Here is a 57,671-nt window from a genome sequence, read left to right on the forward strand (position 1 = left end):
CGCATTTGCAGCCGCTTGTTTTTTTGCTTTTGCACGAGCAATTGCTGCGGCGACTTGGCTATTTTGAGAACTTGGTTTTTCTACATTGGCGGTATCAGCCTCTTTGCTGACGTCTAAATTAGCATTAGCTTGCTTTTTCGCTTTTGCTCTAGCTAATGCAGCGGCAACAAGGTCTTCGCCGTTATTGTTGTCTTTCATTTGTTGTTTACGTTTTTCAGCGGCTTGTTTATGTTTAAGTTGTCGCTGTTTTTTCTCGTTTTCTAAGCGTAATTCTCTGTCTTCATGGCGTTGGCGTGCAATTGCTGCTTTCTCTGCTTCAACTTTTTCGGTTTTAATCTGTGCTTTAGAGACGCGATAATATTCTACTAATGGTATATGGCTTGGACAAACATAAGCGCAGGCGCCACATTCAATACAAGCTGATAGGTCGTATTCTTCTAATTTTTTATGGTCTTCACTTTGTGAGTACCATAAAAGTTGTTGTGGTAATAGCTCAACGGGGCAAGCCTCTGCGCACTCGCTACAGCGAATACAGCTCATTTCCTCTTTTGGTTCTGGTAGTTCTTTAATCGTTGGTGCCAATATGCAGTTACAAATTTTACTCACGGGCATTTCAGGATCGCTCACTGTAAAGCCCATCATAGGACCGCCGATAATAAGCTTCTGATGGTCTAATTCATTTAACCAATAAGTATCTAGGAGATGCTGGATCGGTGTCCCGACACGTACCCGCGCATTACCTTTTTTAACAAAAGCGTCTCCGGTGACCGTGACTATTCTCGATACCAGTGGTTTACCATTGATGATGGCTTCTTTTACCGCAAATATAGTACCGACATTGAGCATTACGATACCAAGTTCCGAAGAGTGTTTGTAAGCTGGTGTTTGCTCACCGGTTAATATTTCAATTAATTGTTTCGCACTACCAGAAGGGTAGCGCGTCGGGATCACTCTGAGTAATATCTTTTCGCTGATGCTGTCAGGTAATGCTAATAATGATTTAGTAAAAGCTTCAATGGCTTCTGGCTTGTTATCTTCAACCGCAAAAATAGTCAGCTTAGGTTGTAGCATATACTGCATTATTTGAATGCCTTCGATAATCTCATCGGCATGCTCTTGAATCAAGCGATCATCAGAAGTGATGTAAGGTTCACACTCAATAGCATTAATGATTAATAAGCGATTTTCACTATGCGCTAACTTTAAATGCGTGGCAAAGCCTGCGCCACCTAATCCTATAATGCCTGCTTGTTGAACTGCTTCAACTAAGGTTGCGGGGTTTTCATTACGATAATCTTCAAAGCCTTGATATGGATAAATTCTGTCTAAGCCATCAGTGGCAATTACAATAGATAACACGGGTAAACCTGATGGGTGGCAATCAGTTCTTGGTTCAATCGCTTTTATTGTGCCTGAGCTACTGGCATGCTGAACTACTAATGCACCATAAACTTTGGTTAAAGGTTGGCCTTTTAATACGTGATCGCCAACGTTCACTAATAGTTCGGGGATATGACCTTTTTGTTCAACGGCAATAATTAATTCGTCGGGAATGCCTGCATCGGTAATGGCACTTTGGTTGCTCTGCTGTTTGTTTTGAGCAGGGTGTACACCACCGTGAAAATCCCACATTTTACCGGCAGCAATTTGTTCTAATTTTTTGTCACTTAATAAATAATTAGGCTGGGTCATGTTACGGCTCGTCATTGCTTTCAGTTGGAATTGTTTTAGTTGGAATTGTTTGTAAGTTCCACTGCCAATTTTGGGTAGTAATTTTGATAGGTAGCATGTCGATGCAATCGGTTGGACAAGGTGCGACACATAATTCACAGCCGGTACATTCATCGGTGATCACCGTATGCATTTGTCTTGTTGCGCCTAAAATAGCATCAACGGGACATGCTTGAATACATTTGGTGCAGCCAATACATTCGTCTTCACGGATAAAGGCAACTGACTTCGGCTTTTCTTCACCTTCTAATTTTTTAGGTTCAATCCCCATACGCTCAGCTAACTGCAGCATGACTGCTTCACCGCCAGGTGGGCATTTATTAATGTCGTCACCTTCTGCAATAGCTTTTGCATAGGGTTTACAACCTGGGTAACCGCATTGACCACATTGTGTTTGAGGTAACATCGCATCAAGTTCTTCAACAATGGGGTCTTCTTTAACTTTAAATCGAATAGACGAGTAACCCAATAAAGAGCCAAAAATAAGTCCTAAAATACCTAGCGTTAAAATCGCAACAATAATACTTATGATCATTTAATTAACCCAGTAAAGCCCATAAATGCTAACGACATTAAGCCGGCCGTAATCATTGCAATCGATGCGCCTTTAAAGGGTAATGGTACATCAGCCGCGCTTAAGCGTTCACGTATTGAAGAGAATAAAACTAATACCAATGAGAAACCTGCACCGGCACCTAACCCGTAAATAACTGATTGTGCGAAGTTGTGTTGCTCAGTTAAGTTTAATAATGCTAAACCAAGAATGGCACAGTTAGTGGTGATTAACGGTAAAAATATACCCAGCAAACGGTACAAAGTTGGGCTGGTTTTATGCATCACCATTTCAGTAAATTGCACCACCACTGCAATCACTAAAATGAAGCTTAAGGTTTGCAAGTAGTGTAATCCTAAAGGCTCTAATAAATAATTGTTTACAATATAAGAAAGCGCAGCCGTTAAGGTCAATACAAAAGTGGTTGCTAATGACATACCAACAGCCGTTTCAATTTTATTTGAAACGCCCATGAAAGGGCATAAGCCTAAGAATTTTACTAACACAAAGTTATTAACTAACACTGTGCCAAAAAAGAGTAAAAAATAATCGCTCATAAATAATAATTCCACTACTTTCGTAGGTGATTTGATGCGTTGAAAATGAGGCGCATTATAACAATAAAAGTTGATAAGTTCAGCGTAAAAGTATTATCAATTTTAGTGGTCCTGTTATTTGCTGTGTCAACCAATTAAAGCACCCGATTAATTGAGATTTCAATGGAGTAATTTGGGGGAAAGGTATCACGTTGATAAGTATTAATTAATGATAATTAATGTAGCGATTTAACTTTTTTACTTATTTTTGGTTGTTAACTTTGATCATAAACCGAGCACTTTTAATAAATATTGTCGGAGTTATTTATTTCATTCAGTTGAATATTTAAAGCACAAATTGAACATGGTGTTTTCAAAGTTGATTTACATCAATATGCTACATATTGTGCTAGGTATAGTTCACGGGCACTATATATTGTGTCTTGTGAATTAATTATTGGAGCTGTAAATGAAACCTGTTGTGATCAAACGAGATGGTAGTCAAGTCCCTTTTAATGCTTTACGCATTGCTGAAGCCGTTTTGAAAGCCTCTGGAGCTGCTCGTTGTAAAGGTGTCGATGCTTTTGCGATTGCTGCTGAAGTTGAAACAAGCTTGGTAGGACAAGAGCAAGTAGATATTCATTACATTCAAGATGCGGTTGAAGCGTGTTTGATGAAAAGTAATCATATTGAACTGGCGCGTATATATATTGAGTATCGTCACGATAGAGATATTGCACGAGAACGGAAAAGTCATTTAAACAGTGAAATAGACGGATTAATTGAACAAAGTAATGCATCATTATTAAATGAAAATGCCAATAAAGATGGCAAAGTCATTCCTACGCAACGCGATTTATTAGCTGGTATCGTCGCTAAGCATTATGCCAAGTCGCATATTTTGCCGCGTGATGTCGTGCGAGCACACGAAGCGGGTGAAATTCATTACCATGATTTAGATTATGCCCCTTTTTTCCCGATGTTTAATTGCATGTTGATTGATATTAAAGGCATGTTTACCGATGGTTTTAAAATGGGTAATGCAGAAATTGAACAGCCTAAGTCAATTTCAACCGCAACCGCAGTAACAGCACAAATTATTGCACAGGTAGCAAGCCACATTTACGGTGGAACCACCATTAATGGTATCGATACGATACTCGCTCCCTATGTAACCAAAAGCTTTGATAAGCATTTAAAAACCGCACAACAATGGCATATTGAAGATGCGCATGCCTATGCAACGCAGCAAACAGAAATAGAATGTTATAACGCTTTTCAATCGCTAGAATATGAAGTGAATACGTTACATACAGCTAATGGACAAACCCCCTTTGTTACCTTTGGTTTTGGCTTAGGAAGTGATTGGCAGTCGCGTTTGATACAACAGTCAATTCTTAAAAATCGTATCGCTGGCTTAGGTAAAAATCGTAAAACAGCTATTTTCCCTAAATTAGTTTTTGCTATCAAAGATGGCTTAAATCATAAAGTTGACGATCAAAATTATGATATTAAGCAACTTGCACTCGAGTGTGCATCAAAGCGTATGTACCCTGATATTTTAAATTACGATAAAGTAGTAGAGGTCACTGGATCCTTCAAAACACCAATGGGGTGTCGTAGTTTCCTCGATGTTTATTACCAAAAAAGTGGCTTAGATAAGGGGGAGTTAATTCATGATGGCCGAAATAACCTGGGTGTGGTGAGTCTCAACTTACCGCGTATTGCATTAGAAGCAGATGGTAATATCGGACGCTTTGATGAATTATTAAATACACGATTGCTATTAGCTAAAAAAGCATTAGATACGCGTATTGAAAGGTTAAGTGAAGTTAAAGCCAGTGTGGCACCTATTCTATACATGGAAGGGGCTTGTGGTGTGCGTTTGAAAGCTGACGATTGTATTGCTGATATTTTTAAACATGGCCGAGCGTCAATTTCATTGGGCTACATTGGCTTACATGAAACGGTAAATGCCTTATACGGTAATGAAAAACATATCTTTGATTGCGCCACTAAGCAGCAAAAAGCATTACAAATCATCACCCGTTTAAAGCAAGCAACACAAGAGTGGAGTGAGCAATCAGGTTATGCATTTAGTTTGTACTCCACACCCTCTGAAAATTTATGTGATCGTTTCTGTCGTCTAGATGCTAAACGCTTTGGTGTATTAGAAGGGGTTACCGATAAAGGCTATTACACAAACTCCTTCCATTTAGATGTCGAAAAAGCAGTCAATCCTTACGATAAATTAGACTTTGAAATGGCATATCCACCGATCGCTAGCGGAGGTTTTATTTGCTACGGCGAATACCCGAATATGCAACACAACCTGAAAGCTTTGGAGGATGTATGGGATTATAGCTATACACGTGTTCCCTATTACGGCACCAATACACCAATCGATGAATGTTATGAATGTAGCTTTACTGGCGAGTTTGATTGTACAAGTAAGGGGTTTGTTTGCCCAAGTTGTGGTAATTCAGACCCAGATAAGGTGGCAGTTACACGCCGAGTTTGCGGCTATTTAGGCAGCCCAGATGCACGGCCATTTAATGAAGGTAAACAAGAGGAAGTTAAGCGACGCGTCAAGCATCTATAGTTTGTGGTTATTGTTCGCTGTCGTGGTTGTACTTTTAGCTTATTCGTCTGTGCTGATAAATTATTAGGACCGATTTTCTGTGTTCTACTAAAGAAAATGAACACACTGATAAAGCGGGCTCCAAGGATAAGATTCCATTGAATGCTTTGGTGGGCACTGACGAACTTAATATTAAGCAACTAACATTAAACAGCTAACACTAAGCAAATAAGAACTACTTATGAACTACTCAAAATATTATCCAATTGATGTATTAAACGGAGAAGGTACTCGCTGTACTCTTTTTGTGTCCGGTTGTATTCATAACTGTAAAGGTTGTTACAACCAATCGACTTGGTCTCCTGATGCGGGCGAGTTGTTTACTGATCAAGTTGCCGATCAAATTATCCAGGATCTCAATGATCAACGTATAAAAAAACAAGGGTTAACGTTATCCGGTGGAGACCCTTTGCATCCAGCAAATGTTGAGCAAATTCTAAAGCTTATTCAGCGTGTTAAACGTGAATGTGAAGGTAAAGACATTTGGATGTGGACGGGGTATGTATTGTCGGAACTTAATAAGAAACAAAAACAGATTATTGAGCTGGTGGATGTGTTGATTGATGGTAAGTTTGTAAAAGATCTTGCTGACCCATCATTAGCATGGCGAGGTAGTTCTAACCAAGTGGTACATTACTTGAGAAAAGCCTCTGTTAATGAGTAATAATAAATGTCCAGCAAAGCAATCAACGAAAAACGATGATCGATAAAATAATGACTGATACAGTAATAACCAATAAAGGAATACCCAGTAAAAGAGATACTAAAGTCGTGGCTTTAGGTGACGCTCAATTTACCTTTGCTGTGTATATTGCTAATCAACCGAAGATGCCTGAGTATGAGTCTTTGAGCTGTATTCAGCCTTTGCAAGTTGAGCAAATAGGCTTAATTGGAAAGGCGTGTGGTAATGGGTGGCGTAAAGTATTTAATGTTTATGCCAAGCTTTTGTATGCGCTAGATGCTACACATTTTAATTTTTCGACATTGGTACCAACGTGGCAACAATATCGAGATCAATTTTTATTACAAGCTCACAGCGGTACTGCATTAATATTTAGTCCTCCTCATCTAGCGTTTACTTCGATTTCGTCACAATCTGCGTTTTCAGAGCTTCATCATAAGGCTAGCAACAGTACCGATACGAAAACCCATACCAATACTGATAACAATACCCATAACAATATCCATAGTAATATCCATAACAAGACACTCCATATTATCTGTGGGCGAACTTATGCTAAAAAATTAATAAATGATGGTTTATTGACTGTCGACTTATCATGGTTGAATGAAGAGTTTGCGATTAATTTTGAACATGCGGTTATTGTTTGTCCTTATTTTGATTATCGACAATTATCCAATCAAAAAATACAGCGTTTATCTTTCCTACTAAGCGCGCTTGTAACAGGCTCTGACGAAGGTGTAATAGACACTACAGAGTTCGAATAAGCTATTGATTATATTTATATCTCAGCTTTTTAATGGTTCATAATTTGGTTTAAATTCAATTAATTCGTTTATGTTTCTAAAACTTCGCTCATTTTTCGTTAATCCGTAGTATCTTTTCTATAAAACGAACTAGACTTAGCGACTCTGAATTTTTTTAAAGGAATGTGTATGGCAAACTTAATGGATACAGTTGATCAGCGTACGAATTTGGTTGGTGAAAATCGGTTAGAATTATTATTATTTCATCTCTTAGGTCGTCAACTGTTTGCTTTAAACGTATTTAAAGTAAAAGAAGTGGTGAAATTACCTTACCTTAATAAATTACCCAACTCTCATCCACATATCGATGGTGTTGCTACTATTCGTGGCGAATCCATTCCCGTTATCAATTTAAAAGCGGCCATCGGTCTGCAACCCTTGGTGCCCGATGAGCAATCAAATTTAATTATCACCGAATATAACCGAAGTATTCAGGGCTTTTTGGTTGGGCCTGTCGATCATATTGTCAATATGACTTGGGGGGAGATTATGGAACCGCCTACTACGGTAGGTAGAGGACATTATTTAACTGCGATAACAAAGCTTAAAAGAAATGATAATGAAGAACTAGTTGAAATTATCGATGTAGAAAAGGTATTGGCTGAAATACTCGTTTATAAAGTGGATATTTCTGATGGTGTATTAGATGAAAGTATTATACCTGAATTTGTTGGTCGTAAAATTTTACATGCAGATGACTCTCCGACCGCTAGAAATCAAGTTGCTAGTACCTTAGAGCAATTAGGAGTTGAAATTATTCCTGCTAAAAACGGTCTAGAAGCATTGAATATTTTAAAAGGGTGGGCTGACCAAGGTAAAAAGATTGAAGATGAAATATTAATGCTGATCACCGATGCTGAAATGCCTGCAATGGATGGTTATAAATTAACTTCAGAGATTCGCAATGATCCGCGTATGTCGGACTTATTTGTGGTGCTTAACACTTCCTTAAGTGGTGACTTTAATAAAGCCATGGTAAAAAAGGTAGGCTGTAATGAGTTTCTCTCTAAGTTTCAGCCTGATTTGTTGGTAGAGTTAGTGCAGCAACGTTTAAAAGCAAAATTAAGCGAATAATTTAATTTGTTCGTTAAACGAACAAATTAGCAAACGTTGTTATGACTACTTCACATCGCTATCGCTTTTTGCCTTTACACGATTGCACATTATCTGCTTAAGCTTTACTCTAGCTTTTAATAGCTGCGTTGATCCTCGAATCAATAGCTTTTATAAATAGGTTTATACTCAGTAGAATATAAAAAATGAGATGCTGGTAACGTAAATCGCTTTAATAATATTAACTATTTCAATAACTTTAATAATGAAGACTAGACTAAAACATGAGTGATCAAAATTCTCCACAAACGGGAAGTGAGTCGGCAACAATCGAATCCCAAGAAACAAAACTAGTGCCGCCGCCACTGTATAGTGTGTTATTACATAATGATGATTATTCACCAATGGATTTTGTAATTGATGTGTTGCAACGCTTCTTCCGATTAGACCATGAAGCAGCTACGGAAGTAATGTTAAATGTACACTACAAAGGTGTCGGTGTTTGCGGTACATTCAGTGCTGAAATTGCAGAAACAAAAGTAATGCAAGTTAACAATTATGCAAAAGAAAATGAACATCCATTGAAATGTACGATGGAAAAAGAGAGTTAACTAAGCCGTTTTTTATTTCCACTCTCCTAAGGAGTCTCCATGCTAGATAAACCTTTAGAACATAGCCTCGATTTAGCTTTCCGTATTGCGTATGAAAAATACCATGAATTTATGACATTAGAGCATCTATTATTAGCTTTATTAGAAAATGAAGAAATAAAGAAAATTTTGCTAGCTTGTTCTGTTGATATTGTTTCTCTGCATATTGAATTAACGGAATTTTTAGATACTAACCCCAGTTTGCCCGAGGTTAAAAACCAAAAGCTAGAAATACAACCTACGATCGCTTTTGAGCGTGTACTGCAACGTGCTATTTTCCATGTGCAATCATCGGGAAAAACAGAAGTGAGTGCTGCTAACGTGCTAGTGGCTATTTTTAGTGAGCAAGAATCACAAGCGGCTTACTTTCTTAAAAAGTCTAATGTGTCACGCTTAGATGTGGTTAATTACCTTTCCCATGGCGTTGAAAAACACCCTGATACGGTGATCTTTCATGAACCTGAGCAGATTGAATCTAAAGTAGAAGAAAACGATGAAATGCCCTTTACCATTAATCTTAATGAGCAAGTGGTTGCTGGTATTATCGATCCCTTAATTGGTCGCGAAAAAGAATTAGAGCGTTGCGTGCAAATATTGTGTCGCCGCCGTAAAAATAATCCGTTATTAGTTGGTGAGTCCGGTGTTGGTAAAACCGCCATCGCAGAAGGGCTTGCGTACCGTATTGTACATAATGATGTACCGGAAGTAATTGATGACCATATTATTTACTCTTTAGATATGGGGGCATTATTAGCAGGTACAAAATACCGAGGTGAGTTTGAACAACGTTTTAAAACCGTATTAAAAAAATTACAAGATCAAAAAAATGCGATTTTATTTATTGATGAGATCCATACTATTATTGGTGCAGGGGCCGCAACGGGTGGGCAACTAGATGCTGCTAACCTATTAAAACCTTTATTAACGGGTGGCAAACTTCGTTGTATTGGTTCCACAACTTATAAAGAGTATGGCCAGGTTTTTGAAAAAGAGCATGCCTTGGCGAGACGTTTCCAAAAAATAGATGTACTTGAACCTTCGGTTAAAGAAACTAGCCAAATTCTACTCGGTTTACGTTCACGTTACGAAGAACATCATAATATTCGTTATACTAACAAAGCATTGATGGCTGCCGCTGAGTTGAGCGCTAAATATATCAATGATCGCCAGTTGCCCGATAAAGCCATTGATGTGATAGATGAAGCCGGTTCGCAAATGCGTTTATTGCCTGTCAGCAAACGCAAAAAAACCATTGGTGTGGCTGAAATTGAAACCATTATTGCTAAAATCGCACGTATCCCAGAAAAATCCGTGTCTAGCTCAGACAAAGATGCACTGGAAAAATTACACGGTCGTTTGAAAATGACGGTTTTTGGCCAAGATACTGCTATTGATGCATTAACTGATGCTATTCATTTAAATCGTTCTGGTTTATCTGATGAATTAAAACCTGTGGGATCTTTTTTGTTTGCTGGCCCAACGGGGGTGGGTAAAACAGAAGTCACGCAGCAGTTAGCTAAAGCATTAGGCGTAGAGTTGTTACGTTTTGATATGTCCGAATACATGGAGAAACATACGGTATCAAGATTGATTGGTGCTCCTCCTGGTTATGTAGGGTATGAACAAGCAGGGTTATTAACTGATGCGGTAGTTAAACATCCCTATTCTGTGGTGCTGTTAGATGAAATAGAAAAAGCACACACTGACGTTTATAACATTCTGTTACAGGTAATGGATCATGCGACATTAACTGATAGTAACGGGCGCAAAGTTGATTTCAGAAACGTTATATTAGTCATGACAACCAATGCTGGGGTACAAGAAACAGTAAAACAAAGCATTGGCTTTAAAGAGCAAAAAGAGGGCGCTAAAGCGATGGATGAGATTAACAAAATATTCTCTCCTGAATTTAGAAATCGTCTTGATAATATTATTTGGTTTAATCACTTAGACTTAAAAGTAATTAGCCAAGTTGTAGATAAATTCATTGTGCAGTTACAAGTGCAGCTAGATAAAAAACAAGTGTCACTAGAAGTTGATAGCAAAGCCCGTCATTGGTTAGCTGAGCATGGTTATGATAAAGCAATGGGGGCGAGACCCATGGGACGTTTAATTCAAGAGAAGCTTAAAAAACCGCTTGCGAATGAAATCTTATTTGGTGGATTACAAGAGGGTGGTAGTGTCTCAGTGCGTTTAAACGAAACCGCAGATGGTGTTGAGTTTATCTATGATAAAAAGACAGAGAAAGAAGTGGAAATGAGTAACTAATCATTTATTTGCTAATTTTTCTTTGCTCATGACGAATTTTAATTGTGACTACAAATTTTAGCCATAAAAAAACCAGCGATGAAGCTGGTTTTTTTATGACTACTTAAAGCCTGAGTTTGTTTCCGGCTAATTAACGAGCACGGAAAACAATACGACCTTTTGATAGATCGTAAGGGGTCAATTGAACTGTCACTTTATCGCCAGTTAGAATACGGATGTAGTTTTTACGCATTTTTCCTGAGATATGTGCAGTAACAACGTGACCGTTTTCTAATTCCACACGGAACATTGTATTAGGCAGAGTATCTAAGATAGTGCCTTGCATTTCAATACTGTCTTCTTTTGCCATTGGCGATGGATCCTTCGTATAGGTAAGTTGTGCTACTTTCAATCGGCGCATAATGCCAGAATAATTGGGAGTGGTAAAGGATTGTTGCTCATTAATCAAACTAAATAGTGAATGAAACTCTAATCAAAGGACTTCCATTGTTGGTTTATAAAGCGCTGATGTGGATTAAATTGATTTTTGTAATTCATTTTTTGGCAGTTGTGAATGTAATAGCCTAAATAAAGAAACGTTATATTTTTTTGTTTTGCTAAATCTAGCTGTTGTAAAACAGCATATTTTCCTAACGAATGTTCACGATAGTCTGGATCATAAAAGCAATAAAAAGCACTCCAATCGGTTGCTGAGCCTGTATATAATTGGTCTGTAACACTGACTGATATTAACTGTTTTGCATCATAGACTTCAACAAACAGCATTTCTCCCCAACTACATGCTAAAAAAGATTCAAATTGTTCTGAGCTAGCAGGATACATGACACCTTCTTTGTGAACCTGATTAATGTAACGTTCGTATAGAGGGTAGTAGGATGCTTTAGGGGCTGTGCTTATGGACGTTGTGAAATGTTTGTTTTTGTTTACTAAGCGTTTTTGGCTTTTGGACAATTTGAAATTTTGACTATTCACACGTAATGATTCGCAACCATTACACTCCGGGCAATGTGGTCGATATACTTGATCACCACTACGCCTAAAGCCTATCGACATTAATGCAGGATAATGTTGTTTTGCATGTACTTCAGGATCAACTAGCATAATGAGTTGTTCTTCTTTATCGGCTAAATAGGAACAAGCAAAAGCAGCGGTTAAACCGACTCTTAGATCGGAAGCATTAGACATGGTGAACTTTATCCTTATTTTTAATATGATTAAGTGTTGGTTGGATATTTTGCTATATCTAGGATAAACAAAATTTTAACCCTGTCTTTATTTAAATAATACTTACTTCAGTGTATCGTAAAATAGATAAATTTATTGTGCGAATTTGAAGGCTTTAATGCACTGTCGGTAATTAAATTAAATAGCTATGTCAGCATGTTGCATCAAATTTTACTTCTGCATATGATTTTTATCATTGCTAATGAATGCAGAGGTTAACTATTTTTCCTTAAGCATGTAACATAAACTGTTTTCCTTAATTATCGATAAACATCAGCCAACTTCTAGCCATAAATTAATATGTGAGGCCTTATGACCGTTCACCAAACCATTCAAGATAAGCTAAAACAACGCTTTCAAGCTGATTATTTACAAGTAGAAAATGAAAGCCATAATCATTCTGTTCCACCTAACTCCGAAACTCATTTTAAGGTCACCCTAGTTTGCGAAGAGTTTGAAGGGGTGCGTTTGATCATGCGTCATCGTTTAGTTAATGAATTACTTGCTGAAGAACTTGCTGGACCGGTACATGCATTAGCGATGCATACTTACACGCCTGCTCAATGGGCCGAGAAAAATCAAGTTTCACCTAATTCGGCACAATGTTTAGGTGGTGGTAAATAAAAGCGTAGTATTGCTTTTCTATAAAGCGCGAGAGAAAAGCTAAATTGCCAAAGTGTTAATGGACTCTCTACATTTTGTTACACTTTTTTTATTAAATTTGAACTTACTACGGTTAGCTTTTTATTTGATATAGCAATTAGCCCCTCTCTAATGTTAATATTTGCGAGAATTTTTTAGCGTACGTGTTAATTGTTTGTTAATAGCAATCGATTGCATGTAATGTTTTATTGCCGAAAGGCATCTAACTTTCCTCCCGTAACATAGTGCAAGAGAATATGATTACTATAAAAAAAGGACTGGACCTCCCTATATCAGGAGCGCCAGAGCAAGTCATTCAAAATGGCCCTGCCATTTCTGAAGTTGCTATACTGGGTGAAGAATACGTTGGTATGCGTCCGTCAATGGCTGTTAAAGTCGGCGACAGCGTAAAAAAAGGGCAAGTTTTATTTTCTGATAAGAAAAATGAAGGTGTACTTTTTACCGCTCCAGCGTCTGGTGTAGTGAAAGAAATAAACCGTGGTGCTAAACGTGTACTGCAATCTGTTGTGATCTCTATACAAGGCAATGATTGTGTGCAATTTGCTAAGTATGAAAGTAAACAATTAGCAAATCTTGAGCGCAGTAAAATAGTTGCAAACTTAGTTGAATCTGGCGCGTGGACTGCATTACGTACTCGCCCATTCAGTAAAGTACCTGCTATTGATGCTCAACCGACTTCTATTTTTGTGACGGCAATGGATACTAATCCATTAGCTGCAGATGCAACGATTATCATCAATGAAAATCAACAAGCCTTTACCGATGGACTAGCGATTTTATCGCATTTAACATCGGGCAAAGTGTATGTTTGTAAAGGTGAAGCTGCATTACCTAAAAGCGCGGTGGCAACTGTTGAAGAAAAAATCTTTACCGGTGTTCATCCTGCTGGTTTAGCGGGTACACATATTCACTTTATCGATCCTGTTTCTGCTACTAAGCAAGTTTGGTCAATCAACTACCAAGATGTGATTGCATTTGGTCAGTTATTTACCACTGGTGAGTTATACAGTAATAAAGTGATTTCTATCGCAGGCCCTGCTGTTACTAAGCCTCGTTTAGTACGTACGTTAGTCGGTGCATCGGTGTCTGAACTTACCGCTGGAGAGTTAATCGCAGGACAAGTTCGTGTGATTTCTGGGTCGGTACTATGTGGTGTTACAGCAACAGGTCCACATGCATATTTAGGCCGTTACCATAACCAAGTTTCAGCATTGATTGAAGGTTATGAGAAAGAGTTATTTGGCTGGGGTGCGCCTGGTTTAAATAAACACTCTGTTTCTGGTGCATTTTTATCTGCGTTAAATCGTGCGAAAAAGTTCGCATTCACTACCACCACTGGCGGTAGTAAGCGTGCGATGGTACCAATCGGCCAATATGAACGTGTAATGCCATTAGATATTTTACCAACGGTATTATTGCGTGACTTGATCGTTGGTGATACCGATGGTGCACAAACGTTAGGCTGCCTAGAGTTGGATGAAGAAGATTTAGCACTATGTACTTATGCTTGCCCTGGCAAATATGAATACGGTTCAATCTTGCGCTCATGTCTAAGTAAAATTGAGAAGGAAGGCTAATAATGAGTCTTAAGAACTTAATTGAGAAAATGGAACCGCATTTCGAAGCAGGGGGCCGTTATGAAAAATGGTACGCACTGTATGAAGCTGCTGCAACATTTTTTTATACTCCTGGTTATGTGACCAAAGGTATTACTCACGTTCGCGATAGTATTGACCTTAAACGCATGATGATTTTTGTTTGGTTAGCAACATTCCCAGCCATGTTTTACGGTATGTACAACACGGGTGTACAAGCTAATGAAGCAATTGTTGCCGGTTACTCTGCTCTAGAAGATTGGCGTGTTGCGTTATTGGATATACTAGGAGTCACACTTGGCTCTGGTGCAAGTTTATTTGATAACTTTCTGTTTGGTGCCGCTTATTTCTTACCTATTTATGCTGTTACTTTTATAGTTGGTGGCTTCTGGGAAGTGTTATTTGCGAGTGTACGTAAGCATGAAGTAAATGAAGGTTTCTTTGTTTCTTCTGTCTTATTTGCTCTGATCGTACCGGCAACCATTCCGCTATGGCAAGTTGCTTTAGGTATTACCTTTGGTGTCGTCGTTGCTAAAGAGATCTTTGGTGGTACTGGTCGTAACTTCTTAAACCCTGCTCTTGCGGGCCGTGCATTCTTATTCTTTGCTTACCCAACGGATATTTCAGGTGATGCGGTTTGGACTGCTGTAGATGGTTTCTCTGGCGCTACATCATTAAGTGTGATGTCTCAAGGTGGTTTAGAAGCTGTTCAATCTAACCTATCTTGGATGGATGCTTTCCTTGGTAATATGCAAGGTAGTATTGGTGAGGTTTCTACGCTGGCTATTTTGATCGGTGGTGCCTTTATTGTGATCACGCGTATTGCTTCATGGCGTATCATTTCAGGTGTGATGATCGGTATGATTGCGACCTCATTATTATTTAATGTGATTGGCAGTGATACAAACCATATGTTCCAATTACCTTGGTACTGGCATTTAGTTATGGGTGGTTTTGCCTTTGGTATGATATTTATGGCAACCGACCCAGTATCAGCATCATTTACTAATAAAGGTAAATGGTACTACGGTATTCTGATTGGTTTGATGGTGGTATTAATTCGTGTTGTAAATCCAGCCTTCCCTGAAGGTATGATGTTAGCTATTTTATTCGCTAACTTATTTGCACCGTTATTCGATTACTTTGTGGTGCAAGGCAATATCAAACGGAGGCTAGCACGTAATGTCTAATCAACAAGAAACATTTGGCAGAACGATTATTGTAGTACTGGCTGTTTGTCTAGTATGTTCAATTATTGTTGCTGGTGCTGCAGTTGGCCTACGTCCAATGCAAATTGCTAATAAAGAGATCGATAAGCAAAAGAATATTCTTGCCGTTGCTGGTTTAACGACCGATAAATCAACCAAAGAAATTTTTGCATCAAATATTGAAACTAAATTAGTTGATATAGAAACGGGTGAATTTGTAACTGATCTTAGTAAAGAAGAAGTTGCTAAATATGACCAACGTAAAGCATCAAAAGATCCTGAGAAGAGTGTTAAATTAACTGCTGATCAAAATATCGCTAAAATAAACCGTCGTGCTAATTTAGCGACTGTATATTTAGTGTCTGATGATAACGGTCAATTACAACGTATTATCCTGCCTGTACACGGCGCTGGTTTATGGTCAACTATGTATGCCTTTGTTGCTGTAAAGCCTGATGGTAATACGATTGATGCTATCACTTACTATGAACAGGGTGAAACACCTGGACTAGGTGGTGAAGTTGAAAACCCTCGCTGGCGTGGGCTGTTTGTTGGTAAAGAATTATTCGATGCTGACGGTAACCCTGCTATTAAAATTGTTAAAGGACAAGCTGCTGCTGGTTCTAAACATGAAATTGATGGTTTATCTGGGGCAACACTAACCAGTGTTGGCGTAGAGCATACCTTTACTTTCTGGTTAGGTGAGCAAGGGTTTGGTCCATTTCTTAGCAAAGTTCGTAAAGGAGCGCTAAACAATGGCTAAATCAAGTGAATTAAAAGAAGTACTAACTTCTCCGGTAGTAAGCAATAACCCAATTGCGCTGCAAGTGTTAGGTGTTTGTTCTGCATTAGCGGTAACAGCTACCTTACAAAACGCAGTCGTAATGACCTTAGCGGTATTGTTTGTAACGGCTTTCTCTAACTTATTTATTTCGTCAATACGTAACTATATTCCTAACAGTGTACGTATCATCGTACAGATGGCGATTATTGCTTCGTTAGTAATCGTAGTAGACCAAGCGTTAAAAGCATTTGCTTTTGGCATCTCTAAGCAGTTATCTGTTTATGTTGGTCTGATCATTACAAACTGTATTGTAATGGGACGTGCTGAAGCATTTGCAATGAAAAACAAACCTTTCCCAAGTTTCATGGATGGTATTGGTAACGGTTTAGGTTACGGCTTAATCCTTGTTTTAGTGGGGGCTGTTCGTGAACTATTTGGTTCAGGTGCTCTGTTCGGTATTGAAATCTTACCGTTGATTTCAAATGGCGGCTGGTATCAAAGTAATGGTTTATTACTTCTACCTCCTAGTGCCTTCTTTATTATAGGTGGCATTATCTGGGCAATTCGAGTAATTAAACCAGAACAAGTTGAGCCAAAGGAGTAATTTGAATGGAACATTATCTTAGTTTATTTGTGCGTTCTATTTTCATTGAAAATATGGCACTCGCTTTCTTCTTAGGCATGTGTACTTTCCTTGCTGTTTCTAAGAAAGTTAAAACATCAATGGGTCTAGGTGTAGCAGTAATTGTAGTATTAGGTATTTCTGTACCTGCTAACCAAATTATCTACTTTAACCTATTAGCACCTGGTGCACTTGATTGGGCAGGTTTCCCTGATGCGGATTTAAGCTTTTTAGGCTTTATTACGTTTATCGGTGTGATTGCTGCTTTAGTACAAATTTTGGAAATGGTATTGGATAAATACTTCCCAGCTTTGTATCAAGCATTAGGTATATTTTTACCACTTATTACTGTTAACTGTGCCATCTTTGGTGGTGTATCGTTTATGGTTCAACGTGAGTATAACTTACTAGAATCAGCTGTTTACGGTATTGGTAGTGGTGTTGGTTGGACGCTTGCGATTGTTGCGCTAGCAGGTATCCGTGAAAAAATGAAATACTCTGACGTGCCAGATGGTTTACGTGGTTTAGGTATTACATTTATCACAGCGGGTCTTATGGCATTAGGTTTTATGTCATTCTCTGGTATCCAACTGTAATCGTTGCTGTTTTAGCTTAAATGAATTCGGGGGAATTTATTCCTCCTCAAAACAAGGAAAAAGTCGAAGATGGACAATAATATTGAAATCTTTCTCGGCGTTGCCATGTTTACAATTATTGTTTTGGCGTTAGTCGTTATTATTTTATCGGCAAAAGCAAAACTTGTAAGCACAGGTGATATTACAATTTCTATCAATGATGATGCTGATAAAAGTATTAAGACTCAAGCAGGTGGCAAGTTATTAGGTGCGTTAGCTAATGCTGGTGTATTTGTTTCTTCTGCATGTGGCGGTGGTGGTACTTGTGGTCAGTGTCGTGTGAAAATTAAATCAGGTGGTGGTGACATTTTACCAACAGAGCTTGATCACATTACTAAACGTGAAGCAAAAGAAGGTGAGCGTTTATCATGTCAGGTTAGTGTTAAAGAAGACATGGACATTGAATTACCAGAAGAAATCTTTGGTGTTAAAAAATGGGAATGTGAAGTTATCTCCAACGGTAACGAAGCTACCTTTATTAAAGAACTTAAATTACAAATTCCTGATGGTGAATCTGTACCGTTTAAAGCTGGTGGTTACATTCAAATTGAAGCACCTGCTCACCATATCAAATATAAAGATTTTGATATTGAAGAACAGTACCGTGGTGATTGGGAACACTTTAAATTCTTTGATTTAGAATCAAAAGTTGACGAAGAAACTATTCGCGCTTATTCAATGGCTAACTATCCTGGTGAAGAAGGCATTATCATGTTGAACGTGCGTATCGCTACGCCACCGCCACGTGATCTGTCATTACCTTGTGGTAAAATGTCATCGTTTATCTTTAGCTTAAAAGCGGGCGATAAAGTCACTATTTCTGGGCCATTTGGTGAGTTCTTTGCTAAAGAAACTGAAAATGAAATGGTATTTATCGGCGGTGGTGCGGGTATGGCGCCAATGCGTTCACATATCTTTGATCAGTTCCGTCGCTTAAAAACAACGCGTAAAGCAAGTTTCTGGTACGGCGCGCGTTCTAAACGTGAAATGTTCTATGTTGAAGATTTTGATGCGATTGCGGCGGAAAATGAAAACTTCGAATGGCACGTAGCATTAAGTGATCCACAACCTGAAGATAATTGGGATGGTTACACTGGTTTCATTCATAACGTACTGTATGAAAATTATCTTAAAGACCATGACGCTCCTGAAGATTGTGAGTTCTACATGTGTGGTCCACCAGTGATGAATGCAGCGGTTATTGCTATGCTTAAAGATCTAGGCGTAGAAGACGAAAACATCTTACTTGATGACTTCGGCGGTTAACCCTGATGATTCAATCATCAATTAAATGGCTAGCCTTAATAGGGCTGGCCTTTTTTATATCTTCGTGCTCAAAACCCGAACAGCAGTTATTGCAGATCCAGGGGCAAACCATGGGCACTTATTATCAAGTCACTTATGCGCTCTCTAGTGAACAGTCAGAGGATAAGCAATATTCAATTCAACATTTACAGACTTTAATTGATCAGCAGCTAGAGTTAGTTAACGATCAAATGTCCACCTATCGTCCTCAATCAGAGTTGTCATTATTTAATAAAAGTGAACGCGCTTTTGAAGTTTCCGATGCGACGATTAAAGTGGTTAAACGTGCCCTTCAGGTTTATCAACAAAGTGGTGGTGCGTTTGATGTAACAGTGGGGCCGTTAGTCAATTTGTGGGGATTTGGGCCAGACAAAAAACCAAATAAAGTACCTAGTGCTGAATTAATTGAACAAACTAAACAAAAAATAGGTAGCCAATACTTGTCTATCGAAGGTAATCGTTTAGTAAAAGCAAAACCAGAACTCTATGTTGATCTGTCTTCAATCGCTAAAGGGTATGGGGTTGATGTGATTGCAGAGTTGTTAACTAAACAGGGTATCATAAACTATTTAGTGGATATTGGTGGTGAACTACGAGCAAATGGAACTAAGCTTAATAACGCACCATGGACATTAGCTGTAGAGCGCCCTGAGTTTGGACAAAATGTACAACGCTTACTACATATTGGTGATAACGCGATCGCTACATCCGGCGATTACCGTAATTATTTTGAGTTTGATGGTATTCGTTATTCGCATACGATTGATCCTGCTACAGGTCGCCCTATCAGTCACAAACTTGTTTCTGTCACCGTAATCGATAAAAGCAGTATGGTTGCCGATGCATTAGCTACGGCTATTACTGTATTAGGACCTGAAAATGGGTTAAAATTTGCTAATAAGCTAAATCAGCCTGTCTTTTTGTTGATCAAGCAAGACGATGGATTCATTGAATCTTATACGCCAGCGTTTGAACCATTTTTTGTAGAGGAAGAATAATGATCTATTTTGTTGCTACGTTTGTTGTTTTCTTATTAGTAATTGTTGCGATGGCAATAGGCTATATTGTTAATCAAAAAACGATTGGGGGAAGCTGTGGTGGTTTAGCCTCTGTCGGTATTGATAAAGAATGCGATTGTCCTGAACCTTGTGATAACCGTAAGAAGAAAGAAGCAGAAAAAGCCCGTTCTCAGAAACTTCAAGCTGAAACTCGTATTATATAATCTTCTTGTACATTAGTATCAAAAGGTAGCCTTGCTATTCTTGTATGTCATTGTGTGATGATACCAAGTAATAGTTAACGCTATCTTTTTGCTTTTTGTAACCAACGATCTAATGAATTAGCAAAATTCTGCTTATCTTTGTCTGAAAATTTATTTGGTCCTCCACTGATTTGGCCAACACTACGTAGTTCCTCTGCCAGATTGCGCATTGCAAGCCTTTGTCTGACATTGTCAGCTGTATATAGCTCACCGCGAGGGTTTAGTGCTATGATGCCTTTTTCCACTAATTCCGCGGCTAATGGAATATCTTGAGTGATGACAAGATCCTTTAAGGCAACGTGCTGGCTGATGTAGTTATCAGCAACGTCAAAGCCCTGTGATACTTGAACTGTTTTTACTAATGCTGTCCTTTTTACAGGAAGGGGGGAGTTTGCAACAAAGACAAGTTCGGTTTGTGTTCTTATACTTGCTCTTAATACCATTTCTCTTACAGATACTGGACAAGCATCTGCATCAATCCAAATTGTCATAGTCATTCCTTGATCTTTAAAAGTTAAATATAACAAAAAAAATATTATTAATTAACCATTATATTCACTCATTATTTAATCTTAAATTCGAGCATTTTGTTAAATATCAATTGGTTAGCTGTTTTTTGTTGTTGTGTTGCTGGTTTACAGTATGAAGCTCATTATTTTCAGAATATACGATTGATTTTTCTTTTTGGTCATTACCGGTGTAATCGTAAAGATTAATCATAGTGATGGCTTTGATAATGACGTGTTAAAAGAGCTGTGGATGGTATAGAAGAAAACCTTTCATTGAATAAGCTGTGTTTGTTTGAGAATTAGTTTAAGAGGGAATAGTGCATACATGTTTATGCTAGTTTAAATACATCACTGCAAGGTCGTTTGCTTATTTTTTACAAACAAACACATTCCTAGTTTCTTACTTTTCTACTAAATAATATTAATTCACATTCTTTTATTTATATATCTTATTGATAAATAAAGATTTTAATTTATTGTTACGAATATATTTAATGTTTTTTTTATATTTTAATTAAATACCTATTGACACCTTTTTAAACCCATATATAATCTTTTTTAGCTTGAAAGTTCGTTTTATATTTATGTACTTTGTTCCGTATTAATGTACCGAATCCTATACATCATAAGTAATAGCAACACTTCTAGCCAACTGCCTTGATTTTTTAAGGTTAAATTACTCAAATATATTAGGATATACACATGTCTACTACTACTGGTACAGTTAAATGGTTCAACGAATCTAAAGGTTTTGGTTTCATCGAGCAAGAAAACGGCCCTGACGTTTTCGCACATTTCTCTGCTATCGCAAGCACTGGTTTTAAAACTCTTGCTGAAGGCCAAAAAGTACAGTTTACTGTTACTCAAGGTCAAAAAGGTCCTCAAGCAGAAAACATCGTAGCTCTTTAATATTGCTTCGATGAGCGTTTATCGCTCATTCTGATTGAAAAAAAGGTAGGTTACTGACTTGCCTTTTTTTATACCTAAAAGAAAATATTTTGTATCACGAACCCACTCAGCTACCTCTTAGCAATTAACATCACTACTTTTTTATTGTTACACCTCTTCATTGTTATTATATCAATACCATTTTCAGTCGTAGGTAGTTACAAGACGTCGTATATTGGTATTAAATGCTTTTATCAATTAAAACTACCCCTATAGTTGTTATTAATCAACATTTAATCTTTAGTCGTACTCGAACATCTCGATCAAATGATAGATATGATCTTGCAAGTAATTAACGACAGCAATTCTCTTCATTACTGTTATAAAGCCTTATAAATAGGCGTAAAGTCCCTTTTTAGCTAGTTTCAACTTTGTTCACTTACCGTCTGCTTGTTTTGTATCTTGAATGGCAATAGGCTTATATACAGATCCAATAAAATATGTGGCTTCACTAGGCACAATAAGGATATTTTGATTAGAAGGCGTAAACTTAAGCGATTAATTACGTATTAATTTTCGCTTTTCAAAGGGCAATATAACGGTGAATATTGAACCTTTACCTATTTCACTACTGACTTTAATTTCACCATTATGTTGGTGAATAATTGAATAGCTGATTGATAGCCCTAACCCTGTTCCTTTCCCTAACGCTTTTGTTGTATAGAATGGGGTAAATATATCGTTGATTTTATTAGGATCAATACCAGATCCCGAGTCTGATACTTGAATGTATAAGTTATTATCTTGTACATGAGATTTGAAGAAAACAACTTTATTCTGTGATGTTTCAACTGAATCTTTTGCGTTTATTAATAAATTAATAAGTACCTGTTCAATTTGTGTCTTGTTACAAAATAAAGCTGGTAGGGAAGGTGGAATGACTTGCCTTAGTTCAACATTATCCTGATTGTATTGATTAATAACTATGCCAATCACATTACTGAAAATAGTATTTGGGATTTCCTTCTGATAATTATCCAATTCACTATCTCGTCCAAAACTACCGACTTGCTTGACTATTTTTTCTATTCGATCACTTTGTTCTACGATCGCTTTACAGCTTTTCTCAAGTAAATGGTAATTTCCATTATGTAAATTATCTAGACACATATCGGTGTGTATACAGATAACTTGTAAAGGTTGATTTATTTCATGTGCAATACCAGCTGCTATCTCGCCTAATGAGGCCAACTTATTAGACTGAATAAGCTTTGTTTGGCTATTTTTCCATTCTTCATTAATGCGCTTATATTCTTCTTTATCCGTAATATGTTTTTTATTCATGCTGTAGTATAAAGTTAATAACTTCACTGTAATTGCAGCCAGCAATGAAATAAGCAATGAGAAAATAAGGAATAAATCACCATTTGGAGGAGATATATGCGACCAAATCATAAGTTGCCATTGATGCCCATACAAAGAGATTGTGAGTTGATTGGTAATGTCATTAATGTGTGTTTTTTCTGGCAGAGAACTAAATAATGTAATCCCATTTTCAGACAAAGCAAAAGGCTTGGTTATCTGATAGGTATCTATTTTATGCCTCATTAACATATCTATACTTAATGATACTTCGATATAGCCTGTCAGCACCTGTTCTATGATCAAGGGAAATTGCAAATTAAGTTCTAATTTATTATCTTCGGAATAACTAGAGCGGCTAGTATAAACAAAGGTTGAAATAACCTTTTCTTTTTCCATAGGGAGGTGACTACGAGCCCGTAACTGTTGCTTTCTAAGCATGGGATCTGTGTGCTCAATCAGATCACCTGATGGTAACGAAAATTTACTTTGCTCAATCAGTGGGAATAATTGTATTTTTTTAATAGTCCGGTTGATGCGTTTTAATGCATTTGTATCACTTTGCCAGTGTTGATTAAGGTCTTCAAGAGTTAACCATCGGTTGATCACTAATTGAATTATTTCAGCATTATTTTCAATTGCCCCTCGAATATTAAAACTAATACTTTTACCTTCAATTTCAATATTGTTTTGTTGTACTTTGGTTTCTTCTTTAATAAGTTGTGCTGAAATAAAGTATGAAATACTTAACCCAATTAAAAAAACAAAAACACAGTAAATATTTGACTTCAATTTATTTCCTTAAACCATCTAATGCTATATCACTCTAGATTAGGCATAATACGTTAAATTTATAGATTTTGAGATCAAAGCGATCATTATTGAGATTAAAGGCAAGGAATTTAAATGACAGCGTTAGGTTTTACTACAAAAATAGTACATGCGGACCATCAATTAGGATTAGAAGCAGGTGCCGTTCATGCTCCAATACATAACTCAGTACCATTTGGTTTTAAAGATGTTCAAGGGTTAATTGACGTATTCCAAGGTCAGCCTGGTCATGCTTATGCTCGTTCTTCAACACCCACTTTAGACGCTTTATGTAAAAAAATTCAAAAGATAGATAACGGTATAGCAACGGCTGTTTTTTCCTGTGGAATGTCAGCTATAGTGGCTACGTTTTTGACACTTTTAAAATCTGGCGATCATTTAATTTGTAGTCGATTTTTATTTGGCAATACAACATCGCTTTTAGGAACGTTACAGGACTATGGTATCGATGTGACATTAGTTGATGCAACGGATATCAATGACGTCGCTGCTGCGCTAAACAGTAATACAAAAATGGTTTTTGTAGAAACTATTGCTAACCCAGTAACTCAAGTGAGTGCGTTAGCTGAAATTGGCGATTTGTGTGAAGCCAATGGTCTTGTGTATGTTATTGATAATACAATTACTTCAAGCTACTTATTCGATGCGACTAGCGTTAAAGCAAGTTTAATTGTCACTTCATTATCTAAATATGTTGCCGGTCACGGTAATGCGATGGGGGGATCTGTTACGGATACTGGTTTATTTAATTGGGAACACTATCCAAACATTTATGAAGGTTATCGTAAAGGTGATACTAAAATGTGGGGGATCAGCCAAATTAAGAAAAAAGGATTACGTGATATGGGAGCTTGTTTAAGCTCACAGGGGGCACACCTTATTTCAGTTGGCAGTGAAACTATGGAGTTACGCATGGATCGCCAAGCTATTAATACCATGGCGCTAGCTAAATTGTTAGATGCACATCCTAAAGTGGCTAAGGTTTATTACCCTGGCTTAGAAAATCATCCTCAACATCAACGCGCTAAAGCATTATTTAATGGATATGGTGCACTATTAAGTTTTGATTTAATTGATAGTATTGATTGTTGTGATTTTTTGAATAAATTAAATCTAGTCATTAGTGCAACACATCTAGGTGATAACCGCACCTTAGCATTACCTGTTGCTCCAACGATATACTTTGAAATGGGACTAGCGCTGCGTCAACAAATGGGGATCAGTGAAAATATGATCCGTTGTTCAATTGGCATTGAAAATACAGCTGACTTGATTGCTGACTTTGAACAAGCATTGGCATAATTACCAGTCATAAAAAAGAGGTTACGGCCTCTTTTTTGTATGTTTGGATTAATAGTAATGATTCATTTTATTGTTTTTGGCTTAAGTTTGTTATTACTCTCCGTTGACGTTATTGCAAAGGAAAGTAGCTCCGATACAGAGTTAAGAACACAGGGATATACACTTGCGAATTATGAAGTCTGTGAGTTATTAGCAAAACAAAACAATGACCCTGTAATGCGTTTTTATTATGCAGAAATGCATCAGTTAAGCCAGCTTGAATATCAAGGCTACACTGAAGATAAATTACAGGCGATTGAAAAAGAAAGAACTAAAGCACTCTCTTTATTAAGAAAAGTGAGCAGCACTAGTATGTTCCAGCTCTGCTCAAATAGGTTTGATCCTGTTTCTCGTCAGCATTATCAAATAAAGTTATCTGAATAATAAAGTAGAGAGTAAGGCAGATATTAAGACAGACAATAAGTGTTAGGTATCAGTAGATATTTTGTCTGTTTAATTAACCTACTTGCTTTACTCTTCTTTCACTTCACCCCAGACTGCTGCAGGGTCAACCATTGTTGACTCTTGATCCGCAGACTCCGTTTCTTTCTTTTGTTTTGGTTTTACTTTTACGGTTTCAATTGCAGGCGTTTCTTCAGATTCTTTTTTTACTTCTGCTTTTTTAACTCGTATTATATTACCCGCTAATTTATATCCGTTTAATTGTTTAATAGCAGCTTTTGCTTCACCTACTTTAGGCATTTCAACAAAAGCAAACCCCTTTGAAGCACCTGTTTCTTTATCTAATACCAGATTACAAGATTGTATATTGCCGTGCTCTTTAAACAGAGACAGTAGTTTTTCTTCGGTGGTAGCTTTTGCTAGATTACGGACTAATAATTTCATTGGAACTCACTTAATTGGATAATTTCTCTTATTTTAGCAGGAACTTAAATCGATTGCTGATTAAAGCGTAATGAATAAAGCTTATATGTTATTTTCTGATAAAAGGATGTAACAAAAAGTGCGTATTTATCTATGTTGTCAATTTTATTAGTCAAAGTGGATGATTCAAGTATTAACCATTTCACTCTTAGGTATTACACCTGTTATGTGAACCTAGGTCCTGATTGACTAAGTTGTTTGTTGATATTTATATTTCATTATGTGGATGCCTCGAGGATTAAAAATGTTTTTATTGAACGGCTGTATGCAAGATGGAAGTGCATGTTAACCCTAACTTAACCTTGTGAAAATTATAATATTAGATGTCTGGTAGGTGGGGGAGTGAAAGTCGTTATCATAACAAGAAGTTAAGTTTACAATTTCACTGGGCTGTATTACTTCACTCATATCCTGTTGAGGTTATTAATTGGGGCGGGGGGAAGTGGAGTGAATGGTATGATTTAATCCTTTTTTACAGACAATTACACCTTATCAAAATACCGCACCATTTTTAAAAAAATTCAAGTGGAGAAAAAATTGAAACAAATACAGCCAATTTTAGGGCGCAAAGGCACATTGCTGTTTTTAGTCATCATTAGTGCTTTCCCTCCGCTAACGATGGACCTTTACCTACCTGCATTGCCACAAATGGTCGAGGTATTAAATACTAATCAAGCAATGGTCAATTTAACGTTAAGTGCCTATTTTGTCACCTATGCAATTGGGTTACTCTTCTGGGGACCCTTAAGTGAAAAATTTGGCCGTAAACCGATCCTATTAACCGGTATCATTATTTATATCTTTGCCAGTGTATTTTGTGGTTTATCGGCTTCAGTTGAACATTTAATTTTTTCTCGTATTTTCCAAGCTTTTGGGGGGAGTGCTATCACAGTGGTCGCTACCGCAATTATTAAAGATCTTTATGATGGCAGAGAGCGCGAGAAAATCATGGCAACGATTATGTCATTAGTGATTATTGCACCGATGGTTGCTCCAGTTTTAGGTGCATTTTTGTTAAAAGTTGCTTCTTGGCACATGATGTTTTTTACGCTTGCTGCATTTGGTTTGTTTGCTACGTTATTTGCACTATGTTACCGCGAAACACTTGTCTCTCAATACACAGGCTCTATGTTGCGCTCATGGGGACGTTTGGGAACAGTATTAAAAAACCCTCAATTTGTTTCACTATTAGCCGTTTTTTCGATTGTACCAATGGCTCTAATGGCTTTTTTAGCCGCTGGTTCTTACATCTATATTAATGACTTTGGGCTTACAGAGCAGGAGTTTAGTTATGCATTTGCCTTTAACGCTTTTTTTGCTTCATTTGGACCGGTTATTTATATCAAGTTATCAAAAATCATTAACGTACAAAAAATAATTACAGGTTGTTTTTTACTATTAACGGTCTGTGGTTGTATAACTTACACCTACGGATTTTCATCACCTTGGTTATTTGCTTTTTTAGCGGGACCCGCCACGTTATCTGTGATCATGATGAGAATACCTGGTACTAATCTTATGTTAGATCAACATGATAGCGATACTGGCTCGGTTGTCGCTATTATACAATTTTTAAGCATGATCTTTGGCGCATTGGGAATGACATTAGTATCGCTACGACCTGAGTCATTGATCGAAAATCTAGGCTTAATCCAATTAATTATTGGCGTAACGGGAGGAGGACTTTGGTTGTTGATAAAAAATCGTCCACATGTTGCTGATAAACTAGTTAAAGTTGTTGGCTAATACATTAATTATGCGGTTTATCTTGCTCACCGCGTTGCTGTTAAAGAATCATCGCCGCTAAAAATATTTTAAAGGCGATGACGCTAGGGTGTTTAATGCATTGCTTATTTGGCATCGAGAATGTTTTGTCTCATTGAACAATTAAAAGTTCCCCTTTGTTGTAAAATTGAACGTAATAGGAAATGAATTAGTTTTCTCAATTTGCTATAGTTCAGCGAAATTTACAAATCACTCATTTTCGCAAAATATAATTATGTACATAGCTATGCGCGTAACTGTGCATGTAGTTATCTACATATTAAGAGAAAACTAAAAATGGCAGACGCTAAGTTCTTAGAAGCCGTCAACTGTAGACGCACATTCGCAATCATATCGCACCCTGATGCCGCCCAGCCTTTCAACGCTTAAAATCACCTTTCATTGCACACCACAATCACATCTCTACGCACTGAATTTAAAGGCTTTTTGTCTTTTTCTCGTTTCTTTGCTTTTCAATGATGTTCAAGCGTAACCTCGGAAAGTGTGTACAAACTTGAGTACAAATCGCCATATTTACCGTTTTTAGCCAAATTCCATGACACAAACCTAGCTGTAGGCCTTGTTCCTACTGGGTTTTAGCCAAAACTTGCCTATATTTTTTATGCCAAAAATCGAGAAATGATGGTAAGACGTTCGCGATTATCTCTAATTGTTTGCCGGTTGAGTTGGTTACCGGTTGCTTTCTTGCTGTCCTAAAAGTTCATTTGTATGGGCCTGATCTTCTGAACAAATCATGCATCTTTCTGACCATCAACAAGTGATGAATCAGGCGATGATAGCTTTACATTGATTTTCAGGAGAATGCAGATGACAGCAGTAGCGCACCAAGTAACCCCTTTTCTAACGTCTTACGAAGTTATGGCTCGTTACCACATTAGCTATACGACGCTCTGGCGAAGAATAAAAGATGGCAGCTTGCCGCAACCTCGTATCAACCGAAATACACGAAACAAGCTGTGGCACATTGAAGACTTGGAGGAGTATGAGAAGAATTAGGAATAGATAGCGTAGCTTAGTTTTTCTGTTGGAGCTTGGACTAACGCTTTGAAACGCCGGCTTGTGCCAACAATATAGTTAATATGTACACCAACTTAGGCTAAGATAGCAGCATGGATTTTTTATTGATTGGATGGATAGGTAAGTGACGACTCCTCAAGAACGGACAACAGGTATTACAAATGCGTCGATAAAAAAACGTTTCGGCTCAATTCCCGCTTGGAAGATGTTGAGTGAATATATCTGGAACGGTTTGGATGCTGGTGCATCAGATATTGATGTCATTATTAACACCTGTGATCTCGGCGGGGTGGAGTCAATAGAGATCCATGATAATGGTGAAGGAATTGACTTTCATAACCTAGACCGAAATTTTGATAATTGGGATGACTCATCCAAAAAACAGGTTACCCAAAAAGGCAGTCAAGGCAGAGGGCGGTATTCATTTCATAAATATGCTGCAACAGCAACCTGGCTTACGAGAAGACAATCTGAGAATGCACGTATTACCATAGACTCGTCTCGTATTAAAACGTACAAAGTTGAGTTGATCGACGATAAAGAACAGCATAGTAGTATTCTTTCAAATGGAAGTGGGACATCAGTATTTCTTACGGGCATTACGAGTGAAAAATCTCAAAAAATCCCTAATATTGAAAATATCATGGAGGAGCTTTCAAATGAATTTGGTTGGAAGCTAATAGTTTTTTCTAACCTTAAAATATCAGTTAATAGAGTCCGAGTGACGCCTCCCCAACATAGGTTGTTTCAAGAGCTTATAGATGTTGATGGAAATATATTTAGTTCAAGTATCATTCAGTGGATAAAAAAACCATCTGGTGAAAAGTCATACAATTATTTTAGAGATTCAAAAGAACATCAGAAGTATAGAAATCTGACTGGTTTTAACTACAAAAACAATTTTTTCATAAGTGGATATATACAATCTGAGTGGTTCGATAATTTTCAAGATACCTCATCTCCAAATGCTGATCTCTTCATTAGTGAAAAGAGTGATGGGAATAAAGTTTTAGCTATGCTGCTAAAAGAACTGCGCAACAAAACAGCCGAGATTTATCAGGGGTTCCTTAGAGAAAGAGCTGTTCAGCTTGTCGATTCTTTCGAAGAAAAAGGATATTTTCCTGTTTACAATTGGGAGTCTGACGAAGATCGTTCCTTTAGAATTGCACATACGAAGAAATTAGTAACTAGTATCTGCGTTGCTGATCCAGCAGCTTTTAATGGGCTAAAGGCTAAGCAAACAAAAATTATAATCGGTTTGCTTGATAGGCTATCTACATCAAGTGAAAATGATAGTTTGATAGATATATTGGAAGGCGTTTTAGACTTAAATAAGGAGCAAATGGATGAATTTGCATCTCAAATAAGTAAATCTAAACTTGATTATATAATTAGCACGATTGGACACATTCATAAGCGAGATCTAGTCGTACAGAAAATGAAGTACCTTTTTAAAGAGCACGCTAAAGAAGTTCTAGAAACACCAGACTTACAAGGTATTATTGAGGCTAATACATGGTTGTTTGGCCCTCAGTACACAACTATAGGTGCCGAAGAGGATGACTTTTCTAATACAGCTAGAAATCTTCGGAATTCAGATATTGAAATATTGGATGGGGACGATATCAGTACCAGTGATCTTATTGAAGGCGCTACCATAGAGGGGGCAAAAGGCCAAGTAGATTTGTTTCTTGCACGCAAAATGGTCACAATTGATCATTCTACACAAGAAGAATTTATTAAATGTACGATCATTGAAATAAAAAGACCAAGTGTAGCATTGAATAAGAAACATTTAGCTCAAGCTGAACGTTATGCTGAGGTACTTGATAAGCATCCTGCCTTTAATGATGAGAGAATGAGATTTGATGTTGTTCTTGTTGGAACTAAAATCTCCCAGAATGATACTCAAATTACAAGGCGGTTGAAAGACCTTGCTGGTAAGGGCGGCGCGGGCCTTGTTTCCGGGGCGGATGAAAGAATTCGAGTATACGTTAAAAGTTGGTCTACAATTTTTAATGATTTCGAGGTGACTCATAGTGCTTTATTACAAAAGCTAAAAATAAAGAGAAGCGAGCTAGAGTATAAATCTAAGCAAACCCTTGTGGATGAATTGCAAATACCTCTCTCTGAGGCGTCGTGAGACTTATAATAATTATTCGATAAGTTGTTTTTTTGTAACTGGAAAAACAACTAATCTAAACCGAGCCAAATGCACTACTTGACTCGGTCATTTGTACTAGCTCAGTCTCTTCCTTAATTCAGCTACCCCTTATTGTCCGAAACGCCAGTTGAATGGAAAGCCTGTCGGCTCGATGATGGTTTCTAGTTGTTGATACCAAACGTCGTAAGCATGACGCATTTCGTCCAGGTACTGATATTGGTTGTAGATAGCATCCAGCCCTTTTTTGCTGTGGCCAATCATCAACTCGGCAACTTCTTGCGTCGTGATGGCAGACATTCGCGTTCGCATCGTTCTGCGAAGATCATGCATAGACCAATGCTCCATCTCAACACCAAGCGATCTGCGAGCCCAGATTTTCACATTATTAGGAATAGTGGTATCAAACCCATTTGTGGCAAGTTCTTCTTGTCCGTTAGCGGGAAACAAGTAAGTTGATTTACTCATTTGCATCGCCAGTTCAATCAGCTCGATAGCTGGTTTGATTAATGGCCGCATGATCGGCGCTCCTATTTTCTCACCTTGTTTGCGGATCTCTATGGGCACTGTCCACATTGCAGATTGCAAGTCAAAGTGATGCTTTTCAGCTTGAATGAGTTCGCCCTTGCGACCGCCCAATAGCAGAAGCAATTTTATGTAGATGCGATTCTTCTCAGTGATTTTTGACTCGTGTAAATAGCGCCAAAGTATCCTGATCTCGTTATCGTTTAGCACCCGAGTTCGTTTGCCTTTCTTGCCACCGACTTTCTTTGCTGTGATCCCTGCGGCAGCGTTAATTTCCAAAATTTGTTCATCAATCAGCCAGTCATAGAACTTATGCAGTACAGACACTAGGCGCTCTGTGTTTGAAGGGGACGACTCCGAAACCTCACGAAGACAGTTTCGCAAGGACAATTCATTGATGTCAGTTAATGGGTACTTGCCAAGTCGGGGTAGCAAATATATTTCACTGCTGCGTTTTTGGTAGTGCCACGTTTTCTCCTTTAGCCCTTGCTTACCGGCAGAGTCTATCCAGTCTCGAAAAATCGATTCGAAGCTTTGGTTGGCAGAATACTTGGCCCGTTCCTGCTGTAGGTAGAGCTTAGGGTTTCGGCCCTGATCAAGTACTGCCCTTAACCTATCCAGCTCATTCCTGGCTTCAGCAAGCTTCATAAGGGGGTAAGTACCTATGTCTACCCGCTGTTGCTTGCCATCGAACCGATAACGAAACTGAAAAACAATTTTGCCCTTAGGCGATACCCGAGCACTTAGCCCATCTCGGTCGGCTTTTACTACGGTTTCTTTTGCTTCTTTATTTAATCTGGCATCGAGCCAGCTAACTGATAACGCCATGTTATAAGCCCAGCCCTAGTTTTGATTTTAATGATTGTTTACGTGATTCTGCTTTGGGTTCAGGCGCTTTACTCACAGAAGTAATTTCAACTTCTGGAGCATGGCCATCCACCTGTACAGATGTCGTGGATAGATTGGGTTGGCTCATGTGAATTAACCCAAAGGTGGCCAGCATCCTCAGACGCTCAGCGCGTTCCCGTGGTGGCGTCTTTTCCAATTCTTTGAGTAGTTCTGGGTGGCTCCCTGGGGGAATGTTGACGACAACTCTCATGATCAGGCCCCATAAAACCAGAAGCCTCGGACGTTCGCCAAAACAGACTGCTCAGGCACGATGATCTTGCTTCGTGAAAAAATCTCCTTGGCCGCTTCCTTATAAGCCAGGGCTCCACCTCCGGCGATCAATACCAAGTCCGCATTGATGCTTTCGTCACGCATGGATTGGCGCATGGCTGTAAGAGCAACAGGCGCTACCTTTTTCATGGCAGCATTCAGATAAGGTGAAATATCGACTTTTTCTCCAAATAGCAGCACTTGCAAGTCGCCGGTTCTCATGGCTTTTTCAAGTCGATCCATGCCGACTTTGGCACCATGATCTTCCGAAATCAGCTTATCAATGGTTTCCAGTAGCACGGACATTGCCTGAAGACTGGTTCCTGATGAGCTGTAGCGAATTTCTCCGGCCTCAAGGGCAACCCAATCAACAGAAAAGAAGCCGGGATCTATGACGACGACGCGACCTTCTTCAATCAAGCCCAGATCACCACCTGTTTGAACCAGATCCATATAGGCACCGGCAGGCTGCGGCAGCACTTTGACGTCATGAACGGTGATGCTGCGCTTAGGCGTCACTTGATGGACACCTTTTAAACGTTTTACAAGGTCAGACTTACGTTGCGGTTCATGAAACTGGGAAACCGGTAATCCAGTGACAACCAAATCGATGGACTCAGTTTCAGCCATCAACAAGGCAGCATGAAAAAGCGCCTTATAGGTTTTTGTGGTCGGATATTCCGGGTGGAGCTCTCGTTCCCAGCCTTGAAGGCGTCCAGCAGGCACACCAGCGGCCCAACGCTCATTATCCACAGATACATACAAACAAGTGTCATCATCGCCTCCACCGATACGCTCCGGCATACGATCCGCAGGACCGGCACCCGCAGGCAGAATAATGGTTTTCGGTTCACTGCCTGATTGGCCAATTGCCAGCTTCAGGTTCGAGTAACCGATATCTACGCCTAGTACAAACATACTTATCTCCTGTGCACTTAAAGTGCTCTAACGGTTTTCAATTAACCGCACTGGTCACGCTTGGGCTATTCCAAGTGCTCTGGCGGTTCACTCAAATGCCATTATCAGGATTCGGTGCACTGGCGGTGGGCAGAAAGGTGACAAATCCTTTCATCTATCTGCCTATTGCATTTTCGCAAAAGTATGAGAATAGGCTCTGTTTGGCGGCGGATGACTGAGCCAAAAAAATCGAGACGCCAAACGTCGTTTGCATTCTGGCCTGAACTCGCTAAACGGTTTGTATCTTCATGACGATACGTCTTTTTAGGCGTTTTTAAGTGAAATCGGGCTGTATCCCTTGTCAGGTATGGGATTGCGCGGGTTGATTTATATCGAGACACCAAACAGTGATTGTTACGGCAGTTTTACGTTTGGCGTTTCGATCCAAAAGCCAAACGGATAGTGGTTTTGGCTTTTGGGGTTAATTGGATGGGGAAATTGGTTTGGTAGAAATCGTCAATGAACAATGGAAAGCAGAGGTATCAGATTTACTTCAACAAGAAACAGACAGGCTAAAAGCGCTGGCACGAGCTGAAGTTGATGACTTTTGGGTTACCCATTACAAGGTTCGCGAAAATGCGTCCTTTAAAGATTGGGGGCTGCTTGGTGTCCGTATCAGAGACTTTAAGTATGGCTTTGGCATCGAGTGGTACATCAACAGTTTTCACGGTCAACGAGGCAAACGCGTGGTATTTAGCAAGGGGCTGCGTATCTCAAAGACGAAGCTGAGATACTCATTTTTGGACTGCCAAGGTTTGGCCAAAGAATGGGAGTTAGCGCTGGCCATGGAGAAAGAAGAATTCTTCAGTGATATTCGACGCCAAGTTGATAAGCTCAACATGCTTCGTCGAAGAGTCAATGCATATTGACGTATTTGATTTTCTAAAGCAGCAAAAAAACAGAAATGGCGTATATGATTTCCTTAAAAATCAAGGAGACTAGGTTCTCCAGTTGTATAGTTGTTTGAAAATTTAGGCTTAACAGGAAGAGTTATGGCAAGGAACAAAAAAAATAATCGATATAGTTATGTGCAAAAGCAGGCAGAGCACACTAAATTTTACAATAAAAACTTCGTAAGTGTTCACCAAGCCCTATTGACATAAAAACTGTGACATCTAGCACTTGATCCCACTTTAGGTATTGAGTGATCATTTTAGAGCGTCATCATAGTTGCATGACTAGAAAAAAAGCTCCTAAATACCAAGACGCGCCACCTAAAGTCTCTGATTTGAATGAGGCTAAGGTGCTTATTGATGAGCTGTGGGAACAGCTCCGACATTATGAAGATAAGCTTACCACTAGCTCCAAAAATTCTTCAAAATCGCCCTCATCAGACAGTCCTAAAGATCGCCATGAGCGAAAAAAGATGAAAGCTCTGGTGGTCGCAATTCGAGAGGAGCTAAAGAAGGCCACACAGGGCATCAACGAAAACTCTCCCCATTAAAAGACACGGATATCATTATCGATTGCTTCCCTGATAGTTGTCCTTGTTGCGATCGGTCTGACATTGATGTTCATGGTGGCCCTTACTACCGACACCAAGTCTTTGATATTCCCAAGCCCACTGTCGATATCACTGAATACCGTTTATTCTCAGGTCAATGTCGCCACTGCAAGGAAACAGTGAAAGCTCAAAAGCCTGACAATGCATCACAAGGGGTTATTGGTCCCAATTTATTAAGCTACATCGGTGTGCTTGCAGGACAATATCACCTTAGCGTTCGAAAAATCCAATCACTGCTCAAAGAGCAACTCGGCACAACATTTTCTGTTGGTGCGATTAGCGAAGCGCAAACGAAAGTCGCTTCAATGCTAACGCCATTGCATCAAGCGATAAAACAAGCGTTAAAAAAAGCGCCTTTGGTTCATGCTGACGAGACCTCGCATCACCGAAATGATGAAACGAGCCTTCGTTGGTGTTGGTTAGTGGCAAGTGATGACCTTGTCTATGAACAAATACTTTATTCGCGCTCGACCTCATCAGCGAAAAAGGTCATTGATGAAGACTATGCAGGAATTGTGGTCAGCGACCAGTGTCCAAGCTATAACTGGATAGCCGCAGACCGTCATCAGTTATGTTGGGCACATGTGAAGCGTAACCTTCAGCAAATGGCGGATTATAGTGGCGGTGGTCACACCGCTTATATTGGCAGACATCTTTGTTTGCTGACGAACGTCATTTTCCATACTCGGCATCGTTATGAACAAGATGAGTTAAATTATCCGCTGTACTTACGAAGAATGCGTAGGTTGCAGAAATCGTTCGATCATTGGTTGAGCAAAGGGACTGATGTCATGGTCAAGCGGTATCGGGGGCGATGCAAGTTATTGCTCAAACATAGAGAGAGCTTGTGGGTTTTCCTCAAGAAAACGTCAATCCCCTTAACCAATAATGAAGCTGAGCGATGTATTAGAGGCTTTGTAATCCAAAGGAAAATCAGCTTCGGAACGGCCTCGGATGCAGGCGATAAATTCCGCAGTAGGATACATACCCTCATCGAAACCTGCAAAAAACGTGGCTTATCGGCAATGTCCGTATTGAGTGAGATCATCACGGCTGTTGTGGCGAAGAGGCCGTACCCCAACGTCTTTGACTTATAAACCACACGGTTCTCTTCAAACATGGTAAGTCAAGATACCTCGGTGAACGCTTACAAAACTTCAATAAAACTTCGAGTTTTAGCTCCGTATTCAGCGGGTCACATTTCAAAAATACATCTCTGGTTGGTGCAAAGTTCAAATATTGCAATCTCAATAATGTGAGATTTGAAAACTGTTTTTTACAGGGAGCTCATTTTAAAAAGTGTACACATGACGGCCTTAAGTTTGAAAGATGCATATTGATTTCAACTTCCTTTGAGCGTATGCAGTTACATGGTGTCGAATTTGTTGATTGTTATATTTTAAGTACTAACACTCATGCATGTAAGCAGTTTCAAAACAGCAAGGTATATAACAGTTTTCCTGATGGTGCTCAGTATCCTTCTGATTTAATGAGTATTGTTGATGTTTTGAGAGAGAATCCTTGTATAAGAAAATCCGGGGTGCTTCATAGGAAGGGCGGCAAAGTAAATACAATTGCACTGGATTTTTTGCTTGATGAATTCGGAGTTAACTACCTAATCAATAACTTGTCGAAGCTAAACACACTAGAGTCCGAATTCTATACATTGAGTTATATTTCGGCATTCTTGCGGAGGGTTGGAAATCCTGATAGCTTAGACATTACCCGGCCCACAGCAACATAGAAAATACCTACGATAACGGACGGATACCAGTCTACGGACCGATGCGGGTTGAAAGTTGAAGTCGTTAAAACGTTAGTGGAGGTGATGCCTATGGTGTTGGATTTTATGACAGTGACAGCATTTTTTGTTCTTTGTGCCTATAAACTTTTAGTAAAGCTCCTTTCTATGTCTAGCTGTGTGGTTAATTTACATTTATTTCATTATTTCACTCGCGGTAACTGGTCCCAGCGTGTTGTATAAGCGGGAGACAAATGCTCTCGCTTCATCGACCAATCTTTCTTCGTACCTTGTCCAGCAAAGAAAACCTTTCCGGCACCGCTTTGGTTAATGGTGTCCAATACAGACATTAACTGTTGGCTATTGGAGCGGGTCGATACGTCATCGAATAGTCCTGGTTGAAACATGCCTGGATCGTAAAAGTCAGACAGCATGACGCCCGCTTTGGCATAACGAAAACCATCCTTCCAAATCCGCTTGAGTAAGTGATTGGCCAGCTCGATAAAGTCCCGCGTATCGCAACTGGGGATCAGCAACTCACCCGATGCAGAGCTGCTGTACTGCGGCTCGTTGTCCTTAAAGGGGCTGGTACGTATAAACACGGTCATCACTTTGGCTTGCTGCTGTTCTTTGCGAAGCTTCTCAGTGGCGCGGGTTGCGTATTCGCATACGGCTTCACGTAACAATTCAAAGTGCGTCACTTTTACGCCAAATGAACGGCTACAGACAATTTGTTTCTTAGTTGGCGGGATCTCTTCAAGTTCAATGCACGACTCACCATTGAGCTCTCTGACGGTTCTCTCTAAAACCACCGAGAACTGGTCTCTGATGGTTCTAGGAGAGGCATTGGCGAGGTCTAAGGCTGTGGTGATACCCAACGCATTTAAACGCTTAGAAAGCCGTCTACCAACGCCCCAAACATCATCAACCGGGACTAATGCGAGCAATCGACGTTGCCGATCTGGATTGGTCAGGTCTACAACCCCCTGAGTGGCGGGGTATTTCTTGGCGGCATGGTTAGCCAGCTTGGCGAGTGTTTTAGTCGGTGCAATGCCTACACAGACGGTGATCCCAATCCAGTGGCCTATGCGCTCTCGCACTTGTTGTCCGAACTCGACAAGGGATATGGCAGACTCAATACCGGTTAAATCCAAAAACGCTTCGTCAATGGAGTAGACCTCTACTCGTGGTGCCATCTCCTCCAAAGTGCGCATCACTCGACTGCTCAAATCTGCGTACAGCTCATACAGTTGGACGAGAATGCCAAAATACCATGGCGCTGCATTTCAGCTTTGATTTGAAAAACGGGTACGCCCATTTTAATACCGAGTAACTTAGCTTCACGCGAGCGTGCAACCACGCAGCCGTCGTTGTTGGACAGCACCACAACCGGCGTATCTTTTAAATCAGGACGAAACAGCTTCTCACAACTGGCGTAAAAGTTGTTGCAGTCCACCAAGGCAAATACAGGCATGGGACAGTCACGACTTACGGCGCATGTTTCGCACCACATTGGTGACCACACCAAATATCTCTAACTCTGTCCCTTCAGGAATATGAATGGGCTCATACACCTGGTTTCTTGGGATCAGCATGACGCACGGCCTTAGTTGAAGCTCCTTTACCGTGAGTTCTCCATGGATTCCCGCTATGACAATGTCACCGTGTTCTGCTTGGACAGAGCGATCAACCACCAAAATATCATCTGGGTGAATCCCGGCATCAATCATTGAATCACCTTCAACACGCACAAAGAACGTTGCAGCCGGTCGTTTGATGCACAGCTCGTTAAGGTCGAGCGTTTGCTCAACATAATCCTGCGCTGGTGAGGGAAAACCAGCAGAAACACGTTCCATGAACAATGGAATACGAAGGCGCTTGGCTTTGATGAAGGCAAGTGCGCCGCTACGGCCTATCAGCGAGACACTCATGACGAACCTCGAAAAATCGCAATTGATACTGTTTGTTTATACAGTATCTAATGCTATGCTGATTTCTACAAGTAAAATTGTAGGTAAAACTGTAGTTGTTCGAGTAAGACGTTGTGTCGTGGGCGATTTCTTTTTTGTGTTGAAAAGCTTGATGTGGGGGACCGCTCGCCCTCGTCAAAGCCTGCAAGGCTTGGACAATACTGCTTCTGCCTACTGCTCTTGTTTCTGTTACTGATCCTGTTACTGCTACTGGTTAACGCATGGGTCAAGTAACCGTCAAACAAGGCTTGTTGAACCCTTTGCAAAGGGTTTAAAAACAGTTAGTAAAATTCTGCTTCGTATTGAATTTACTGGCTTAAAGCGAAGTCAGGAGCATCATTAAAATGCTCAGTCGAACTCAGTTAAAGCCTTTTTCAACCGTTTGAAAAGGGGTTGGCTAAGCCATACGTAAAGGGTATCGGTAAGGGTTACCTAAACGGTTTAGCTAAGGCTTTCTGAAAGGCTTAGTCAAAGCCTTCATACATAGGTTCACCCAGTAGAAAGATTAAAAAAACGCTGAGGTATCCAAGGTGCATTTTGTACAAATGCGTTTATAAACGAACAGGGCACAGTGAAATAACCCAAAGCGAATAATAGAATTGAAGAGGAACCATCAATGACAAGAGCCCCTGCGCCATTTCCGCTAGAGCGCCTGGCGGATATCCCAGAAAGACCAGAAGATTTTAGATTGCTGGAGCGCATTCCATTAACGCGTGAACCGCAGTCCTGGCCACTTGAACTTTCTGCTATGGTCGGTGATGAACAGCCAATGGTGCTGCTCGATACAGAGACAACTGGACTGTCTGCCGATGACGAGTCCATTATTGAGCTTGGTATGGTTAAGGTGCTTTACAGCCCCTCGGCTAAGCGGATTGTGTCGATTGTTGATGTGATCAGCTTGTATGAAGATCCCGGCAAGCCAATCCCCGAGCTGATCACCGAGTTAACCGGTATTACCGATGAGATGGTGCAAGGCCAGCGCATTGATGATGCACTGGTTGCGAGTTGGTTCTCCGATGATCCGCTGGTGGTTGCGCACAATGCACAGTTTGATCGTCCTTTCTTTGAAAAGCGGTTTGCCGCATTAGGCCATCTATCTTGGGCCTGTTCAGCCAGTGGCATAGATTGGAAGGCGCTGGGTTTTGAAAGTCGAAAGCTTGAGTACCTGCTGCTTCGCTTAGGTTGGTTTTATGAAGGACACCGAGCTGCAACCGATTGTTTGGCGATGGCCTGGTTGTTTCATTTGTTGCCCGAGTCCGTTGCAAACTTGTTGTCTGAAGCAGACAGGCGAACTGTGTTAGTTCGTGCGTTTGGTGCGCCGTTTGACGTAAAGGACTATTTAAAAGAGCGTGGTTACCGCTGGCATGACGGTGTTAAAGGTGCTAACAAACATTGGTGGCGCGAAATCAGCGAAGACGAGTTGCCGCAGGAACAAACTTACCTGGATGATTTGTATCATCGTGGTTCAGAACATGCCCACTATGACTACAAAGATGCTCGCAATCGATTTAAAGCCTTGTAGCTTTCTACAAGGTAAGCCTTGCATATTTGAAAACCTCTGGAAAATGGAAAGTGAACTTACGTTATACCCAAACTACTTGGTGTTGCAGCTAGGCGGCAAGTGAGCGAGTCCCCATGAGCATAGATCTTCTATGTGATTGGGGTGAGCGAATGCAGGTAACACCGCTGCGGCTGCAAGTAGGCAGGGTATATAACCAACAAGAGGAATCTTTCCATGTACCAAGACACCTACATTGAATACTGGGGCGAAATCTTCGTCTCTGCCCGCATCATTGAATTTGGCATCACGTTCGAGCGCTTTCTTAAAGATCCATGGAAGCATTTGATGTCCTGTGGCCAAGAGTCTGCACCGGACGCGATTGCTGAAGGGATGCTGCCATTGCTACCAGCCCAGGCAGAAGTTGCTAGGCGCGTTCGGGAGAGTGAGCAACGAGCCCTGATGTCTAAAGAGACGGATAAAGGGGGATCTCATCGCGGTAACATCGTGGTGTCACTGGTTCGGGTAGCGCATTGAACTCGGCTATCACCAATGACACGAAACAAGGTCTTCATGCCCATGCCTGAGCGGCAATTGCAATCCAGATCAAAAAGTTGCCGCTTAGTCTTCCCTACAAAATAATTTGTGATAGGATGATACCTAATAAAATTAATTAGGTTGAAGCCTATTCAGTGTTTTATGGCCATCTGTCCAGCTTCAACCAATAGAGATTGATTAGTCATTGCGGATAAAGAGCAGCATTGAGTGACGCTTTTCAATGTGATTACGCGATGTCTGACCGTACTTTATAAACAGAGTTTTAAGAATCTGGTTGAATTGGATAAACAAGACGCATGACAAATGATGCTCTGAAACAAACGGTAGTGGCGAAGTCAGATAGGCTTTCGCAGATAGCGCAGTTGCCACAAGCAACCAGGGATCGCATTGCCCACATCGATTTCACCTTACTGTTTAAGGGAGAAGCTGTACGGGCGGATTTAGTCGATCGCTTCAGCATAGCCGCTGCACAAGCAACGAAAGACTTCACAATGTACCGAGAGCTTGCGCCAGGCAACATTGAGTATGACCAAAAGCTCAAGTTGCATAAGCGCGGTGAAGCTTTTGAGCCCTTGTTCGACTACGACGTTGTGAGAACACTGGCAACCATTAGCCAAGGGTACGGAGATGGCTTTACTGGAAAGGTAAAACCACCACTGGCTTGTGAAGCGCCTTATCACCTTAACAAGCCCAGTTTATCGATAGTGGCGAAAGTCACCGAGGCCATACACAAAGGCAAAGCCTTGAGTATCACCTATGTGTCGTTATCGAGCGGTGAAACAACGCGTGAAATTGTACCGCATACGCTGGTGGACAATGGCCTGCGTTGGCACGTTCGTGGTTTTGATCGCAAGCATAATGAGTTCCGTGACTTTGTATTGACCCGCATTAAAGCAGCGATTGTGCTTGAAGACTCCACTTTATCTGAAACCGAGCTCGAAACCCAAGATCGGCAATGGAACCGATTTGTTGAGCTGGAGTTAGTGCCGCATCCACGTATTGAACACAGCGAGGCGATAGACCTGGACTATGGCATGACGGGTGGCGTTCTAAAGGTTGAGATTAGAGCAGCAACCGCTGGGTATTTGCTTCGCCAATGGCATGTGGATTGTTCCAAAGCACACAGCCTTCAAGGCACTGAATACCAACTTTGGTTAAAGAATACTCCGACACTCTACGGGGTCGGAAATTTGAATTTAGCTCCAGGGTTTAACGAATGATGTTCGACGACAGTGAACATTGCGTAACCCATAAACGAATTATGACGAATTAAAAGCAGGAATTAACAAATGACAAGTTTACAACAACGTGCCGAACTTCAACGCCAAATATGGGCGATTGCCAACGATGTAAGAGGCTCAGTGGATGGTTGGGATTTTAAACAATATGTACTGGGTACGCTGTTCTACCGTTTTATCAGTGAAAACTTTGTCAACTACATCACAGGCGGTGACGAGAGTGTTAACTATGCTGCCATGTCTGACGATGATGAAAACATCAAGTTTGCTAAAGAAGATGCCATTAAAACCAAAGGCTATTTTCTTTACCCTAGCCAGTTGTTTAGCAATGTGGCGGCTAATGCACACAAAAACGAAAATTTAAATACGGATTTGGCAGCAATTTTTGCTGCAATCGAAAACTCAGCCAATGGCTATGATTCAGAAAAAGACATCAAAGGCTTGTTTGCGGATTTTGATACCACCAGTAATCGTCTGGGTAATACGGTAGAGGCAAAAAACAAACGCCTGGCAGCTGTGTTAAAAGGCGTGGCAGGTTTAACTTTCGGTAACTTCGAAGACAACCAAATTGATTTATTCGGTGATGCCTACGAGTTCCTGATTTCAAACTATGCCGCCAATGCGGGTAAATCCGGTGGTGAATTTTTCACCCCTCAGCACGTTTCAAAATTGATCGCGCAGCTGGCCATGCACGGCCAAACCAGTGTGAATAAAATCTATGACCCGGCGGCGGGTTCAGGCTCGTTGCTCTTACAAGCCAAAAAGCACTTTGATGCGCATATCATTGAAGATGGTTTTTATGGCCAAGAGCTCAACCACACTACCTACAACTTGGCGCGTATGAATATGTTTTTGCACAACATTAACTACGACAAGTTTAATATTCAGTTGGGCGATACCTTAACCGAACCTCACTTTTTAGACGACAAGCCCTTTGATGCCATTGTCTCTAACCCGCCTTATTCGGTTAAATGGATTGGTAGTGACGACCCAACCCTAATCAACGATGACCGCTTTGCGCCCGCAGGTGTTCTCGCGCCAAAATCAAAAGCAGACTTTGCTTTTGTATTACATGCACTTAGTTACCTATCAAGCAAAGGTCGTGCAGCGATTGTTTGCTTCCCCGGTATTTTTTACCGTGGCGGTGCTGAGCAAAAAATTCGCCAATATCTGGTTGATAACAACTATGTTGAAACAGTGATTTCACTGGCACCTAACCTGTTCTTTGGCACCACCATTTCCGTGAATATCTTGGTGCTGTCTAAGCACAAAACCGACACCGCCACCCAGTTTATTGATGCCAGCGGTTTGTTTAAAAAAGAAACCAATAACAACGTACTGTCTGATCAGCACATCGAAGACATCATGAGAGTGTTTGCCAGCAAAGAGAACGTGGATCATTTTGCTAAATCGGTTGAATTGGAGATCATAGCAGGCAATGGTTACAACCTTTCGGTGAGCAGTTATGTAGAGTCCGAAGATACTCGTGAGTTAGTAGACATAAATAAGCTCAATGCTGAGCTTAAAATTACCGTTGCGAAAATAGACCGACTTCGCAGTGATATTGATGCCATAGTTGCTGAAATTGACGGTGAGGAGGTTGAGGCATGAACGATTTTAGTTATGTAGAGAAACTACTCGATGGTGTTGAAGTGGTTTGGTTTCCGATCAGCGAAGTTACTGAGCGAACTACAAATATAAAGTGGCGTGAAACTTCTGAACGCCATCAGTATATTGATCTAACTTCAGTCAGCGTTGATACAAAAAAAATAATAGAAACAACAGAGGTAAAAGCTAGCAATGCGCCCAGCCGTGCTCAAAAACTTGTAAAAAAAGACGATGTATTATTTGCAACAACTCGTCCGACACAAATGCGCTATTGCTTAATTGATGAGGAATATGATGGAGCAGTTGCGAGCACAGGATATTGTGTATTGCGAGTGAAAAGGGATGTGACTCTATCTAAGTGGATTTTGCATTTGATTTCCTCAAGTGATTTTAAAAAGTACCTTGAAGAGAATCAGAGTGGTTCTGCATATCCAGCTATTTCTGATGCGAAGGTCAAAGACTTTAGTATCCCTATCCCATGCCCAGATAACCCAGAAAAATCGCTGGCAATACAAGCTGAAATAGTGCGTGTTCTGGACGCATTTACCGCCATGACCGCCGAGCTGACCGCCGAGCTGACCGCCGAGCTTAACATGCGTAAAAAACAATACAACTACTACCGCGATAAGTTGCTAAGTTTTGAAGAGGGTGACGTTGAGTGGAAGGCATTAGGGAAAATCGCAGAAATAAATACTGGTCAGAAGCCATCTGAAATCTTGGATACAGAGGCGGAGTTTGATTACATCAATGCGGGGACAACTCGGTCTGGATATTGTGCTCTGAGTAATTGTGAGGGCGATACTGTGACGACCCCATCAAGAGGGCAAGGTGGCATTGGCTTTGTTGGTTACCAAAATAAGTCATTTTGGTTAGGCCCCCTTTGTTACAAAATACGCTCTATAGATAACAAAGCACTAATCAATAAGTACCTTTTTTATATTCTTCAGTCGAAAAATCAGCTGTTATTAGGATTAAAAAAAGAAGGTGGTGTTCCAGCAGTGAATAAATCTGATTTAGCTAAGTTAGAAGTTCCAGTTCCTTCTATTACAGAACAGGAGCGAATTGTGGAAATTTTAGACAAGTTTGACATGTTAACCACTTCAATTAAAGAAGGTCTTCCACGCGAAATCGAGTTACGTCGAAAGCAATACGAGTATTATCGTGACCTGTTGTTGAGCTTTCCCAAACCTGAAGAGGCGGCAGCTTAATATGGGTAAGGAACTAAAGAATATAGCTAAAGACTTAATCCGCAAGAATAAAAAAGTACAGTTGATCTATGCCTTTAATGGAACAGGCAAAACGCGTTTGTCACGAGCTTTTAAGGAGGAAATAGTTCCTTCTTCACAGGATGATGAAGCTGACGTAGATGTTGAAAAATCTCGTGATAAGTTCCTGTACTACAACGCCTTTACGGAAGACCTGTTTTATTGGGACAACGATTTATTGAACGATATAGAGCCAAAACTGAAAATACAGTCAAACACATTCACTGACTGGATTCTTAGGGAACGAGGCGATACCGATATTGTAAAAAACTTTCAGCGCTATACTAGCGATAAGCTTATGCCGTTATTTCACGAAAATGATGTGATTATTGCAGGCAAAAAAACAGGAGAAAAAACATACCCTGAAGTGACATTTTCTTTTGAAACTGGCTCTGAAAGTTCAGGGATTTTAAAAATATCAAAGGGTGAAGAACGAAACTTTATCTGGAGTGTTTTTTATACATTATTGCAGGAGGTCACGTCGATTCTCGAACAGCCTGACCCGGCCAAACGAGATGATAGTAAATTTGATAAGTTGGAATATGTGTTTATTGATGATCCAGTGAGTTCATTGGATGATACCCACCTTATTGAATTGGCCGTTGATTTAGCTGACTTAATCAAAAGAAGCTATTACTTTGAAGGACGCGGTCTAAGATTCGTCATCACGACACATAGCCCATTGTTTTATAATGTTTTACACAATGAGTTAAATAACGACCTTAAAAATCCATTAGTAGGTAAAAGCCCAAGGTGGTTGTATAAACGAGATCAATCAGAAAAGCATCGGCTTGTTAAAAATATTGACGAAACTTTCGAACTGTTCAGTTCGAATGATCACCCCTTTTCGTATCATCTATTCTTATTATCTGAAATTCGTGAAGCTATTAAAAATAAACAAGTAAGAAAGTATCACTTTTCATTCATGAGAAATATTTTAGAAAAAACCGCTACTTTCCTTGGGTATCCGCGCTGGGAAGATCTTTTGATAAAAACCGCTGATGGCTCACCTGATCCATTTTCAAACAGAATTCTTAACTTGGCCAGCCACTCTGCACATGCTGGGGAAGAAATTACAGATATTGAAGAAAAAGATAAGGAAAATCTTGAAGCTTTAGTCAATCACTTGTTTAGAACATATGGCTTCAAGAAGCAGGAGTTACAATGACCAGCTATAAAAGTATTGCAGAATCGAATAACTTTATTGTTTTAGATAAATACACACGCCAAGACCAAATTGCTGAGGGCTACCAGAGCGAAGGTGATTTAGAGCGTGAACTGATCCAAGACTTAGTTAATCAGGGCTATGAATATTTACCTGCGCTAACCACGCCCGATGCCATGATGGCGAATGTGCGTAAACAATTACAAGCCCTCAATAAGGTCGAGTTTACTGATGCCGAGTGGGCTCGCTTTTGCGAGCAATACCTGAACACACCCAGCGACAATATTCTTGATAAAACCCGCAAGGTGCACAGTGACTATATCTTCGATTTTGTCTTCGATGATGGCCATATAGAAAATATCTATCTGTTCGACAAGAAGACCATTGCTCGTAACAAAGTGCAGGTCATTAAGCAGTTTGAGCAAACGGGAAGCCATGCTAACCGTTATGATGTGACGATTTTGGTCAATGGTTTGCCTTTGGTGCAAATTGAACTGAAAAAGCGTGGTGTGGCGATCCGTGAGGCGTTTAACCAAATACATCGCTACAGCAAAGAAAGCTTTAATGCAGAGAACTCGTTGTACAAGTTCTTGCAGCTGTTTGTGATCTCTAATGGCACCGACACGCGCTATTTTGCCAATACCACTAAACGAGACAAAAATAGCTTCGACTTTACGATGAACTGGGCGAAGTCAGACAATACGCTGATCAAGGATTTAAAAGACTTTACCGCCACGTTTTTCCAGAAAGAGACGCTGCTTGAAGTGATCTTGCGTTACTCGGTGTTTGACGTCAGCAATACCTTACTTGTAATGCGCCCCTACCAGATTGCGGCCACTGAGCGCATTTTATGGAAGATAAAGAGTGCGTTTAACGCTAAGAACTGGAGCAACACCGAGAGCGGTGGGTACATTTGGCACACCACAGGTTCAGGAAAAACACTCACTAGCTTTAAGGCGGCACGTTTGGCCACCGATTTAGACTGTATCGATAAAGTCTTTTTTGTGGTGGACAGAAAAGACCTCGACTATCAAACGATGAAAGAGTATCAGCGCTTCTCACCCGATAGTGTGAACGGTTCAGACAGTACCGCAGGGCTTAAGAGTAACCTGGATAAAGACGATAACAAGATTGTCGTCACCACGATCCAAAAGCTCAATAACTTAATCAAAAGCGAAAGCGATTTAGCGATATACAACAAGCAAGTTGTCTTTATTTTTGATGAGTGTCATCGAAGCCAGTTCGGTGAAGCGCAGAAAAACCTGAAGAAGAAATTCAAAAAGTACTACCAGTTTGGTTTTACCGGTACGCCAATTTTCCCTGAGAACGCCTTGGGTGCTGAAACTACGGGCAGCGTGTTTGGCCAGCAGTTGCACACGTATGTGATCACTGATGCCATTCGTGATGAAAAAGTACTCAAGTTCAAAGTGGACTATAACGATGTTCGTCCTCAATTTAAGAGCATTGAGACCGAGCAGGATGAGAAGAAACTCAGTGCGGCGGAGAACAAGAAAGCGTTCTTACACCCGATGCGCATTCGTGAAATCTCGCAGTATATTCTGAACCATTTTAACCAGAAAACGCATCGAGCCTATTCTGGTGCCAAAGGGTTTAACTCCATGTTTGCGGTAAGTAGTGTTGATGCGGCGAAAGCGTACTATGAAACCTTCAAGACATTGCAGGCCGAGGCTGAGAATGGACCCACAAGTAAGCCTCTGCGCATTGCGACTATCTTCTCATTTGCAGCCAATGAAGAGCAGGACGCCATTGGTGATATTTTAGATGAGAGCTTTGAAGTTAGCGCGATGAACAGCAGCGCGAAAGAGTTTTTGAGCGCCGCGATTAACGATTACAACGCCATGTTTAAATCTAACTATGGCGTGGATAGTAATGGCTTCCAGAACTACTACCGTGACCTTGCCCAGCGCGTGAAGAATCAAGAAATAGATCTGCTCATAGTGGTCGGTATGTTTTTAACGGGCTTTGATGCGCCTACGCTCAATACCTTGTTTGTTGACAAGAATTTGCGCTATCACGGCTTGATGCAGGCGTTTTCTCGCACTAATCGCATTTATGATGCAACGAAGACCTTTGGCAATATTGTTACCTTCCGGGACTTGGAACAGGCAACCATTGATGCCATCACCTTGTTTGGTGACAAAAACACCAAAAACGTGGTGTTGGAGAAGAGCTACAAAGAATACATGGAAGGTTTTAACGATATTGCTACTGGGCAGGCGCGTCGAGGTTTTGTTGATATCGTCAAAGAGCTGCAAGAACGCTTTCCAAACCCAGAAAATATTGAAAAAGAACAAGATAAAAAAGAATTTGCCAAGCTGTTTGGTGAATACCTAAAAGCAGAAAATATTTTACAAAACTACGATGAATTTGCTGGCTTGAAAGCACTGCAAAACCTAGATACCAGTGATGAACAAGCTGTTGAAGAGTTCAAATCAAAGTACTATCTGGACGATGCTGACATCGAGGCAATGCAAACCATCGATATGCCGAGCGAACGTGCTATTCAAGATTATCGCTCTACCTACAACGATACCCGCGACTGGTTGCGACGCGATAAAGAAGGTCAGGACAAAGATAAGTCAACGGTAGACTGGGACGACGTGGTCTTTGAAATTGATTTGCTTAAATCTCAGGAAATAAACCTCGATTATATTCTTGAACTTATTTTTGATCACAATAAGAAGAACAAGAGCAAAGAAGGCTTGATTGAAGAAGTCCGCCGTATGATTCGTGGTAGCCTTGGCAATAGAGCGAAAGAGAGCTTGGTGGTTGATTTTATTAACCAGACAAACCTAGATGAGATCAATGACAAAGCCAGCATTATCGACGCTTTCTTCAAATTCGCCCAGGCGGAGCAGAAGCGTGAAGCCGATGCCATTATTGCCTCTGAAAAGCTCAATATCGATGCTGCCAAACGCTATATTGCGTCATCACTCAAACGTGAGTACGCCTCTGAAAATGGCACTGCACTTAATGAGGCGCTGCCCAAACTTAGCCCATTGAACCCACAGTACCGAACCCAGAAGCAAACGGTTTTTCAGAAAATTGCCGCTTTTGTTGAGAAATTCAAAGGTGTGGGTGGGCAGATATAAGTATTATTACGTGCTGTTCAGGAACGAAGTCAAATAGCGCAAGCGTCTGAAATTTATTGATTTCTAGGCTGGTTATCTTTTACGTGGAAGGTGAATTAAAAAATGGAAAATGAAAACATAGTAAGGTTTTTGTCATCAGACATAAAAAGGAACTCCGCGTCTTCGAAGAGAGAGCCAATAGAAATTGATCTTTCTAATGATGACTTAGATGACGAGCTGGCCACATTTTTTCGTTTTATCAATAAAGTTTTAGATACTGATAACTTAGTCATACTGGCTGGTTCAGGCACGTCTTTAACATTTAATAAGCTTTCTCAGCAGAACAAAGCGCCTATCGCTCCAAGTATGTGGCACCTTTGGGACTATTGTAAAAAAGCAGATGAGAATCTTTTCCAATTGGTTTTGAAGGCAACAAATTATGATGCTCTTCAAAAACATCGTGAAGAAAACGGAGATGCAAAGCCTGACATTGAACTATTATTGTCTCTTTGCGATTCCTCTTTAGCCGTTGGGAACCTTTCAAATCAAAGAATTAATCAAGTAAGTAAGTTCCTTGAGCAAGCCAAAAACATAATTTTAGCTAAAACTACCTTTACTGAATCGATCCCTGAATCAGACTGGGTTAGTCATGATAAATTTATGCGTGCAGTAGGTAGAAGGAGTGCTCAGCAACAACGACTTAAACTTTTCACGACTAATTATGACTTGGCTTTTGAGCACGCGGCATCAAATACTGGTTTTGTTGTTATTGATGGTTTTGAGTTTTCTAACCCCTCTTTTTTTAATCCTATGTGGTTCAAGTATGACATAGTGAACCGTGGACACTCCAAGAGCAGTGAAGGCGCATACATATCCAATGTGGTTCAGCTATACAAGATGCATGGCTCTGTGGACTGGAGAAAATTTAACGGCAGAGTTAGAAAGCTAGGTTCTGATAGCAAAATTGGTGAACCTGTTTTTATCTATCCAAGCAGTAGCAAATATCAGACATCTTATGATTCTCCTTACTTAGATATGATGACTTCTTTTTTGGAAGTAGTTAAACAACCAAAAACGGCTGTATTGTGCCTAGGTTTTGGTTTTAATGATAAGCATATAAATAATGCGCTAACTATGGCGCTTAGGACTAATCCTGAGTTTATGCTGATGGTTGCAACGAAAGACCCATTCAGTGTAACGGGTTCATTTAATAATGAGATTAGGAATCTGCTAATGGCAGCTATTGACCATGGGGATGGCAGAATCGCGATAATGGATTCAACGTTTAAACAGTTTTCTAGTCTGCTACCTGAACGAAGATCAACAACTCCCGAGGACGAACTCTTCAAAGCATTTGAGAAAATCACAGCGAGTATTAAATAAGGGAGACTATTCATGGAGCGAAAAAAGTGGTTTTCCCCGTACGATCCAACAAGACGGATTGGTAGCGTCATTAGCGTATCTGCAACCGAGCTTATCATTAACTTATCTAAAGCGGGATCTGGTGAGCCCAGTTGGTCATTCGGAAATCGAATAGCCGCTGGAGAAGTAAATGAATTTGTATTCATCGACATAGGTGAAACAGCGATTCTTGGGCGCTTAGTGAAAGTGTGGATTGAGGGGGGTGAGAGATTAAGTGTCGACGGTTTGGCTGATAAACCATCTGAAAATCATCCAATTGGACTTGTTCAATTATTGGTGAGTTTGAACCCAGCTAATGGTCGTAACTACAAAGGAATTAAGCAGCATCCGAGATTAGGTAGCCAAATATATTCAGCTCACCCTTATCTGGTATCAATAATCGCTGAAGGTAAACAAGATGAAGAGCCTGGCCAAATCCATTTACCGTTAGCCTCACTTCCGCATGATGAATCCGTAACAGTTCACGTTACCCCAGAAAAATTATTTTCACGCCATTGCGCTATTTTAGGAGCAACAGGTGGCGGGAAAAGTTACTCGATGACAAACATCATCGAGCAAGTGATTAAGGCCGGAGGCAAAGCAATTATTATTGACCCGACGGGGGAATATGAGTCACTTGGCTGTGACAGTTACTATGTTGGGAATCATGCAAAAGCAACTCCATTTAATCAGTTAACTTTTCCACATTGGCAGTTTACAGACTCAGATATTAGAGCCTTTTTAAGGCCTTCAGCGCAAAGCCAAGCGCCTAAACTGGAGGCAGCTATCGAGAGCCAGAAAATAGTGTGGCAATTTTGGCAGAAACAAAATCATGGCCTTGATATCAATGCAAATTATCTTTTGAACAAATCTGGCCAAGCAAAGGCTCCTTACGAAGCTGCTCTATTATCTATGAATAGCTCTATCCAGACAGCTCCATGGATGTTTAAAAACATTGCTGACCAGATTGTAAACGAGTGTGTGTGGCCCAATGGCGGTAATGCTAATAATCCTAACCCCACTATTTGGGGAGGTAGAGCTGATAATGATGTTGGCCACTGTTTAAACCTGATAGCTCGGATTAAAGCCTATTCAAACAACCCAAATTTAAAATGGATGATTGACCCGGATGAATTAAAGACATTACCTAATCTTATTGATGATTTCTGTTCGCCAATAAGTAGCAATAATGTGCTGAGATTAGATCTTTCTGAAGTTCCATTTGAAGCAAACTCAAGAGAAATACTTGTTAATGCCATTGGTAGAAAGTTGTTATCTGTAGCCAGGCAAGGTGCAATAAATCATGGTGCACCTCTATTAGTATTTATTGATGAAGCTCATCAATTTCTCAATAAGCGAATTGGTGAAGAAACGAACAGGTTTGAGTTGGATGCCTTTGGTAATATTGCTAAAGAAGGTAGAAAGTATGGTTTAAATACCATCATTGCTACTCAGCGCCCACGTGACATTCCTGAAGATGTTTTAAGTCAGATAGGTACACTTATTGTGCATAGGTTGACCAATCAGCTGGACCAAGAAATTGTAAAAAAGGCTGTTGGGGCTATTGATCAACGTTCAGCATCTTTTCTCCCTGTCTTGGGTCAAGGAGAAGCGTTGTTGTTAGGAGTCGATTTCCCATTTCCTATGACTGTGAAAATGAAACGTCCTGCAAATGCGCCAACTTCGAAAAGCGCTGGCTTTTCTAAAAGTTGGAAACCTTTGCAAAATTAGTTTCAATTAAGACAAAGCTGCTTCGCCACTTCCTAGTCAAATAGATGCGGTTCTTTTACATCTAATTCACCGCCGGTGAGTTTATGAACCTCCACACTATCGTGTCGGAGGTTCACTATGTTCAAAAACCTATTTTTTCAAACAAAAGCACTACCGGAGCTGTCATCGCAACTGGATGCGGAAATTCCACGCTACCCGCCATTCCTGAAGGGGTTGCCAGCTGCGTCACCCGAGGATTTGCAGTCCACACAAGACGAGCTAATTGCCAAACTGCGCCAGGTACTTGGCTTTAACCTGCGTGATTTTCAAAGGCTAATTCAGCCCTGCATTGATCATCTGGCTGCTTATGTTCATTTGTTGCCAGCTTCTGAGCATCATCATCACAGTGGCGCTGGTGGTTTATTACGTCATTCGTTGGAAGTTGCTTTCTGGGCTGCACAAGCAGCGGAAGGGATCATCTTTGTTGCCAGTGGCACACCGGTTGAGAAAAAAGAGCTAGAGCCAAGGTGGCGTGTTGCAGCGGCTCTTGGCGGTTTGTTTCATGATATTGGTAAGCCCGTTTCAGACTTGTCCATCACGGATGAAGATGGACGCTATCAGTGGAACCCTTTTTTGGAAACCTTATCTCAGTGGACCACAAATAACAGCATTGAACGCTATTTCATTCGCTGGCGCGACGGACGGTGCAAACGGCACGAGCAATTCTCAATTCTGGTTTTAAACCGGGTGATGACGCCTGAGTTGCTCGCCTGGTTAACACAACCTGGCCCTGAAATTTTGCAAGCCATGCTGGAAGCAATTGGCAATACCGATCCAGAGCATGTCCTGTCTAAACTGGTCATTGAAGCCGACCAAACCAGTGTCCAGCGAGACCTTAAAGCTCAACGAATTTCCGTTGACGACAACGCCCTTGGTGTCCCAGTCGAACGCTATCTACTTGATGCTATGAGGCGATTGCTTGCCAGTTCCCAGTGGTTGGTCAATCAGCGAGATGCCAGAGTTTGGATACGAAAATCGAATCAATCAACCAATCTTTACCTGGTTTGGAAAAGCGCGGCTAAGGAAATCATTGAGCTGTTGGCCAAAGACAAGATACCTGGCATTCCAAGAGATCCCGATACCCTTGCGGACATCCTCATTGAGCGAGGATTGGCCACTAAATCTGCCTCAAATGAGCGATATGAAAGCTTTGCCCCTGAAGTGCTGATCAAAGACGGCAAGCCAATCTGGCTACCCATGCTGCATATATCTGAGGCCGATTTATTGTTCAGCTCGAATGTACCAAGTGGTGTGACACTGTTTAACAAATCTGAGTGGGAAGCAACACAGCAAACACAAGCAGAGCCACAGAGTCACTCCAGTGAGCATTCAGACTTGCCTGAAGCGTCATCATCAATCGAACTCAGTAATTCGGCTGAGTCGCCATCGTCAAAATCGTCCGACCAACATGATGAACTTCGTCTTGCCAGTGATGTTAATCACCTTCAGGCAACTGAAAATGCTCTAGGTGATGAATGCGAAAAGCCTAACAATTCATATGATGGCGCTATCTCAAATAACGTAAACCAGCAAGATGCAGAGGCATTGAATCTCCCTGAATCTTTGGCGTGGTTCCCAGAGGCCAGCAGTGCGTTGATTATGGTTGGTGAACAGCTTCTGATCCGCTATCCCGATGCCGTAAGACCTTGGTGTGCACCTCGAAAACTGCTTGCTGAACTCAGTCGATTAGACTGGCTTGAACTAGATCCCGCAAACCCGACACGTAAGGCCAGAACTGTTACTACGAAAGATGGCGTTCAGGAGCAAGGGTTGCTGCTGAAAGTATCGATTTCTAAAGGGCTTACTGCACTGATTGACCTTCTCAAACAAGACGCAGAATCAGCGGCAGCAATTCAGGACGAAGAGGCTTCACCGCGACCGAGTCGAACTGAGACAACCAATGCCCAAGCAAAAGAGCCCGCCACAAGAGCGGAGCGTAAGCAAAAGCCGATTGCGCCCAATGCGAAGTCAAGTACTGACCCCAAACACGCGCAGCGCCAACAGATGGTTAATTTTGTGAAAGATTTGCCCATCTTACTGACCGATGGCGATTACCCAGACGTGGATCATAGTGCCGATGGTATTCGCGTCACGATTCAAACCTTACGCCAAGTCGCCAATGAGCATGGCATTCCAGCCGGACAGCTGCTTCGGGGGATCTCGGCCAGTGACCAATGCCAGTTTGATGAGGGGGAAACGGTTCTGTTTACCGCTCACGCTAAACGTTAATCCATTTGAAGTTAAGCGGATTGTAAACGGTTATTTTGCGGAGCATGAATGAAAGAAAACGCATACGAGATGCCTTGGCGCACGAACTATGAAGCCATGGCAGCAGCAGGTTGGCTGGTTGGAGCAACTGGGGCAATTGCCGCAGAAATACTGACTGAGCTACCACCTGAGCCATTTTGGTGGATGACAGGGATTTCCTCGGGCATGGCGTTGTACCGCCTGCCTGAGGCTTATCGCCTTTATAAGTTGCAGAAGGGATTAAAAGGTAAGCCATTGGCTTTTATGGAGCTGTCGCATTTACAAAAGGTGATGGCAAAACATCCTGATGAATTGTGGTTAGGGTATGGCTTTGAGTGGGATCAACGTCATGCCCAACGCGCTTATGAAATCCTAAAGCGGGATAAGCAAACCTTGCTTAACCAAGGTCACGGCAAACAAATGGGTTCAACCTGGATTCATGGTGTTGAGCCCAAAGAAGAAGATGTGTACCAGCCAGTTGGTCACACAGAAGGCCATACCTTAATTGTCGGCACAACCGGTGCCGGAAAAACCCGTTGCTTTGATGCGATGATCACTCAGGCCATTTTGCGTAATGAAGCCGTGATTATTATTGACCCCAAGGGAGACAAAGAACTTAAGGATAATGCAAAGCGAGCCTGTATTGCCGCCGGTAGTCCTGAGCGCTTTGTGTATTTTCATCCGGGTTTTCCTGAGCATTCAGTACGACTTAATCCTCTGAGAAACTTTAACCGGGGCACTGAAATCGCCAGCCGAATTGCGGCCTTAATCCCATCCGAAACCGGTGCTGATCCATTTAAAGCCTTTGGCCAAATGGCACTGAATAACATAGTGCAAGGTTTGTTGCTTACGTCACAGCGTCCTGATCTGAAAACACTGAGACGATTCTTGGAAGGTGGCCCAGAAGGCTTGGTAGTAAAAGCCGTCACGGCCTGGGGGGAGCAGGTGTATCCGAACTTTAGTGTGGAGATCAAGCGCTTTACCGAAAAGGCAAACACCTTGGCTAAACAAGCTATGGCGATGCTGCTTTTTTACTACGAACGCATTCAGCCCGTTGCCGCCAATACTGATTTAGAGGGGCTATTGAGTATGTTTGAGCATGACAGAACCCACTATTCTAAGATGGTGGCTTCACTGATGCCGGTACTCAATATGCTCACATCAAGTGAACTAGGTCCATTGCTATCACCGATTGCAAACGATGTGGATGACAGCCGGTTAATTACGGATTCTGGCCGTATTATCAACAATGCCCAAGTGGCCTATATCGGGTTGGATTCATTGACCGACGCCATGGTTGGCAGCGCCATTGGTTCGTTGCTTTTATCCGATCTCACCGCCGTGGCCGGTGACCGCTATAACTATGGTGTTGAAAATCGTCCCGTAAATATCTTCATCGATGAGGCGGCTGAAGTCGTCAACGATCCCTTCATTCAACTGCTCAACAAAGGCCGTGGCGCAAAAATGCGTTGTGTGATTGCTACTCAGACCTTTGCTGACTTTGCAGCTCGTACAGGCAGTGAAGCTAAGGCTCGCCAGGTGTTAGGAAACATCAACAACTTGATAGCCCTTCGGGTGATGGACGCCGAAACGCAGCAATACATAACTGACAATCTGCCTAAGACTCGGTTGCAGTACATCATGCAAACTCAAGGTATGTCGTCCAACTCGGACAGCCCCGCGTTGTTTACCGGCAATCATGGTGAACGCTTGATGGAGGAAGAAGGCGATATGTTTCCACTGCAGTTATTAGGCCAGCTCCCCAACCTGGAATACATCGCCAAGCTTTCAGGTGGCCGCGTGATCAAAGGTCGCATTCCTATTTTAACCAGCTCTACACAGGCAGCATAAGGAGTCTGTATGCATCATTCTGTCTGTCTGAAAATGACAACACTTACCATTAAAGAAATGCTCGCTCAGTGGCAGCAACATAACCCCCAGTTCAAGGAAACCTTAAGACTGCTTGAAACCGACTGGCCTCATGCTTTGGCCTCGGTGTATTGCTTGGCGGACTACTTAACGGATGCGTTCACGTTAGATGGCCATTCCATCTTTGATTTGTGTCTGTGTAATGGTTTGGGCAGTTATGAAGAAGTCAGTTGTGATGATGATAGTGTGCGCCTTTGGCATTTCATTGAGGCACTGACCTGGACTGCCGCCAGTGCTTTAACGGGGATTCGCCTGCGTGATCCTGACCATTTCGAGTGGGCTGCCGTAGATGGTGTGTATTTCCACACATGGATTCGTAATCGTCCAAATCGAATGGCGTATTTGGCTGAAGGACGCATCGATGTGCGTTATGTCAGTGGCCATACGACGACAAAACGGCTTCAACAAGTGATTAAAGCCCGGATTATGACGCCAACCGTTGCAGCCATGCTGGCGCGAGTAGAAGAGGATATTTGGCATGAGCAAGCATAAGTCGGTTTGGCTGCTGTGTCTGGCACTGATGCTGGAGATTATTGCCATTGGCGTGTTAGTGCCCGGTGATTGGACTGGCCGGGTCATTAGTAAAGAGAAGCAGATGATCCAAAATCAATTGGGCGCACAAACGAGCTATTGGATTGGTCAAACTAGCCATGGCTGGTATCAATCATGGGTTGTGGATACGCAGATGGAGCAATCTGTGCGTGATTTTCTAATCCCCACTGAAGAGCAGCGACTGCGCTCTAAAGGGATGGAGAACATGGGAGGCTTTTGGTTTGTCTGGGTAGAAGACCGTATTCAGGCATTTTTTGATGTGTTGTACCAAGTGTTCACTCGATTTGCTTTACTGATGGTCTGGTTGCCCTTTGCGCTTATTCTCATGTTACCGGCGTTGTGGGATGGCTTAATGACCTGGAAGATTAAGAAGACAACCTTTGATTTTTCGAGCCCTATCATTCACCGCTACAGCATGATTATCCTGGGCTCAGGTGTCATTTTGCTGTTTATGGGATTGTTCGCCCCGCTGGCTATTCCTCCTGTGGTGTTACCGT

Annotated in this window: 49 protein-coding genes and 1 pseudogene (1 of these 50 cut by a window edge); 37 read left to right on the top strand and 13 right to left on the bottom strand. The window is 40.8% G+C overall.

Going from position 1 to position 57,671, the window contains the following annotated elements; all coding sequences use genetic code 11:
• From rsxC to rsxA, 3 genes are all read right to left on the bottom strand, one after another.
• Window positions 1-1,692 (bottom strand): electron transport complex subunit RsxC (rsxC, locus tag H592_RS22870; protein ID WP_037072262.1); only part of this gene is annotated, 1,692 nt, incomplete at its 3' end.
• Between the two features lies 1 nt (window position 1,693).
• On the bottom strand, window positions 1,694-2,266 hold the full coding sequence (gene rsxB / locus H592_RS0119160) for an electron transport complex subunit RsxB (protein ID WP_028870200.1): 573 nt from the start codon (window positions 2,264-2,266) through the stop codon (window positions 1,694-1,696).
• Entirely contained in the window at window positions 2,263-2,841 is a 579-nt protein-coding gene (gene rsxA / locus H592_RS0119165) for an electron transport complex subunit RsxA (RefSeq protein WP_028870201.1), read from the bottom strand. Before rsxA ends, rsxB begins: the two co-directional genes overlap by 4 nt.
• A 448-nt stretch (window positions 2,842-3,289) precedes the next feature.
• Between rsxA and nrdD the strand changes: the two genes are divergently transcribed.
• The 6 genes from nrdD (at window position 3,290) to clpA (ending at window position 10,920) form a co-directional block, all read left to right on the top strand.
• A complete protein-coding gene (gene nrdD / locus H592_RS0119170; RefSeq protein ID WP_028870202.1) occupies window positions 3,290-5,422 on the top strand; it encodes an anaerobic ribonucleoside-triphosphate reductase in 2,133 nt (710 codons plus the stop codon).
• A gap of 220 nt (window positions 5,423-5,642) precedes the next feature.
• The gene (gene nrdG, locus H592_RS0119175) at window positions 5,643-6,125 is read left to right on the top strand and encodes an anaerobic ribonucleoside-triphosphate reductase-activating protein (RefSeq protein WP_028870203.1); all 483 of its coding nucleotides are present in this window, start codon (window positions 5,643-5,645) and stop codon (window positions 6,123-6,125) included.
• 35 nt (window positions 6,126-6,160) lie between these two features.
• Window positions 6,161-6,910, top strand: a complete 750-nt coding sequence (locus H592_RS22875; protein ID WP_342665431.1) for a DUF6942 family protein — start codon at window positions 6,161-6,163, stop codon at window positions 6,908-6,910.
• Window positions 6,911-7,078: 168 nt separating this feature from the next.
• Window positions 7,079-8,023, top strand: a complete 945-nt coding sequence (locus H592_RS0119185) for a chemotaxis protein CheV (RefSeq protein ID WP_028870204.1) — start codon at window positions 7,079-7,081, stop codon at window positions 8,021-8,023.
• 263 nt (window positions 8,024-8,286) lie between these two features.
• Window positions 8,287-8,613 carry an ATP-dependent Clp protease adapter ClpS gene (gene clpS / locus H592_RS0119190; RefSeq protein WP_028870205.1) on the top strand — a complete coding sequence of 109 codons (327 nt, stop codon included), beginning with the start codon at window positions 8,287-8,289 and terminating at the stop codon, window positions 8,611-8,613.
• Window positions 8,614-8,652: 39 nt separating this feature from the next.
• Window positions 8,653-10,920, top strand: coding sequence for an ATP-dependent Clp protease ATP-binding subunit ClpA (clpA, locus tag H592_RS0119195; RefSeq protein ID WP_028870206.1), 2,268 nt, complete (start codon window positions 8,653-8,655; stop codon window positions 10,918-10,920).
• Between the two features lie 130 nt (window positions 10,921-11,050).
• On the opposite strand, the gene infA is transcribed toward clpA, so the two are convergent.
• Window positions 11,051-11,269 carry a translation initiation factor IF-1 gene (gene infA / locus H592_RS0119200; RefSeq protein WP_007419779.1) on the bottom strand — a complete coding sequence of 73 codons (219 nt, stop codon included), beginning with the start codon at window positions 11,267-11,269 and terminating at the stop codon, window positions 11,051-11,053.
• A gap of 119 nt (window positions 11,270-11,388) precedes the next feature.
• Complete coding sequence (locus H592_RS0119205; RefSeq protein WP_028870207.1) at window positions 11,389-12,105, bottom strand: arginyltransferase; 717 nt, start codon at window positions 12,103-12,105, stop codon at window positions 11,389-11,391.
• Window positions 12,106-12,456: 351 nt separating this feature from the next.
• Here H592_RS0119205 and H592_RS0119210 point away from each other — a divergent pair, with 351 nt between their 5' ends.
• The 9 genes from H592_RS0119210 (at window position 12,457) to nqrM (ending at window position 20,178) form a co-directional block, all read left to right on the top strand.
• Complete coding sequence (locus H592_RS0119210) at window positions 12,457-12,768, top strand: BolA family protein (RefSeq protein WP_028870208.1); 312 nt, start codon at window positions 12,457-12,459, stop codon at window positions 12,766-12,768.
• Window positions 12,769-13,043: 275 nt separating this feature from the next.
• The gene (locus H592_RS0119215; RefSeq protein WP_028870209.1) at window positions 13,044-14,384 is read left to right on the top strand and encodes a Na(+)-translocating NADH-quinone reductase subunit A; all 1,341 of its coding nucleotides are present in this window, start codon (window positions 13,044-13,046) and stop codon (window positions 14,382-14,384) included.
• Window positions 14,385-14,386: 2 nt separating this feature from the next.
• Window positions 14,387-15,592 (top strand): NADH:ubiquinone reductase (Na(+)-transporting) subunit B, encoded by a 1,206-nt coding sequence (locus H592_RS0119220; protein WP_028870210.1) that lies wholly within the window; start codon window positions 14,387-14,389, stop codon window positions 15,590-15,592.
• Window positions 15,585-16,373 (top strand): Na(+)-translocating NADH-quinone reductase subunit C, encoded by a 789-nt coding sequence (locus H592_RS0119225; RefSeq protein ID WP_028870211.1) that lies wholly within the window; start codon window positions 15,585-15,587, stop codon window positions 16,371-16,373. Before H592_RS0119220 ends, H592_RS0119225 begins: the two co-directional genes overlap by 8 nt.
• On the top strand, window positions 16,366-16,998 hold the full coding sequence (locus tag H592_RS0119230) for an NADH:ubiquinone reductase (Na(+)-transporting) subunit D (RefSeq protein ID WP_028870212.1): 633 nt from the start codon (window positions 16,366-16,368) through the stop codon (window positions 16,996-16,998). Before H592_RS0119225 ends, H592_RS0119230 begins: the two co-directional genes overlap by 8 nt.
• Before the next feature lie 5 nt (window positions 16,999-17,003).
• Window positions 17,004-17,612 (top strand): NADH:ubiquinone reductase (Na(+)-transporting) subunit E, encoded by a 609-nt coding sequence (nqrE, locus tag H592_RS0119235; protein ID WP_028870213.1) that lies wholly within the window; start codon window positions 17,004-17,006, stop codon window positions 17,610-17,612.
• A gap of 69 nt (window positions 17,613-17,681) precedes the next feature.
• Window positions 17,682-18,917 (top strand): NADH:ubiquinone reductase (Na(+)-transporting) subunit F, encoded by a 1,236-nt coding sequence (nqrF, locus tag H592_RS0119240; RefSeq protein WP_037072264.1) that lies wholly within the window; start codon window positions 17,682-17,684, stop codon window positions 18,915-18,917.
• A 110-nt stretch (window positions 18,918-19,027) separates the two neighbouring features.
• Entirely contained in the window at window positions 19,028-19,954 is a 927-nt protein-coding gene (locus H592_RS0119245) for an FAD:protein FMN transferase (RefSeq protein WP_342665432.1), read from the top strand.
• Window positions 19,954-20,178: a (Na+)-NQR maturation NqrM gene (gene nqrM, locus H592_RS0119250; protein WP_028870216.1), complete on the top strand. Its 225-nt coding sequence runs from the start codon at window positions 19,954-19,956 to the stop codon at window positions 20,176-20,178. The genes H592_RS0119245 and nqrM overlap by 1 nt, the downstream gene beginning before the upstream one ends.
• Window positions 20,179-20,258: 80 nt before the next feature.
• On the opposite strand, the gene H592_RS0119255 is transcribed toward nqrM, so the two are convergent.
• Window positions 20,259-20,708 carry a YaiI/YqxD family protein gene (locus H592_RS0119255; RefSeq protein WP_028870217.1) on the bottom strand — a complete coding sequence of 150 codons (450 nt, stop codon included), beginning with the start codon at window positions 20,706-20,708 and terminating at the stop codon, window positions 20,259-20,261.
• Window positions 20,709-21,428: 720 nt separating this feature from the next.
• On the opposite strand from H592_RS0119255, the gene cspE reads away from it, so the two are divergent.
• On the top strand, window positions 21,429-21,635 hold the full coding sequence (cspE, locus tag H592_RS0119260; protein ID WP_019613006.1) for a transcription antiterminator/RNA stability regulator CspE: 207 nt from the start codon (window positions 21,429-21,431) through the stop codon (window positions 21,633-21,635).
• A gap of 537 nt (window positions 21,636-22,172) precedes the next feature.
• Here the strand turns inward: cspE and H592_RS0119265 are convergent.
• Complete coding sequence (locus H592_RS0119265; protein ID WP_028870218.1) at window positions 22,173-23,768, bottom strand: sensor histidine kinase; 1,596 nt, start codon at window positions 23,766-23,768, stop codon at window positions 22,173-22,175.
• Window positions 23,769-23,882: 114 nt separating this feature from the next.
• Here H592_RS0119265 and H592_RS0119270 point away from each other — a divergent pair, with 114 nt between their 5' ends.
• Window positions 23,883-25,109, top strand: a complete 1,227-nt coding sequence (locus tag H592_RS0119270) for a cystathionine gamma-synthase family protein (RefSeq protein WP_028870219.1) — start codon at window positions 23,883-23,885, stop codon at window positions 25,107-25,109.
• Window positions 25,110-25,166: 57 nt separating this feature from the next.
• Complete coding sequence (locus tag H592_RS0119275; protein WP_028870220.1) at window positions 25,167-25,532, top strand: hypothetical protein; 366 nt, start codon at window positions 25,167-25,169, stop codon at window positions 25,530-25,532.
• A gap of 87 nt (window positions 25,533-25,619) precedes the next feature.
• Here the strand turns inward: H592_RS0119275 and H592_RS23770 are convergent, their stop codons facing one another.
• Entirely contained in the window at window positions 25,620-25,994 is a 375-nt protein-coding gene (locus H592_RS23770) for an RNA recognition motif domain-containing protein (protein WP_084296340.1), read from the bottom strand.
• Between the two features lie 576 nt (window positions 25,995-26,570).
• On the opposite strand from H592_RS23770, the gene H592_RS0119285 reads away from it, so the two are divergent.
• Both H592_RS0119285 and H592_RS0119295 read left to right on the top strand, forming a co-directional pair.
• On the top strand, window positions 26,571-27,779 hold the full coding sequence (locus H592_RS0119285) for a multidrug effflux MFS transporter (RefSeq protein ID WP_084296341.1): 1,209 nt from the start codon (window positions 26,571-26,573) through the stop codon (window positions 27,777-27,779).
• Window positions 27,780-28,959: 1,180 nt separating this feature from the next.
• A complete protein-coding gene (locus H592_RS0119295; RefSeq protein WP_000211147.1) occupies window positions 28,960-30,978 on the top strand; it encodes an ATP-binding protein in 2,019 nt (672 codons plus the stop codon).
• 129 nt (window positions 30,979-31,107) lie between these two features.
• On the opposite strand, the gene H592_RS0119300 is transcribed toward H592_RS0119295, so the two are convergent.
• From H592_RS0119300 to H592_RS0119310, 3 genes are all read right to left on the bottom strand, one after another.
• Window positions 31,108-32,349 carry a tyrosine-type recombinase/integrase gene (locus H592_RS0119300; protein ID WP_028870222.1) on the bottom strand — a complete coding sequence of 414 codons (1,242 nt, stop codon included), beginning with the start codon at window positions 32,347-32,349 and terminating at the stop codon, window positions 31,108-31,110.
• Between the two features lies 1 nt (window position 32,350).
• The gene (locus tag H592_RS24305; protein WP_169727678.1) at window positions 32,351-32,497 is read right to left on the bottom strand and encodes a hypothetical protein; all 147 of its coding nucleotides are present in this window, start codon (window positions 32,495-32,497) and stop codon (window positions 32,351-32,353) included.
• Between the two features lie 125 nt (window positions 32,498-32,622).
• Window positions 32,623-33,597: a ParM/StbA family protein gene (locus H592_RS0119310; RefSeq protein WP_022609788.1), complete on the bottom strand. Its 975-nt coding sequence runs from the start codon at window positions 33,595-33,597 to the stop codon at window positions 32,623-32,625.
• A 464-nt stretch (window positions 33,598-34,061) separates the two neighbouring features.
• Here H592_RS0119310 and mobI point away from each other — a divergent pair, with 464 nt between their 5' ends.
• The 3 genes from mobI (at window position 34,062) to H592_RS24975 (ending at window position 36,884) form a co-directional block, all read left to right on the top strand.
• Complete coding sequence (mobI, locus tag H592_RS0119315; RefSeq protein WP_028870223.1) at window positions 34,062-34,505, top strand: conjugative transfer protein MobI(A/C); 444 nt, start codon at window positions 34,062-34,064, stop codon at window positions 34,503-34,505.
• Window positions 34,506-34,810: 305 nt separating this feature from the next.
• A protein-coding gene (tnpC, locus tag H592_RS0119325; protein ID WP_156916162.1) for an IS66 family transposase occupies window positions 34,811-36,237 on the top strand; the annotation gives its coding sequence in 2 pieces (ribosomal slippage) (window positions 34,811-35,003 and window positions 35,003-36,237; 1,428 coding nt in all).
• A complete protein-coding gene (locus H592_RS24975; protein ID WP_084296342.1) occupies window positions 36,234-36,884 on the top strand; it encodes a pentapeptide repeat-containing protein in 651 nt (216 codons plus the stop codon). Before tnpC ends, H592_RS24975 begins: the two co-directional genes overlap by 4 nt.
• Before the next feature lie 200 nt (window positions 36,885-37,084).
• Here H592_RS24975 and umuC read toward each other — a convergent pair.
• Both umuC and umuD read right to left on the bottom strand, forming a co-directional pair.
• Window positions 37,085-38,355 (bottom strand): annotated as a pseudogene (umuC, locus tag H592_RS0119335) (translesion error-prone DNA polymerase V subunit UmuC).
• A gap of 7 nt (window positions 38,356-38,362) precedes the next feature.
• Window positions 38,363-38,812: a translesion error-prone DNA polymerase V autoproteolytic subunit gene (gene umuD / locus H592_RS0119345; protein WP_007105028.1), complete on the bottom strand. Its 450-nt coding sequence runs from the start codon at window positions 38,810-38,812 to the stop codon at window positions 38,363-38,365.
• Between umuD and H592_RS24310 the strand changes: the two genes are divergently transcribed.
• From H592_RS24310 to H592_RS0119425, 14 genes are all read left to right on the top strand, one after another.
• The gene (locus H592_RS24310; protein ID WP_169727679.1) at window positions 38,811-39,047 is read left to right on the top strand and encodes a hypothetical protein; all 237 of its coding nucleotides are present in this window, start codon (window positions 38,811-38,813) and stop codon (window positions 39,045-39,047) included. The genes umuD and H592_RS24310 overlap by 2 nt on opposite strands.
• A 420-nt stretch (window positions 39,048-39,467) precedes the next feature.
• Window positions 39,468-40,373 carry a 3'-5' exonuclease gene (locus tag H592_RS0119355; RefSeq protein ID WP_028870229.1) on the top strand — a complete coding sequence of 302 codons (906 nt, stop codon included), beginning with the start codon at window positions 39,468-39,470 and terminating at the stop codon, window positions 40,371-40,373.
• A gap of 213 nt (window positions 40,374-40,586) precedes the next feature.
• Window positions 40,587-40,886, top strand: coding sequence for a hypothetical protein (locus tag H592_RS0119370; RefSeq protein WP_028870230.1), 300 nt, complete (start codon window positions 40,587-40,589; stop codon window positions 40,884-40,886).
• A gap of 317 nt (window positions 40,887-41,203) precedes the next feature.
• Window positions 41,204-42,127: a WYL domain-containing protein gene (locus H592_RS0119375; protein WP_028870231.1), complete on the top strand. Its 924-nt coding sequence runs from the start codon at window positions 41,204-41,206 to the stop codon at window positions 42,125-42,127.
• Window positions 42,128-42,196: 69 nt separating this feature from the next.
• On the top strand, window positions 42,197-43,756 hold the full coding sequence (locus tag H592_RS0119380; protein WP_028870232.1) for a type I restriction-modification system subunit M: 1,560 nt from the start codon (window positions 42,197-42,199) through the stop codon (window positions 43,754-43,756).
• The gene (locus H592_RS0119385) at window positions 43,753-44,961 is read left to right on the top strand and encodes a restriction endonuclease subunit S (protein WP_028870233.1); all 1,209 of its coding nucleotides are present in this window, start codon (window positions 43,753-43,755) and stop codon (window positions 44,959-44,961) included. The genes H592_RS0119380 and H592_RS0119385 overlap by 4 nt, the downstream gene beginning before the upstream one ends.
• 1 nt (window position 44,962) lies before the next feature.
• Window positions 44,963-46,186, top strand: a complete 1,224-nt coding sequence (locus H592_RS0119390; RefSeq protein ID WP_028870234.1) for an AAA family ATPase — start codon at window positions 44,963-44,965, stop codon at window positions 46,184-46,186.
• Entirely contained in the window at window positions 46,183-49,296 is a 3,114-nt protein-coding gene (locus H592_RS0119395; RefSeq protein ID WP_028870235.1) for an HsdR family type I site-specific deoxyribonuclease, read from the top strand. Before H592_RS0119390 ends, H592_RS0119395 begins: the two co-directional genes overlap by 4 nt.
• 102 nt (window positions 49,297-49,398) lie before the next feature.
• Window positions 49,399-50,658 (top strand): SIR2 family protein, encoded by a 1,260-nt coding sequence (locus H592_RS0119400; RefSeq protein ID WP_028870236.1) that lies wholly within the window; start codon window positions 49,399-49,401, stop codon window positions 50,656-50,658.
• 12 nt (window positions 50,659-50,670) lie between these two features.
• Entirely contained in the window at window positions 50,671-52,407 is a 1,737-nt protein-coding gene (locus H592_RS0119405; RefSeq protein WP_028870237.1) for an ATP-binding protein, read from the top strand.
• Between the two features lie 117 nt (window positions 52,408-52,524).
• On the top strand, window positions 52,525-54,675 hold the full coding sequence (gene mobH, locus H592_RS0119410; protein WP_028870238.1) for a MobH family relaxase: 2,151 nt from the start codon (window positions 52,525-52,527) through the stop codon (window positions 54,673-54,675).
• 48 nt (window positions 54,676-54,723) lie between these two features.
• Window positions 54,724-56,544, top strand: coding sequence for a conjugative transfer system coupling protein TraD (traD, locus tag H592_RS0119415; RefSeq protein ID WP_028870239.1), 1,821 nt, complete (start codon window positions 54,724-54,726; stop codon window positions 56,542-56,544).
• Window positions 56,545-56,553: 9 nt separating this feature from the next.
• Window positions 56,554-57,114: a hypothetical protein gene (locus H592_RS0119420; protein ID WP_028870240.1), complete on the top strand. Its 561-nt coding sequence runs from the start codon at window positions 56,554-56,556 to the stop codon at window positions 57,112-57,114.
• A protein-coding gene (locus tag H592_RS0119425; RefSeq protein ID WP_000033753.1) for an IncC plasmid conjugative DNA transfer DtrJ family protein crosses the window boundary here: on the top strand, window positions 57,101-57,671 show its 5' portion. 65 nt of this gene lie beyond the right edge of the window; the window shows 571 of its 636 coding nt (coding positions 1-571); it begins with the start codon at window positions 57,101-57,103; its stop codon lies off the right edge, out of view. The genes H592_RS0119420 and H592_RS0119425 overlap by 14 nt, the downstream gene beginning before the upstream one ends.

The sequence above is a fragment of the Psychromonas arctica DSM 14288 genome (assembly GCF_000482725.1).
GTDB classification, from domain to species: Bacteria; Pseudomonadota; Gammaproteobacteria; order Enterobacterales; family Psychromonadaceae; genus Psychromonas; species Psychromonas arctica.

What these genes read in the sequence shown, in the direction of transcription:
- H592_RS0119380 (WP_028870232.1), top strand. Translation starts at nt 42,197, where the DNA reads ATGACAAGTTTACAACAACGTGCCGAACTTCAACGCCAAATATGGGCG.
- H592_RS22875 (WP_342665431.1), top strand. Translation starts at nt 6,161, where the DNA reads ATGATCGATAAAATAATGACTGATACAGTAATAACCAATAAAGGAATA.
- H592_RS0119225 (WP_028870211.1), top strand. Translation starts at nt 15,585, where the DNA reads ATGTCTAATCAACAAGAAACATTTGGCAGAACGATTATTGTAGTACTG.
- H592_RS0119255 (WP_028870217.1), bottom strand. Translation starts at nt 20,708, where the DNA reads ATGACAATTTGGATTGATGCAGATGCTTGTCCAGTATCTGTAAGAGAA.
- H592_RS24305 (WP_169727678.1), bottom strand. Translation starts at nt 32,497, where the DNA reads ATGAGCCAACCCAATCTATCCACGACATCTGTACAGGTGGATGGCCAT.
- H592_RS0119375 (WP_028870231.1), top strand. Translation starts at nt 41,204, where the DNA reads ATGACAAATGATGCTCTGAAACAAACGGTAGTGGCGAAGTCAGATAGG.
- H592_RS0119370 (WP_028870230.1), top strand. Translation starts at nt 40,587, where the DNA reads ATGTACCAAGACACCTACATTGAATACTGGGGCGAAATCTTCGTCTCT.
- H592_RS0119210 (WP_028870208.1), top strand. Translation starts at nt 12,457, where the DNA reads ATGACCGTTCACCAAACCATTCAAGATAAGCTAAAACAACGCTTTCAA.
- H592_RS23770 (WP_084296340.1), bottom strand. Translation starts at nt 25,994, where the DNA reads ATGAAATTATTAGTCCGTAATCTAGCAAAAGCTACCACCGAAGAAAAA.
- H592_RS0119395 (WP_028870235.1), top strand. Translation starts at nt 46,183, where the DNA reads ATGACCAGCTATAAAAGTATTGCAGAATCGAATAACTTTATTGTTTTA.
- H592_RS0119220 (WP_028870210.1), top strand. Translation starts at nt 14,387, where the DNA reads ATGAGTCTTAAGAACTTAATTGAGAAAATGGAACCGCATTTCGAAGCA.
- nqrF (WP_037072264.1), top strand. Translation starts at nt 17,682, where the DNA reads ATGGACAATAATATTGAAATCTTTCTCGGCGTTGCCATGTTTACAATT.
- clpA (WP_028870206.1), top strand. Translation starts at nt 8,653, where the DNA reads ATGCTAGATAAACCTTTAGAACATAGCCTCGATTTAGCTTTCCGTATT.
- H592_RS0119205 (WP_028870207.1), bottom strand. Translation starts at nt 12,105, where the DNA reads ATGTCTAATGCTTCCGATCTAAGAGTCGGTTTAACCGCTGCTTTTGCT.
- H592_RS0119390 (WP_028870234.1), top strand. Translation starts at nt 44,963, where the DNA reads ATGGGTAAGGAACTAAAGAATATAGCTAAAGACTTAATCCGCAAGAAT.
- H592_RS0119275 (WP_028870220.1), top strand. Translation starts at nt 25,167, where the DNA reads ATGATTCATTTTATTGTTTTTGGCTTAAGTTTGTTATTACTCTCCGTT.
- rsxB (WP_028870200.1), bottom strand. Translation starts at nt 2,266, where the DNA reads ATGATCATAAGTATTATTGTTGCGATTTTAACGCTAGGTATTTTAGGA.
- H592_RS0119230 (WP_028870212.1), top strand. Translation starts at nt 16,366, where the DNA reads ATGGCTAAATCAAGTGAATTAAAAGAAGTACTAACTTCTCCGGTAGTA.
- nrdD (WP_028870202.1), top strand. Translation starts at nt 3,290, where the DNA reads ATGAAACCTGTTGTGATCAAACGAGATGGTAGTCAAGTCCCTTTTAAT.
- H592_RS0119420 (WP_028870240.1), top strand. Translation starts at nt 56,554, where the DNA reads ATGCATCATTCTGTCTGTCTGAAAATGACAACACTTACCATTAAAGAA.
- cspE (WP_019613006.1), top strand. Translation starts at nt 21,429, where the DNA reads ATGTCTACTACTACTGGTACAGTTAAATGGTTCAACGAATCTAAAGGT.
- nrdG (WP_028870203.1), top strand. Translation starts at nt 5,643, where the DNA reads ATGAACTACTCAAAATATTATCCAATTGATGTATTAAACGGAGAAGGT.
- H592_RS0119405 (WP_028870237.1), top strand. Translation starts at nt 50,671, where the DNA reads ATGGAGCGAAAAAAGTGGTTTTCCCCGTACGATCCAACAAGACGGATT.
- H592_RS0119355 (WP_028870229.1), top strand. Translation starts at nt 39,468, where the DNA reads ATGACAAGAGCCCCTGCGCCATTTCCGCTAGAGCGCCTGGCGGATATC.
- H592_RS0119300 (WP_028870222.1), bottom strand. Translation starts at nt 32,349, where the DNA reads ATGGCGTTATCAGTTAGCTGGCTCGATGCCAGATTAAATAAAGAAGCA.
- H592_RS0119245 (WP_342665432.1), top strand. Translation starts at nt 19,028, where the DNA reads ATGGGCACTTATTATCAAGTCACTTATGCGCTCTCTAGTGAACAGTCA.
- H592_RS0119310 (WP_022609788.1), bottom strand. Translation starts at nt 33,597, where the DNA reads ATGTTTGTACTAGGCGTAGATATCGGTTACTCGAACCTGAAGCTGGCA.
- infA (WP_007419779.1), bottom strand. Translation starts at nt 11,269, where the DNA reads ATGGCAAAAGAAGACAGTATTGAAATGCAAGGCACTATCTTAGATACT.
- nqrM (WP_028870216.1), top strand. Translation starts at nt 19,954, where the DNA reads ATGATCTATTTTGTTGCTACGTTTGTTGTTTTCTTATTAGTAATTGTT.
- clpS (WP_028870205.1), top strand. Translation starts at nt 8,287, where the DNA reads ATGAGTGATCAAAATTCTCCACAAACGGGAAGTGAGTCGGCAACAATC.
- umuD (WP_007105028.1), bottom strand. Translation starts at nt 38,812, where the DNA reads ATGAGTGTCTCGCTGATAGGCCGTAGCGGCGCACTTGCCTTCATCAAA.
- mobH (WP_028870238.1), top strand. Translation starts at nt 52,525, where the DNA reads ATGTTCAAAAACCTATTTTTTCAAACAAAAGCACTACCGGAGCTGTCA.
- H592_RS0119270 (WP_028870219.1), top strand. Translation starts at nt 23,883, where the DNA reads ATGACAGCGTTAGGTTTTACTACAAAAATAGTACATGCGGACCATCAA.
- rsxA (WP_028870201.1), bottom strand. Translation starts at nt 2,841, where the DNA reads ATGAGCGATTATTTTTTACTCTTTTTTGGCACAGTGTTAGTTAATAAC.
- H592_RS0119385 (WP_028870233.1), top strand. Translation starts at nt 43,753, where the DNA reads ATGAACGATTTTAGTTATGTAGAGAAACTACTCGATGGTGTTGAAGTG.
- H592_RS0119185 (WP_028870204.1), top strand. Translation starts at nt 7,079, where the DNA reads ATGGCAAACTTAATGGATACAGTTGATCAGCGTACGAATTTGGTTGGT.
- nqrE (WP_028870213.1), top strand. Translation starts at nt 17,004, where the DNA reads ATGGAACATTATCTTAGTTTATTTGTGCGTTCTATTTTCATTGAAAAT.
- H592_RS0119215 (WP_028870209.1), top strand. Translation starts at nt 13,044, where the DNA reads ATGATTACTATAAAAAAAGGACTGGACCTCCCTATATCAGGAGCGCCA.
- traD (WP_028870239.1), top strand. Translation starts at nt 54,724, where the DNA reads ATGAAAGAAAACGCATACGAGATGCCTTGGCGCACGAACTATGAAGCC.
- H592_RS0119400 (WP_028870236.1), top strand. Translation starts at nt 49,399, where the DNA reads ATGGAAAATGAAAACATAGTAAGGTTTTTGTCATCAGACATAAAAAGG.
- H592_RS24310 (WP_169727679.1), top strand. Translation starts at nt 38,811, where the DNA reads ATGACGAACCTCGAAAAATCGCAATTGATACTGTTTGTTTATACAGTA.